The following is a 56426-nucleotide window of genomic DNA, read 5'->3' as shown; positions in this document are numbered from 1 at the left end:
CACTGCCCTCGGCGTGTGCTTCGAGGTGCACGGTTCCACTGATCACCTGGCCGCCCGAGTCGAAGCTCAGCTCGCTCAGCAGGGACGACAGTGCGCCCACGGCGTCCGGGTGTCCGGCCAGCAGAGCACCGAGCCGGAGCTGCCACTCGCTTTCGACGGCGGACTGGTCCCCGCCCCCGAGGAGGGACTCACGCGATCGCGACAGAAGGCCATCCACCTCTTCCGCCTCCTGCGGTCGGAACCGCCGCCAGAGGGAGACGATGCCTCGTCGAGTCTGTTCCCACGCGTCAGTCGCCATCAGCGCGACTACGGTCGTACCTGCAGTTCCCGCGAGTGCCAGTACGTTCGGGTCCACTTGCTCTCCTTGACGTGGTGGATGAAGTGCTGCAGGGACGGTGAGCACGGGCACCTGGCCGTCACACTGTGGGCGGCTGCCACCGCCCAGAGGTGAGTTCGCTCAGCAGTTGCCGACTGGCCACTGTGAAGGGATGGTCGGCTCCCAGGCCCCGTTCCCGGCTGGCCGCGACTGCCGTCATGTTCTCGATCGCCTCGTCCAGGTGACCCCGCGCGGCCTGGGTCCGGGACAGCAGTTGGCGGGCCGAGAGCGCGATCGGGTAGTCGGGCCCGTAGCGTCGCCGGTACGCCTCGGTGACCAGGTGGATCTCCTCGTCCGCCTCGTCGAAACGGCCCAACAGATACAGCGCCCAGGCATGGTTGTGGTGGGCGCCCAAGGTCACCGTGTGGTCGGGGCCGAGGAACCGTACGCACTGCGAGGGCAGATCGAGCAGTGCTCCGTCTTCCTCGGCGACGAGTTCGGATGCGGACAACAGGACCAGCAGGCTTGAGCGGGAGCGCAATGTCAGCGGGTGCTCGGGGCCCAGCGTCCTTCGTCTGCCGTCGGCCGTGGCTCGGAGGAGCTCGATGGCCTCGTCCCGTCGTCCGAGATTGCCGAGCACGAGCTGTAAGCCGTGGCAGCTGTCCAACGTGTCGGGGTCGTCGGCACCGAAGAGCCGCTCCTGAGGGCCGCGCACATGCGCGAGTAACTGTTCCGCCTCCGCGTACCTGCCGAGCCGGAAGAGCGCCCGTCCGGACCTGGAGCGAGCCGCCAGTACGAGGCGGTGATCCGCGCCCAGTCGGCGTTCGCCGAGGTCCGCTGCCGTCCGGGCGGTCTCCCAGGCGGACAGGTAGTCCCCCGTGCGGTGCAGGGCCGTGGAGAGTCGGGTCACCACGGCCAGCGCTTCCGCCGTGACCTGCGGGTCGGCAGCGCGTCGCAGCAGGGCGAGTCCGTGGGGTACCAGCAGCCGGAGCAGCGGATCGTACGGACCCGCGTCGGGCACGCCGGGCACGACGGCGTCGAGCAGCCGGACCGCTGTCGCGCCGAGGACCGGCACCTGGTCCGCCGGGGTCGCCGCGGCGACGCTGTCGAGCAGCACCCCGTGGCTCTGCACACACCGCACGCCGACATCCACCAACTCGGTCAACGACTGGTCGAGCAGCGCTCTCAGAGCGATTTCGCAGCGGGAACGCGGAAGAACACCGCAGATCTCAGGGCGGTTGAGCAGAAGCAGCGGCAAGGGCTCGGGGGCGAAGCGCGACAGGAGCCTGAGCAGAGCGGTTGCCTCGGGCAGACCGCGGGCCCCGAACGCATCGAGCGTCAACTGCCAGGTCAGGCCGACCAGATGACGAGGATCCTCCTGGGACAGGGCGTCGGCGCCGCGATCGATGAGCTCGACTCCTTCGCCCTCCTCAAGCCGACGCCCGTAGGTCTCCAATGTCCAGGGATCGAGCACTTGTTGGGAAAGGAATCCGCCTGCCAGCGTCAAAGCGAGCGGCAGGCGGCCGAGCCGTTCCGCGATCTCCGCGGCCTCCTCCTGTGTGCCACTGTGCGGGGCGAGGTCCTGCAGCACCCGCGCGGCGTCGTCACGCGGCAGTACGCCGATGTGCTGCAACTCTGCTCCCGGCCACCAGTGGGAAGCCGACCGGCGCGTGGTCACCACGACCACGCCCTGCGGGCTGGTGCGCAACCAGTTGCCGTCCCGGAGGATCTCGGGCTGGTCGGCGTTGTCGAGCACGAGCAGCCACGGCTCGGCAGAGCGGTCAAGGTACTGCCAGACGAGATCGGCCGCGGGGCGAAGTCCGTTGCGAGCGGCGAGCAGTTCGCCGTCGTCCGCGCCACGGTCGGCAGCGACGGCGAGCATGCCGGCGCGCAGGCTGGCCCGGTCGGAGGCGCTGACCCACAGCCCCACCCTGCCGCCATCGCCGGTGGCGAGCTGGAAAAACGTATAGGCGACGGCGGTCTTGCCGCAGCCACCCATGCCGTACAGCACGTACACCTCGCCGCTGCGCCCCGCCCTCAGCCGCTCCAGTACCTCGGCGCGGTCACGCAGTACACCCGGAGGGCGGCCGACGGCCGGACGGCGCACCGAGTCGGGGCCGACGGGCGGTGCTGCTTCGTCACCGTGGTAGTGGTACTCGCTGATGTGCTGGTCACCCGACGACTGGTAGACACGGCCACGATCCTCGGCGCGGCCGTCCATGGAGCCCGTCATCGGCCCGCCAGGGCGTCTTGGCCGATGGGGTCATGAGTGAGTAAGGCTGCCGCTGGGACCAAAGTTCCCCCTGCCTACAACTTTCCGAATCTTCGGATTATATTGCAGATAGCCCGCATATGTTGCTCTTTGATATCGCACCGTTTCTGACCACAATCACATGGCTGGGCCGACCCGCTCAACGCTACAGTAATGACACTCTGGCCCGATCGAGGGGGCGATGGCCATGACGAGGCCGTGGGAAGCCGATCCGACCACGACATTCAAACGGCGGCTCGGGAAGTCACCACAGGAATTAGGGAACACGACCGACAACCCTGACTGCCCCGACATCTGGGAGCTCGAGAACGGGGACATCGTCGTCATCGGCCGTGACCTCACAGAATCCCTGAGCAGGAAGCTGCCACCCGGGGTCTCCGTCGGAGCGGACGAACGACTCGTGGTCATCCCGAGGAACATGCTGATCGCGGCGAAACCGGATATCCCGAATGTTTGACTCCTTCCCGCACGGGGTCTCCGAACGCATGGATCGCCCCGCATACCACGCGGACTTCCGCAGAGTCCACGAGAGCGGAATTCACCACCTCCGCAAACTCGAACGAGGGCAGAATTTCAAAGAACGCGGATTCGCCAGCTGGGAAGCCTTCGCTGCCGGAGAATGGGACCGCGCACTGCCCCTCATCGAGGAGAAACGCGAAGTCTACACACGGCAGTTCCACGAAGCAGCACGCCTCGGCATTCTGGAGCGTCGCCTTCGCGTGGTGGAATTCCCGGTAACCCCTTACATTCAGTGGGAGCTCTTCGTCCTGCGTCTGCGTGTGGAACTGGGCGACAACATCAAGGTGCTCGACGCCCGCAAGATCTCGGACATCGAGAAGGACCGCCCTGTTCCCGAGGTGGTGATCCTCGGCGATGTCGCCATGTACGAGGTCCTCTACGACGAGGATGGAAACGCGATGGGCGCCAACCGCTTCACCGACCGAGCCCTGATCCAGGAGACCACGACCGGTTTCGAGGAACTCTACGAACGCGGGGACGACTTCCACGACTTCTTCGACAGGGAGATCGCCCCACTCACGCCGCCCAGAATGGGTGGATGAGGCCCCGGGGAGGAGACCGGTCCGCAGGAAGGCGGCCTGCGCACCGCACAGACGACGCGGTGCGTGGGCGGCCTCGGCCTACGATCACCCGTGGTGCGAGCGGGCTCCCGGGCTGTTGCCCATAAAGCGCCGGCCCATGGCGATCTCGTCGCCCACGATCGACCAGACGGTGTCGTCGTCCTGGAAGGGGAGCGGGTCGATGCTGCTCGTCTCCTCGCGGATGTGATCGAGCTCGCCGTCCAGGCGCTCGAAGTCGGCCTCCTCGTCGTCCTCGTCGCCACTGAAGGTGAACTCTTCGAGCAGGCGCTGGAACCGGAGGGTGACCTGGACGAGGGAGGAGACGTCCGTGTGGAGTTCCTGCGCGGTCTCCTCGTCGGGGTCGAAGGCGTACACCCTGCCAGAGACGAGGTCGAGGGCGAGGTGCGCGTTGAGCAGCCAGCCGATGACGGGCCAGTCGCCCGCGGCGTCCTCGAAGTCCTCGACGTAGACGACGTCCTGGACGAGGGGCAGCAGGCCGTCGGCCTCGTCGGGCTGACGCAGCAGAAGCGTCCCGGTGGGGACACCGAGGGTCTGCAGGAGGCGGGCGCCTTCGGTGTCCGCGGCGACGGGCGGGAAGGCGGTGGCGGGCACGGTCGCGATCCGGTCCTCGCCGAAGATGTTGACGAGCTCGCTGCGTGTGACGTCGAAAAGCACTTTCGAAACTCCGACTCGGCGGTGGCACATGCGCCGTGGGATTCTCAGTGGACGGAAGCGGTCACGACAACAGCGTTGCGGATCGAGGGCCCCTGGCGCGCATTGGCCATGACGAGATCCTGGCATGGCAAACGGAAGCAAGGCAGCCTGAAGCGGGTGCGGTGGAGGATGCCGCGCGAGGAGGGGTTCCACGTCACCCGACACACGCAGGGGTCTCACCGCGCTCGGCGAGTGGGTCGCGCCGGACGCCGGGCCGGCTGTTCTCCCCGCCGATTCTGGATCTCCCCAGATTCTCCCCAGCAGCGATGTGGATCAAGAGATTTGACCGGGGCGCGCAGGTCAACGATGTGAGCGGCAGACGAGTCGGGCTGTACGCCGGGTTCTGTTCCGGGTGGCTCTCGCGAACCGCCCGGCGACGGCCATCCATCTAGGGCCGGCGTTGCCGCCGGCCTCGTGCGGTCTACCCGCGGGCTCGGGCGGGCAGCCCTCGATCGTCCGCGCAGAAGCACCGGAGTGCTTCCTTTTGACCTTGCTCCAGGTGGGGTTTACCTAGCTGCCCAGGTCACCCTGGGCACTGGTGGTCTCTTACACCGCCGTTTCACCCTTACCGAGGACCGAGGTCCCCGGCGGTCTGCTTTCTGTGGCACTGTCCCGCGGGTCACCCCGGGTGGCCGTTAGCCACCACCCTGCCCTGTGGAGCCCGGACGTTCCTCGGGGAGCACCCGTCAAGGGCTCCACGCGGCCGTCCGCCCGGCTCGTCTGCCGTGTGGACCATGGTACCGGGCGCCGGGTGAGGTCGGTTCCCTTCCCTACTGGGTCAGAGGAAATCCGTCGTCTCCAGCTCCAGCGCGAACGGTTCCGGCAGGGTGAGCGGCTTGCCGAAGGGGAGCGTGCAGAGCTGGCGGTAGTCGTCGTTCTCCGGGTCGCTGAACAGGGTGAGCGAGGCGTCGTCCCTGTCCACCAGCAGGTAGAGGGGGATGCCCGCCCGGGCGTAGCAGCGGCGTTTCGTCTCGCGGTCGGCCTTCGGCCTGGTCGACGTCACCTCCAGGACCATCGCCACGCCGTCGGAGGGCATCCAGGAATCGGCACCCCGGTACAGCCGCAATTCGGTCGGAGCGAAGGTGCCGTCCGGGATCACGTGGTCCTTCGGGCAGGCGCCACCGCTGCGGAGTTTCAGTCCCTTGTTGCCGGAGAACTGCATGGCGATCCGGGACTTTCTGATCACCTGGCTCACGATCAGGCCGATGTAGTCCTCATGGTCCCCGTCCGGCGGCGGTGTCACGACGATCTCCCCTTCGATCAGCTCGGCGCGGAAACCCTCCGGGGTGTCCAGGGCGAGGAATCCCTCCAGGAGGACCTCTGCCGGCGTGAGCGGCTCATGGGCGATGGCAGTCATGTCCCGCCCCTCCTTCTCTCGTCGCTCGCCAGACTCGGGCATCGCGAGATCACCTGTCCATGAAGTCGGGGACCGTTACCTCGATCGTGGCACAGGGGCCCGGAGAGTGACGGGACCTACGCCGCTACGCTGTCCCGGAGCCCGAACAGCAGCGACACCTCCGAGGAGCCCCCTTGCTCGTCCTCCTGCCTCCCTCCGAAGGCAAGGCTCCCTCCGGGCAGGGCGCGCCGTTGCGGCTGGACCGGCTGTCGCTGCCGGGGCTCCATGATGCTCGGCAAGCCGTGCTCAGCGAGCTCGTCGAGCTGTGTTCCGGTGATGAGGACAAGGCCCGTGAGGTGCTCGGGCTCAGTGACGGGCTTCGTGGTGAGGTCGGGAAGAATGCACGGCTGCTCACCGCCGGGGCCCGGCCTGCCGGGGAGATCTACAGCGGCGTGCTCTACGACGCCCTCGGGCTCCCCTCCCTCGATGCCGCCGCAGAGCAACGAGCCGCCCGGTCAGTTCTTGTGTTCTCCGGGCTCTGGGGTGCCGTCCGGCTCACCGATCTCATTCCTTCCTATCGGTGTTCGATGGGCGTCAAGCTGCCTGGGGTCGGGGGGCTCGGGGCGCACTGGCGCAGGGCGATGGCCTCCGTGCTTCCCGAGGCGGCCGGTGCGAGCGAGGTGGTGCTCGATCTGCGGTCTGCCGCCTATGCCGCCGCCTGGAAGCCTTCCGGGGACGTCGCATCGCGGACCGTTGCCGTGCGCGTGCTGCACACGCCCACCCGGAAGGTCGTCAGCCACTTCAACAAGGCCACCAAAGGGCGCATCGTGCGCAGTCTGCTCACGGCCGGTGTCTCCCCGAGTGGGCCCGCCGAACTCGTCTCCGCCCTGCGTGATCTGGGGTACACGGTGGAAACGGCCGCCTCGATGGGGCAGAAAAGCGGCTGGGCCCTCGACGTTCTCGTCGACGACGTCCACTAAGGCCAGCCGGCCCCCCGCTCACCGCAGGTGCGACGTGTCGTTCACCAGCCTCACGCTCGCGTTCCCGTCCCCGTAGTACGCCACCACCGACATCGATGCCGCCGACAGCTCCATGCGGAACATCGACTCCGGCGGGGCTCCCAGAGCCAGGCGTACGAACGTCTTGATCGGGGTGACGTGCGTAACCAGCAGTACCGTGCGGCCCGTGTACGCCGCCACCAGCCGGTCGCGTGTCTCCGCTATCCGTTCCGCCGTCGCCGTGAAGCTCTCGCCCCCGCCGGTCGGTTCGGCCTCCGGGTCTGCGAGCCACGTGTTCAGGTCGTCGGGGTAGCGGTCGCGGACCTCGGCGAAGGTCAGGCCCTCCCAGGCGCCGAAGTGCGTTTCCCTCAGGCCGTCGTCCACCGCCACGTCCAGGCCCAGGCGGGCGGCTACGATGCCTGCCGTCTCCCGGGTTCTGGCCAGTGGGGACGCCACTATCGCCTGGATCGTGCCCCTGCCGGCCAGCGATGCCGCCGCTCGTTCCGCCTGGTCTCGGCCCACCTCGGAGAGCGACGGGTCCGTGCCTCCGCTGCCCGAGAAGCGTTTCTGGGGAGTCAGTGGGGTCTCGCCGTGGCGGAGGAGGACGAAGGTCGCGGGTGCGCCCAGGTCGGGTGCCGATGACCAGCCGGGGGCTGTTGTTGTCCGTGACGGCTCGGCCAGTTGCCTTGCCGCTCGTACGTCGGCCACCTCAGCCGCCGTAGCCGATCCGCCTCCACTCGCCGTCGGCTTCCACTGCTCGCCCCGGCCGCCCGCGTCCATCGCCTCGTTCGCCAAGCGGTCCGCGTGCTTGTTGCGCTCCCTCGGGATCCACTCGTACGTCACCCGGTCCGGCGGGAAGATCCTCGCCGCCTCCGTCGCCAGCGGGCGCATCGCCGGGTGCTTGATCTGCCAGCGGCCCGACATCTGCTCGACGACCAGCTTGGAGTCCATGCGGACGTGGACGGTGGCGGTGTCGTCCAGCGCGAAAGCCGTTCGCAGGCCTGCCAGCAGACCCCTGTACTCCGCCACGTTGTTCGTCGCCACGCCGATGTACTCCGCCGCCTCCGCCAGGGTCTCCCCCGTCGTCGCGTCGATCACCACACTGCCGTAGCCGGCGGGGCCCGGGTTGCCCCTCGAACCGCCGTCCGCCTCGACGATCAACTCCCGCGCCACCGGCAAACGCCTTTCTACGACCTTTACGACCTCTGCGATCTCTACAGTCCGGACTCCGCCGTACGCACCAGGATGCGGCGGCAGTTCTCGCAGCGGACCACCGTGTCGGGGGCCGCCGAGCGGACCTCGTTCAGTTCGGTGATGGCCAGTTCCTGGCGGCAGCCCTGGCAGGTGCGCTGGTACAGCTTGGCCGCGCCGATGCCGCCCTGCTGCTCGCGCAGCTTGTCGTAGAGCTTCAGCAGGTCGGCCGGGACCGAGCCCGCGACGACCTCGCGCTCCTTGGTGACCGAGGCGACCTCGCCGTCGATCTCCTCGAACGCGGCGGCCCGGCGCCCCGTCGCGTCGTCGATCTTCGACTGCACCGAGCCGACCCGCTCGGTCAGTTCGGCGACCCGCTCCTGCGCGGACTCGCGGCGCTCCATGACCTCCAGGACGATGTCCTCCAGGTCGCCCTGCCGCTTGGCGAGGGACACGATCTCCCGCTGGAGGTTCTCCAGGTCCTTCGGCGAGGTGATCGCGCCGGAGTCCAGGCGCTGCTGGTCGCGGACGGCGCGCTGGCGGACCTGGTCGACGTCCTGCTCGGCCTTGGTCTGCTCGCGGGCGCAGTCGCCCTCCTCGGTCTGCGCGGCCACCAGCAGGTCGCGCTGCTGGGCGGCGTCCTTGGTGAGCGACTCGATCTCGGCGTGCTCGGGCAGCGAGCGCCGCTTGTACGCCAGTTGCTGGAGGCGTACGTCCAGGGCCTGGACGTCGAGAAGTCGGATCTGGTCGGCGGGCGCGGCGTTCAGTTGGGGGCTCCCAGTGCGCTAGAGGTCGGGATGGAGGACGCCACCTGGGCGGTCCAGGGGTCGGTGACCGTCTTCGAGACGTGGACGCGCAGGCCCCATCCATGGCGGTCGGAGATCTCGTCGAGCTGGCTCGCGGCCTGCTCGCACCACGGCCACTCGGTGGCCCAGTGCGCCGCGTCGAGCAGCGCGATCGGGCTGTGTTCCACGGCTTCGGAGGTGGGGTGGTGGCGCAGGTCCGCGGTGAGATACGCGTCCACCCCGGCCGCCCGCACCGCGTCGAAGAGGCTGTCGCCGGAGCCGCCGCTCACCGCGACCGTGCGGACCCGCGCCGACGGGTCGCCCGCCACCCGGATGCCCTGCGCGGTGGCCGGCAGGCGTTCCGCGGCGCGGGCGGCGAACTCGGCCACCGTCAGGGGGTGGTCCAGCTCGCAGATCCGGCCGAGGCCCCGGCGGCCCGCCGGGTCGGTGGGGTCGGGTACGAGAGGTCGTACGACACGGAGGTCCAGGGCGGCGGCGAGCGCGTCGGAAACTCCCGGGTCGGCCGTGTCCGCGTTGGTGTGGGCCACGTGCAGCGCCACGTCGTTCTTGATCAGGGTGTGCACCACGCGGCCCTTGAAGGTGGAGGCCGCCACCGTGGTCGTACCGCGGAGGTAGAGCGGGTGGTGCGTGACCAGCAGGTCCGCGTCCAGCGCCACCGCCTCGTCGACGATGTCCTGTACGGGGTCCACGGCGAACAGGACCCGCGCGACCTCCTGGTCCGGGTCTCCGGTGACCGTGCCGACCGCGTCCCAGGACTCGGCCCGTTCGGCGGGCCACAGAGTTTCCAGCGCGGCGATGACTTCAGACAGACGGGGCACGGGGCAAGGCTACCTGGCCCGGCCGGGGTACCTGCCAGTTCCGTTCCGCCCTCGTCTCCGCTTCCCTTCCCCCCTTCCCTTCCGCTTCCCTTCCGCTTCCCTTCCGCCCGGCGTGCGCCCCGTCAACGTGCCCGTCAACACCTCGCCCGCCAGCACATACGTTCCGCCACCCTCAGAAGAAACGCTTCTGCGCCACCCTTATGTGTGAAGCCCCTGCTCACCGCTCCCACGGCCGTGCGTACGAAAACTAGCTTCGTCACCGGAGACGACCAGAGGTGACCCGAGGTGACCGGAGGTGATCACGCCATGACGGCGTCTGCGATCGAGGTCGTGGCGGACGGCGGCACGGACGTATGGGAGGGGCCCGAGGGCGGACCCGAGGGCCTGCCCCGTGACGGTGGAGGACCCGACGGTGTTTCCCTCGTCGCCCCCATGCCCCGGCCGGCGTGCACGATCACTGCTGACGGCGCCTACGCGGCCCGTCTGGCGCGGGCCCGGGGGCCGATCGGCGACCGGCCGGGGGGCCACCCGGCGGACGCGAGCAACGGCCCCGGCCCTAATGCCCATCCCGGCCCCGGCCCGGCCGACGACGCCTGGTACCCCGAGCGCTGGACCCTCGACGGCCCCGAGCCCTACGCCGTCCCCCTCCCCGGCGCCCGCCCCGAGGCACCCGGCACCGATGTGCAGCCGATGGGCGACGGCCGGGTGCTGATCCGCCGTACCATCGCGGCCCGGCGGCACACCTTCGCGCTGCTCTACCCCACCGGGCCCGGCACCGGCGAGCTGCCGCTCGGCACCGTCGAGTGCCCCGACGAGGACAGCAGGCTGCGGCTGCTGCCGCCCGCGCCGTGCGGTGAGCGGGCGTACGCCCTCGTCGTCGGCCGGTACACCAGCGAACTGTGGCTGGTGGCGGGTGGCGGACACGGGCCCGAGCTGCTCGCCGAGATCCCCGGCCGCTGCTCCGGCGGGGTCTGGCTCGACCGCGCCGGACGGATGCTGGCCCTCGACCGGGAGGTCGCCGGGCTCACCAAGGCGGTCGTGGTGGACCTGGAGCGCGGCGGCGAGGTCTCCCCGCTGCTCCAGATCGCCGACCGCAGCGCCGACCGGGTGCTGCTCGCCGACCCGGACAGCGGACTGCTGCTGGTCCGCTCCGACGCGCCTTCGCCCGGGCAGGACCGGCTGGGCTGGGGGGTGCTCGGCAGCACGCTGCCGGTGCGCTTCCCGGAGTGTCTGCGGCTGCCGGACTGCGTGGTCACGCCGTTCGCCGTCCAGCCGGGGCAGATGCTCCAGCCGGAGGGCTGCGCGGTGGCGCTGCGCATCGACGGCGCGCTCGGCAGCTGGGTCGGTGTGTGGCGGCCGGCGGAACGGTACGTCCACCATCTCGCCCCGCCCGACGGCTGGCTCACCGGCACCGGGCTGTGGACGCCGGAGGGGGTGCTCCGGCTGCCGTACGCCACCCCGGAGGTGCCGTGCGGGGTGGCGCGGCTGACCGTGCCGGTACGGCCGCCGGGGGCGCCGAAGCCGGTGATGGCGGTGAAGTCGGTGAACTCGGCGGGTCCGGCGGGCGCCGTGGGCACATCGGCCCAGGTCAACCGGCCCGATGGGGCCGTGGGACCCGGGTCTGTACAGCCCGCCGCACCCCGTCCCGTGCCCCTTCAGCAGGCCCCGCTCACGGCTCGTGCTGCAACCAGGTAACGAAGTCGTGCCGGTTGGCGTGTGGGGCCCGGTCGGCCCCTGGTGCGCCGGTTAAACTCGCCCGGTTGCCAGAAAGATCATGTTTGACGGGGTGAATTCTTCCGATGAGCGACACCAGCACCACTCAGCCGCTGCATGCCGGCTCTCAGGAGGCCATGGATCACGGTCAGGGCAGGCACCGGGGGCCGATCTCGGCCCCTGATGCCGAGCAGGCCCCTCGGGGTCAGCAGACCCCTCGGGGTCGGCACCGCAAGCCCGCCGCGGAGACCGAGATGGCCGCCTGACGACCAGGTCAGCGGTCAGCGCAGTGCACAACCGGCCCCGTCCTTCCTACTCGACTCAATGCGACTTGATTCGGGAGGGCGGGGCCGCTCCTTTGCCGCGTGCCTGACGACTACGTCAGGACGTCCGGCGACTATGTCAGGACGTCCGCGACCCGCCCCTCCGCAGTCCCAGAACCTCCGCCGCCGCGAACGTCTCCCCCTGCGGGCGGTCCGCGTAGTGCGGGGTGAGCAGGGCGTCGAGTTCGTCGTAGCTGAAGGTGTCCTGCTTGCTGTCGAACTGCGCCCGCACCCGCGGCCGTTCGACGACGGCGACCATCCCGCCGTGCACGACGAGCAGTTGGCCGTTGATCCGCTCCGCGGCCGGTGAGGCGAGGTAGCCGACGAGCGGCGCCACATGTTCGGGGGCCAAGGGGTCCAAGCCCCCCTCGTTCTCCGCCGGTTGCCCGATCCCGGCGAAGACGTCCTCCGTCATCCGGGTGCGGGCGCGCGGGCAGATCACATTGGCGGTGACGCCGTACTTGGCGAGGGCGAGGGCGGTGGAGGTGGTCAGGCCGACGATTCCGCCTTTTGCCGCCGCGTAGTTGGGCTGTCCGGCGGATCCGGCGAGGAATGCCTCCGAGGAGGTGTTCACGATCCGCCCGTACACCCGTTCACCACCGGCCGACTTGGAGCGCTGCCGCCAGTGCGCGGCAGCGAAGCGGGTGGTGTTGAAGTGGCCCTTGAGATGGACCCGGATCACCGAGTCCCACTCGTCCTCCGACATGGAGAAGACCATACGGTCGCGCAGGATGCCCGCGTTGTTGACCAGGATGTCGAGCTTGCCGAACTCGCCGATGGCCGACTCCACCAGTTCCCTCGCCTGCTGAAAGTCGGCCACGTCCCCGGTGTGGGCGAGCGCGGTGCCGCCCGCCGCGCGGATCTCGGCGGCGGTCTCCTCCGCCGGTGCCGCGGAGGCCGCACCGGAGCCGTCCCGGCCGGACCGGCCGTAGTCGTTGACGACCACGGCCGCGCCCAGCCGGGCGAGTTCGAGCGCCTCGGCCCGGCCCAGGCCCCGGCCCGCGCCGGTGACGATCGCCGAGAGGCCCTCAAGTGGCCTGAGAGACGCTGGCATTGGCATCGACATGAAAATGAGTCTCCGTCAGATCTCGATGCAGGTACGGAGCGCCGTGCCCGTGCGCATCTGGTCCAGTGCCTCGTTGATCCCGGACAGCGGCACCCGGTGCGTGATCAGGCCCGCGAGGTCGATACGGCCCGCCCGCCACAGGGCGATCGTCCGCTCGTAGGAGCGCACCACGTCCCCGCCGCCGTACATCGAGGGCAGGATGCGCTTCTCGTCGAAGAACAGCTCGAACATGTTGAGCTGGAGGAAGTCGTCCATGGCGCCCGCGCCGACCACGACCATGGTGCCGCCGCGCCGGGTGTTGTCGTAGGCCGTCCGCGCGGTGGCCGAGCGGCCGACCACCTCGAAGACGTAGTCGAAGCCCTCTCCCGCGGTGATCCGCTGCTTGGCGTCCGGGAGTTCATCCGGCGAGACCGCCCTTGTAGCGCCGAAGCCGAGCGCGGCCTCACGCCGGGAGGCGACCGGGTCCACGGCGACGATCTCGGCGGCGCCCTTGAGCCGCGCCCCCTGGATCGCGGACATCCCGACGCCGCCGCATCCGATCACCGCGACCGACGAACCGGCGGCCACATCGGCGGTGTTGAGGGCGGCGCCGAGTCCCGTGGTGACGCCGCAGCCGATGAGCGCGGCGATGTCGAAGGGCACGTCGTCCGGGATCGGCACCGCGCAGCCGGCGTCCACGACGACCTCCTCGGCGAAGGTGCCGGTGCCCGCGAAGCCGAACACATCGGCATTGGCGCCGGGGCGCTTGAAGTTGGGGGTGCCCGCGTTCATGAATCCGGCGAGGCACAACTCGGTCTGGCCGCGCTTGCAGGCGGGACAGGCACCGCACGCGGGCAGCCAGCAGACGACGACCCGGTCGCCGGGCTTCAGACGCGTGACGCCCTCCCCGACCTCGACGACCTCCCCCGCGCCCTCGTGGCCGGGGACGAAGGGCGCCGGCTGCGGCAGTGCGCCGTTCATCGCGGACAGGTCCGAGTGGCACAGCCCGGTGGCCCGCACCCGGATCCGCACCCGGCCGGGGCCGAAACCGGCCGCCTCGATGTCGTCGAGGACCTCCAGCTTGTCCTGCCCTGTCTCCTGAAGTACGGCTGCGCGCATGGTGCGGCTCCCCTCGAAGGCTCGGCTGATCGATTTCGCAAGGTCAGGAATGCTGGACGACGGTGTCCGCCAGGACCGGCGCCTCGTCCCGCTCCATGGCGTCGACGGCCACCCGGATCTCCCCGTCCCCCCGCCACATCCGGATCCGCAGCGTCTCCCCCGGGTACACCACCCCGGCGAACCGCGTCGCGTATCCGCGCACCCGGCTCACATCACCGGCGAGCCGCGTGTCGACGACCGCCTTGAGCGTCATGCCGTAGGTGCACAGCCCGTGCAGGATGGGCCGGTCGAATCCGGCGAGCTTGGCGAACTCCGGGTCGGCGTGCAGGGGGTTGTAGTCGCCGGAGAGGCGGTAGAGGAGGGCCTGGTCCTCGCGGATCGGACGGTCCACGGTCCGGTCGGGGTCCCCTGCCGGGGGTTCACGGCGGATGGAGGGGCCGCGGTCGCCGCCCCAGCCGCCCTCGCCGCGTACGAAGATCTGCGCGTCGTTGGTCCACAACGGACCGTCGGCGTCGGCGACTTCGGTGCGCATGACGAGCACGGCCGCCTTGCCCTTGTCGTAGACGGCGGCGACCCTGCCGGTGGCGGTGGCTCTGCCCTCGACCGGGATCGGACGGTGCAGGGTGAGGGTCTGCCCGCCGTGCAGGACGCGGGCCAGGTCGACGTCGACGCCGGGCATGGCGAGGCCGCTGATCACGCCCGGTGAGCCGTTGCCCGCGACGGTGGCGAAGCTGGGCAGTACCTGCAGCCGGGACTCCAGGGTGTAGCGCAGCTCGTCGGGGTCGGTGGCAGGGACTCCGGCGCCGATGCCGAGGTGGTAGAGCTGGACGTCCCTGCGGTCCCAGGCGATCTCGCCGGTCCGTGGCTCGGCCGCGAGGGCCTTGGCTGCGTCGATGGGCATGGGGCTCCAGGGGTGGGAGGGGCTTCGCGGGCCCTAGGGCGTGTCTGGCGGGCCGCCGTGGCGCAAGACCCCGGCACGGCCGTCCGCACCGTCGGCCGTACCGAGGTCGTCACGGGCCGATCCGGAACACCCTGCGACGGCCGGGTGGGCCGACCTAGAACGCGTTCCAATCCGGCGCCCTCTGTATAGCCCAGCCCCTCACACTTGTGAAGGCTCCTGACAGTGTGTCAGCTTCACTCGCCGCCAGCGTGTGACATTTGTACTGCCCGGGTCCATGCATCCGCCTCTGCCGGGCGACCGGGCGAGTCCGTAGCGTCGTAGGAGGCAGGACACAGACGGCAGGACACGGACGAGGGAAGCAGGGAGACGGAACCATGTCGTGGTGGCAGAGGCTGCAGTGCCGATCCGGCAGACGGACCGAGAAGGCCGGAGACCGGACCGAGCAGGCCGGAGACCGGACCGGGAAAGCCGGTGACCGGACCGAGCACCCCGGCCCCCCGCCCACCGGCTTCACCCTGCTCCCCTGGCTGCTGATGGGCCTCGGCTCCCTCTCCAACATCCTCCAGGGCAAGACCGCCAACCCCTGGATCGGCGGCCTCGGCCTGCTGACGTTCAACTCCCTCTACATCTACGTCGCCTTCCGCGCCTTCGACCGCGAGCGCCGCGAGGCGACCTCCACCCGGGTCGCGCTGCTGCTGCTCGGCATGGTGACCACGGCACTGGCCGTCGCCTACGGCGGCAGCTGGCTGCTGTTCTTCCCGCTGCTCGGCCTCGCCACCGGGGCGACCCTGCGCGGGCCCTGGCTGGGGCGGGCCGGGCTGCTGCTGGCGGTGTTCGCGGGCCTGGTCGCGGGTCTGCACGACTGGTCGAACGCGATCAGCATCGCCTACGGCACCTTCCTGTCGAGCATGGTCACGGCAGCGATCCTGTCGCTGAGCGAGGCCGTGCGGGAGCTGCGTGCGGCTCGCGAGGAGCTGGCCCGGCAGGCGGTCGAGAAGGAACGGCTTCGGTTCTCCCGCGATCTGCACGATCTGCTCGGGCACACCATGTCGGTGATCGTGGTGAAGTCGGAGGCGGCCCGCCGTCTGGCCGGGCGCGATCTGGACGCGGCGCTGGCGCAGATCGGCGACATCGAGTCCGTGGGACGGCAGGCGCTCACCGAGATCCGCGAGGCGGTCACCGGGTATCGCCAGGGCAGCCTCGCTGCCGAGCTGACCCGGGCGTCGTCGGCGCTGTCGGCGGCGGGGGTGACACCGGTCGTACGGCAGTCGGGCACTCCGCTCGCCCCGCAGACCGCGGCCCTGCTGGGCTGGGTGGTCCGCGAGGCGGTGACCAATGTGCTGCGGCACAGCGGCGCCGCCCGCTGCGAGATCGCGGTGGAGTCCGGCACGGAACGGATCCGGCTGACGGTCACCGACGACGGCAGGGGCGGGCAGCCCGGTGCCGCCGGTTCCACCGGTGTCACGGCGGACGTCGGCGGCATCGGCGGCACAGGGCTCACGGGGCTGACGGAGCGCCTCGCGGCGGCGGGCGGCTCGCTGCGCGCGGGCCCGGCACCGCGAGGCGGCTTCACGGTCACCGCCGAGCTCCCGCTGGAGACGGGAGACCCGACGGCGGAGGCCGCGCCGTACCCCGGCGCTGTTACGGCGCCCAGGGTGCGGTGACCGCCCAGCTCACGTCGTCGGTCCACGACGTGGTGCTGTCCCAGGCGTTCGAGCCGCCGTTGCTCGCGATGTAGAGGTTGAGGTTGTAGTGCCGCAGGTATCTGGTCGGATAGTTGTACGAGGCGAACGACGTGCCCGTGCCGCTCTTTCCCGTCGTGGGACAGAACGTGGCGTCGGCCCGGAACTGGGCCGTGCCGGTCATCGGCTGCCGCAGCAGCTGGTAGTTGTAATGCCGCAGGAAGTCGCCGGGGTAGTTGCGCGACTCGAAGGACACGCAGGAGGCGTCGGCGAGGCCCCTGCGGACGATCCAGGTGGCGTCGTTCTTGTCGAGGCTGGAGCTACTGGAGGTCACCGAGGACAGCACGGCCGCGTTGTTCTGGTGCCGGATGTAGTCGGTGGTGCAGCAGGAGGTCGTGGCGCGCAGGGAGATCTCCGAGCCGGGGCTCAGCGTGCCGGTGCTGCCGGTCGCGCCGCCGTAGCCGACGGACACGATGTTGGACTGTACGGCGTCGTCGGCGGCGTCGGTCGGGATGCCCGAGGTCATGACGCCCTCGAAGAAGGAGCCGATGGAGCCGTTGCTGTTGTCGCCGCCGGTGCCGAGGACGATGGCGCCCTCCTGGTGCATCGGTGAGTAACCGCCGCCGTTCACGGTCGGCTCACTCCCGGAATACGTGGTGGTAAGTCCGCCGGTTTGCGCATTGCCGTATTTCAGCGCGAAATGGTTCTGCCCGTTGTTCTTCAGCAGAGCGGTGACGAACGGCAGCGGTCCGGTCCCGGTGTTCGAGGAGTTCGTGCTATAGCCGAGGTTCGACTGGAACAGGCCGTTCTCCAGGTCGGCCTGGACCCAGGGGCCCGAGCCGTAGCAGGGTGCGAACCAGCACTCGGTGCCGAAGTTGATGGCGTCCATGTGGCCGTTGCCGGTGTCCAGGTTGTTGGTCTCGGCGTTGCCGTAGTCGAAGCAGCAGGAGCCGTTGACATGGGTGCCGGAGGTCACCATGTACATCCCCTCGGCCCCGCCGTTGGTGGCGACACCGGAGGTGGAGTTGTCGCGGTAGCCCATGCCGGCGGAGATCTCCAGGCCGTAGACCTGGTGGCCGCCGACGGTCACCGGCAGCGCGTCCGCGGGCGCGCCGACGTCGGCCGCCCCGGCGCCGCCCGCTCCCTCGATGGTGAGGTCGTTGTGGCGCGAGGACTGATCATAGATCTTGGTGATGATGCAGGTCGTACCGGAGCAGAACGAGTCCTGCGCGGCGGCGTTGGCGTAGCCGCCGGTGGCCAGCAGACCGATGTTCGCCGTCGCGCTGTCGGAGGCGCGCTGCACCTGGTAGAGCGAGCCGCTGTACGACGAGTACAGCGCCCTGGCCAGGCTGTGCGCGGCGACGCAGGGGGTGCCGGCGGCGGCGTAGACGTCACAGGGCAGCGAGCTCGCGGCGGCGGCCGGAGGAGCGCCGACGCCGATCGAGAGGCCGAGGAGGAGCGCCACTGCGCTGAGCAGGGCGCCGAGCAGTCTGGCACGGCCCCGATCGGTACGACGCCGATCGGTACGACGCGCGAGTGCGGCGAGGGGGTTTAAGGACACAGCTACCTCTTCCGTTCCTGGTAGGCGGTGCGGGCGGGTGGGGGTGCGGGTGCGGATGGAGCACGAGCGTGAGCACGAGCGGGTCGTTCGACATAGCGACTGTTCGACATGCCGACCATTGTTCGACCGAAATACCGAACCTGACCGCAGTCGAAATATCGAACGTTCCTGAATTCGGTGGTGCACAGGAATTGCCAAGGTGTTCCGCTGAATGCGGGGAATGCAGAGGCGATTGTTTTCCTGGTGCCGGGGGCCGTCAAGACATGCGGAACGGAATGACGAGGAATCTTCCGCCGACCGCCCCGTTACCCTTGTCCCGTGAACGAGATGCCCAGCGATCACCGGCCGGCGAAGTGCATCAGGGTCCTGCTCGCGGAGGACCAGGGGATGATGCGGGGCGCGCTGGCGCTGCTGCTGGGCATGGAGCCCGACATCGAGGTCGTCGCGCAGGTCGCCGCGGGCGACGTGATCGTGGACGCGGCACTGAACCACCGCCCCGATGTCGCCCTGCTGGACATCGAACTGCCCGGCATGAGCGGCCTGGACGCGGCGGCACTGCTGCGCGAGCAGGTACCGAACTGCCGGGTGCTGATACTCACGACCTTCGGCAGACCCGGCTATCTGCGCCGGGCCATGGAGGCGGGCGCGGCGGGGTTCCTCGTCAAGGACGGGCCAGTGGAGGAACTGGCCGCCGCCGTACGGCGGGTGCTGACCGGCGAGACGGTGATCGACCCGGCGCTGGCCGCGGCGGCGCTGAGCGCGGGTCCGAATCCGCTGACGGCGCGCGAGTGCGACGTACTGAAGGCGTCCGCGGACGGCGCGACCGTCGCCGACATTGCGGCGAGGCTCCATCTGTCGGAGTCCACGGTCCGCAACTACCTCTCCTCGGCCATCGGCAAGACCGGCACCCGCAACCGGATGGAGGCGATGCGGGAGGCCCGCAGCCAGGGATGGCTGTGACAGCGCGAGTCGCTCCATCGGCGGGGTGTGCGGCAGCATGGGCGCCCGAAGCACTCGTACAGTCGTACGGCGCACCACTAGTACGACGCGTCGCTAGTACGACGCGCCGTCCGCGCGACGCGTACCACCGGAGGGAAGACCCGCGCCCATGCCCACGGCACCCACCCCCGCCGTCCTCGCCGCATTCGAGTCGGCCAAGGGCTTCATGCCCCCCGACGAGGGCCTGGCCCTCTACGCGGCGGCCGTCGAGGCGGGCGGGCTCGGCCTGCCGCTCCTCGAAGTCGGCACGTACTGCGGCCGTTCCACGATCCTGCTGGCCGACGCGGCCCGCCGGGCCGGAGTGACCGCGCTCACCGTCGACCACCACCGGGGCAGCGAGGAGCAGCAGCCCGGCTGGGACTTCCACGACCCGGAGACGGTGGACCCGGAGCTGGGGGTGATGGACACGCTGCCCGCCTTCCGCCGGGCACTGCACCGGGCGGGGCTCGAAGACCACGTGGTGGCACTGGTGGGCCGCTCCCCGCAGGTGGCCGCCTTCTGGAACACCCCTCTCGGTCTCGTCTTCGTCGACGGCGGCCACACCGACGAGCACGCGAACGCCGACTACGACGGCTGGGCCCCCCATCTGGCCGCAGGGGGCCTCCTCGTGATCCACGACGTCTTCCCTGAGAAGCTGGACGAGTTCACCGGCCAGGCCCCGTACCGCGTCTGGCTGCGGGCCCTGGAGTCCGGCATGTTCACCGAGGTCTCGGCGACCGGCTCACTGCGCGTGCTGCGGCGAACGGCGTCGTCGGCCCCGGGGCGCGGTTAGAGTCGCTGACGTGTCGTACTCAGGCCCCGAATTCGAACCGCCACAGCCGCGTCGCTCCCCGCTGCGCCGCCCGCTGACCGTCGCGCTGGCCGCGCTGGTGCCGGGCGCGCTGCTGGGATGGGTGCTGTACCAGGCGTCGGGGACGCCGGGCGGCGGCTCCGGCACGGAGTCGGTGCGTGCGACGGCGTCCGCTCCCGGGTCGACGGCGAAGGACCCCTCCTCGTCCTCCCCGTGGAGCGTGCCGCCCGGTTCAGCCACCCCCGGTGGCGGCAAGGGCAAGGGCCGTACCACCCCCGCCGGATCGCCTCCACCCGCCGCGGGCGCGGGCCCTCTCAAGGGCAAGGTCGTCGTCATCGACCCGGGTCACAACCCCGGCAACTTCGATCACACGTCTCAGATCGCCCGCCAGGTGGACATCGGGACCAACCGCAAGGAGTGCGACACCACCGGCACCTCCACCAACTCCGGTTACACGGAGGCCAAGTTCTCCCTGGACGTGGCCCACCGGCTGCGCACGCTGCTCCAGGAGCAGGGCGTCACGGTGAAGTTGACCCATGACGACGGTTCGCCCTCGTGGGGCCCGTGCGTCGACCAGCGCGCCCGCATCGGCAACGACGCCCACGCCGACGCCGCGATCTCCTTGCACGCCGACGGCTCGGCGGCCGGCAACCGCGGCTTCCATGTGATCCTGCCGGGTTCGGTGCACAAGGGCGCGGCCGACACCCGCCCGATCGTCGCCTCCTCCAAGGCGCTCGGGGAGCGCGTCGCGGGCGACTTCCTGCGCGTCACGGAAGAGCCGCCCTCCAACTACATCGGGAACGGCACCGGGATCGTCACACGTCAGGACCTGGGTGGTCTCAATCTGTCAACGGTTCCCAAGGTGTTCATCGAGTGCGGCAACATGCGCGATAGCAAGGACGCGGCACTGCTGACCAGCGGGGCCTGGCGGCAGAAAGCGGCGCAGGGCATCTCTGAAGGAATCGTGAGTTTCCTGAGCGGGAACTGACCTGCGGGAACCGGGCGCCCATCAGGGCCGACATACTGATCGAACGGGCGATACTGTCGTGCGTACGGCGAGGGGCCGCCCCACGCTTCCCACCGGGCCGCACGGCGACATACGGCGACTTGGTGGCAGCGATGCCGTCCCTGCCGACGACGAGACGACCTACGACCGACGACGAGACGATCTGCGAAGGACCTGAAGTGAATATCCGCTCCCTCACTCGAGGCGACGGCGTGGTGATCGGAGCAGCGGTATTGCTGTTCATCGCGTCGTTCCTCAACTTCTACTCGTCCGCCAACTTCCCCGTGGACCAAAACGCCTGGGACAGCCTCGGCACCGGCTTCGGCATCTACATGGGCGGCGTCATCGGCGCCGCCCTGATCGTCGTCAACCGCTGCCTTCCGCAGGCCCGCAAGGTCGCCGGACTGGACCTCGGGACGGTCGGCGTCGCGTTCACGGTCCTGGTCGCGTGGATCATGTTCTGGACTCTGGTGGACGTCCCGAGCACCCTCGACGCCGCCGCCGGCCTGATCCTCGGCTTCATCGGCGCGCTCGTCCTCGCGGCCGCCGCGGTCGCCACCGAACTGGTCCCGGCCCTCAAGGCGCCGCTGATGAGCGCCACCCCGCGCCCGCCCGCCCCGCCGGTCTACGGCATGCAGCAGCCCCAGAGCGGCTACGGCTACCCGGGCGCGCCGCAGCCGTCGTTCGGCGGCCCCGCGCAGCAGAGCCCGTCGCCGTTCGGCGCCCCGCAGCCCGCGCAGCCGCAGCAGCCGTCGCAGCCGTCGGTCGGCGGGGACTTCTCGCCGTTCTGGTTCGCCGTGCCGGTGCCGCGGCCGCTGTTCCCCGAGGACGGCTCGCAGACGCCGATCGCCGAACTGGCGCCGGGCACCTGGTACCTGGCGGTCGAGCAGCGCGGTCCCGCTCTGGTCGCCCAGACCCAGGACGGCCGCCGCGGCGTACTCCAGGACACCTCCGGCATCCAGCGCGGCTGACCCCCAGGACCCTCGGCACCGGCATCGCCGTACAGCCCCTCGCCCTTCCGGGCGGGGGGCTGTTGTCGTACAGTCACGGAACCGAACTGAACTGACACAGCATCAGATATTCATCAGATATCTGCGGGGCGGGAGACCGGGAGGCGCGCCATGCGGCTGGGGCTCGCACTGGGTTACTGGGGACGCGGACCGGCCGCGGACCACGTTCCGCTGGCGCGGGAGGCGGAGCGGCTGGGCTACGACTCGGTGTGGACCGCGGAGTCCTGGGGCTCGGACGCGTTCACCCCGCTGACCTGGATCGCCGCGCAGACGTCACGGATCAGGCTGGGTACGGCGGTGGCGCAGATGGCGGCGCGCTCACCGACCACGACCGCGATGCACGCGCTCACCCTGGACCATCTCTCCGGCGGGCGGATGCTGCTGGGGCTCGGCCTGTCCGGCCCGCAGGTCGTCGAGGGCTGGTACGGGCGGCCGTTCCCCCGCTCGCCGCTCACCGCGACCCGGGAGTACGTCGAGGTCGTACGGCAGGTCCTGCGCCGCGAGGCACCCGTGGAACTGGCCGGACACTTCCACCCGCTGCCCTACGACGGCCCGGACGCCACCGGACTCGGCAAGCCGCTCAAGCCCATCACGCATCCTCTGCGCCCCGACCTGCCCGTACTGCTCGGCGCGGAGGGGCCGAAGAACGTCGCCCAGACGGCTCGGATCGCCGACGGCTGGCTGCCGCTGTACTGGGCGCCCGGCCGCCCCGAGGTCTACGGCGCGGCGGTTGCCGATCTGCCGCCGGGGTTCATGGTCGCCCCGATGGCCCGGGTGAAGGTCTGCGACGACATCGCCGAGGGGCTGCTCCCGGTGAAGGCGATGCTCGGTTTCTACATCGGCGGCATGGGTCACGCGGCCCGCAACTTCCACGCCGACCTCATGGGTCGCATGGGGTACGAGGAGGAGGCCCGGCGGATCCAGCGGCTGTTCCTCGAAGGGCACCGCGAGGAGGCGGTGCTGGCGGTGCCGGACGCGTTCGCCGACAAGATCTCGCTGGTCGGGCCGCGCGAACGCATCGCCGAGCGGCTGGAGTTGTGGCGCAAGGGCCCGGTGACCGATCTGCTGGCGCTGGCGCCGGATCCCGTTTCGCTGCGGGTGCTGGCGGAGCTCAACTCGTAGGCGCGCGGCTCAATTCGTAGGCGCTGGGCTCAACCTGTAGGCGCCCGACTCAGCTCGTAGGCGCCCGACTCAGCTCGTAGGCGCGCTGGGCTCAACCCGTAGGCGCCCGGCTCAACTTGTAGGCGCTCGCCCGCGGGGTCCGTTCAGTCGCAGCAGTCCGGGTCGAGGCCGCGCGGCAGCAGGTCGCCGCCGAACACCGCGCAGGTGGCGTCGTGTCCGCCGAGCGCGGCCACGGCGAGCAGCAGGGAGCCCGCCGTCCAGGTGGTGAGTTCCTGCGGCCAGACGGCGTCGTCCTCGAAGACATAGCCCGTCCAGTACAGGCCGCTGGCCTCGTCGCGCAGATGCCGGATCGACTGGAGTATCTCCAGCGCGCGGTCGGACTCCCCCATGGCCCAGAGGGTGAGGGCGAGTTCGGCCGACTCGCCGCCGGTGACCCAGGGGTTGGGCACCACGCAGCGCACCCCGAGCCCGGGGACCACAAAGCGCTCCCAGCCGTCCTCGACACGGGACTTGGCCTCGGCGCCGGTCAACGCGCCGCCCAGCACCGGGTAGTACCAGTCCATGGAGTAGCGGCCCTTGTCGAGGAACCGCTCCGGGTGCCGCCGTATCGCGTGGCGCAGCGTGCCGAGGGCCAACTCCCAGTCGGGCTGCGGCTCTTCGCGCTGCTCGGCGACGGCGAGGGCGCAGCGCAGCGCGTGGTGGACGGAGGAACAGCCGGTCAGCAGGGCGTCGGTGGCGGCGGTGCCGTCGTCCTCGCGCCTCCAGCCGATCTGCCCGCCGGGCTGCTGGAGCCGCAGCACGTACTCGACGGCGGCGTGGACCATGGGCCACATACGGTCGAGGAAGGTGTCGTCGCCGGTGGAGAGGTAGTGGTGCCAGACGCCCACGGTGACATAGGCGACGAAGTTGGTCTCGCGTCCGTGGTCGGTGATGTCGTGGGGGTCGCCGTCGGCGTAGGCGGCGTACCAGGAGCCGTCGTCGAGTTGGTGGCGGGCCAGCCAGTCGTAGGCCCGGGCGGCGGCCTGGTGCTCACCGGCGGCGTCGAGGGCCATGGCGGCCTCGGTGTGGTCCCAGGTGTCGAGGTGGTGTCCGCGGAACCACGGGATCGCGCCGTCCTCCCGCTGCACGGCAAGGATGCCGCGGACGGTCGCGGCGGCCTGCTCGGCGGTGAGGACCCCGGGCAGGACGAGGTGTTCTGTCCGGGGGGTGGTCACGTGGCGGCCGCCTCGGCTGCGCCGGAAGCCGCCGCGCGGGGCAGGTGGGGCTTGGTCGCGTATGCCACGAAGCTCTTGCCGATCAGCGGGTTGAGCGCCTGTTCGGCGACCCGGGTGACCAGGGGTTTCTTCATGATGTCCCAGACCAGCAGCTGGTGGTACGCCTTCACGGGCAGCACCTGGTCGTTGTCGACGCCGAACGCGCACTTCAGCCACCAGTACGGCGAGTGCAGCGCGTGGGCGTGATGGGTGCCGTAGGGCTTGAGCCCGGCTTCCCTCATCCTGGTGAGCAGTTCGTCGGCTCTGTAGATGCGGATGTGCCCGCCCTCGACCTCGTGGTAGGCGTCGGACAGGGCCCAGCACACCTTCTCCGGGCCGTAGCGGGGCACGGTGACTGCGATACGGCCGCCCGGCTTGAGCACGCGGACCATCTCGGCGAGGACGCCCTTGTCGTCGGGGATGTGCTCCATCACCTCGGAGATGATGACGACGTCGAAGGACTCGTCGGGGAAGGGCAGCGCGAGGGCGTCGCCCTCCATGGCGGTCGCGGTGGCGCCCTCGGGTGCCTCGCCCGCCTCCTTCATCGCCGCGAACCACCGGGCGACCTCGCGGATCTCCTCGCCGTTCCGGTCGAGCGCGACCACCTGGGCACCGCGCCGGTAGCACTCGAAGGCGTGCCGCCCGGCACCGCAGCCGAGGTCCAGCACCCGGTCGCCCGGGGCGAGCGGGAACCGGGAGAAGTCGACGGTCAGCACGTGGCCCTGCTTTCGGGATGGACGGCGGGGTCGGTGTGGGAGGTGCCGGACGACATGGCGGTCGGGGCGGGGACCCTGGCTTCCTGCTGCTGCTCGTGTGCTCGCCGGTCCCGCCGGTCCCGTCGGTCCCGTCGGTCGCCCTGGTCTCGTCGGGCTCTGTGCTCGATGGCCTCGCGGTACCGGCCCACCGTCCCCTCCGCGGCCCGTGCCCAGGTGAAGTGCCGCAGCACCCGCTCACGCCCCGCGTGCCCGAGCCGTAGCCGCAGCTCGGCGTCCCCCAGCAGCCGGCTGAGCCCGGCGGCCAGGGCGCCCGCGTCACCGGGCGGTACGGCGAGGCAGGTCTCGCCGTCGGTCCCGGCGACCTCGGGAATGGCGCCGCCGGTGGTGGCGAGGAGCGGGGTGCCGGTGGCCATGGCCTCGGCGGCGGGGAGGGAGAAGCCTTCGTAGAGCGAGGGGACGCAGGCGATCTCGGCGGACCGGACGAGGTCGACCAGTTCGGCGTCGGAGATGCCCTTGACGAACTCGACGGCGCCGGAGAGGCCGTAGCGCTCGATGGCCTGGGCGACCGGCCCGTCCTCGGCGCGTTTGCCGACGACGACGAGATGGGCGCCGGGGTGCTCGGTGCGGACCTTGGCGAGGGCCTCGACGAGATGGACCAGCCCCTTGAGGGGGACGTCGGCGCTGGAGGTGGTGACGATGCGCCCGGGGATCTGCGGCACGGACGGATCGGGCGCGAAGAGGTCGGTGTCGGCCCCGATGTGGACGACATGGACGCGGTCCTCGCGGACATCGAGATGGTCGACGATCTCCTGCCGGGAGGACCCGGAGACAGTGAGGATCGACGGCAGCCGGCGGGCGACGCGCTTCTGCATCCGGGTGAAGGCGTACCAGCGCCGCACGGAGTACCGCCGCTGCCAGGTCTCGGCGGCGTCGAGCTCCAACTGGCGGTCGACGGTGATGGGATGGTGGATGGTGGTGACCAGCGGCACCCCGAGCTCGCCCAACAGGCCGTAACCCAGGGTCTGGTTGTCGTGGATGACGTCGAACTCACCGCGCCGGGCGCGCAGATGACGGCGGGCCCGGAGCGAGAAGGTCAGCGGCTCGGGGAAGCCGCCGGTCCACATGGTGCCGACTTCGAGGGCGTCGACCCAGTCGCGGTACTCGTCGCGGGCCGGGGTGCGAAAAGGGTCGGGCTGCCGGTAGAGGTCGAGGCTGGGCAGCTCGGTGAGGCTGAGGCCCGGGTAGCCCTCGTCGAGCACGGGGTAGGGCTGGGAGCCGATGACCTCGACGCGGTGGCCGAGGCGGGCCAGCTCGCGGGAGAGATGGCGGACGTAGACGCCCTGGCCGCCGCAGAACGGGTTCCCTTTATAGGTGAGAAGCCCGATGTCGAGCGGTCGCCCGCCGTCGGCGGCGGGGTCCGGTCGGGGACCCGCCTCCCTGGCCTCAGCGGTCACTCCGTGCCCCCTTCTGCCTGCATGGTCCCGCGAGACTATGACGGGACGCTAATCTAGAACAAGTTTCAGACTTGATCGCTCGGGAGGCTCTGAATCTACCGGCAGGTAGTCGAAGAGTGAGCGGTGGGCCGGGTGATTCGCGCCACGACGCGGACCCCTGCCATGCTGTGTGATCACTCGTCCTCACCGACTGTCACGGAACAGGACCGACCCATGTCTGCGCAAGCCAAGGTGGACGCCGGCAGTACCGCGCGAACGACGACGGCGCCGGGCACGCCCCCGCTGACCGAACGGCAGCAGGCACGCCGCCGGCGGATCCTGCGCGCCAGCGCCCAACTCGCCAGCCGGGGCGGCTTCGACGCGGTGCAGATGCGGGAGGTGGCGGAGTCCTCCCAGGTGGCCCTGGGGACCCTCTACCGCTACTTCCCCTCCAAGGTGCATCTGCTGGTCGCCACGATGCAGGACCAGTTGGAGCACATGCACGGCACGTTGCGCAAGAAGCCCCCGACCGGCGACACGCCCGCGGAGCGGGTCGCGGAGACCCTGATGCGGGCCTTCCGGGCCCTGCAACGCGAGCCCCACCTCGCCGACGCCATGGTCCGGGCCCTGACGTTCGCAGACCGCAGCGTCTCCCCCGAAGTCGACCAGGTCTCCCGCCAGACCACGGCGATCATCCTGGACGCGATGGGCCCCCCGGCCGCCCCCACCCCGGCCCAGCTCTCCGCGGTCCGCGTCATCGAGCACACCTGGCACTCGGCCCTGATCACCTGGCTCTCGGGCCGCGCGTCCATCGCCCAGGTGAAGATCGACATCGAGACGGTGTGCCGCCTGATCGACCTGACGGATCCGAAAGGGGCGGAGGGGGCGGAGAACGGCGCGTGACCCGGCTCTTCGTGGCACACGAAAAGACCTACGAGACGGGTTCCCTGCGCCGGTATTGTCCGGATCAGGTGCTGGGGGTCGCCGTTCGGCCCTGCTGCTGCCGTTCGGCCTCTCAGCCCGACCGTCGATGTCGGCCCCGGCGGATGCCTCGGCGTCTCGCCAGAGTCGGCTACTCCGGTTGGGCTCCCTCACTCGCCCCGTAGGCCGATATCAGTATATAGCGGCTACCGCAAGACGGAACCCTACCAAGGGGACATTTTTCACTCCTCCGGGTTCGGTCCTTCGGGTCCTCCGGGTTCCGTCTCTCAGGTCCTCCGGTGTCACTCCTCCGGCGGGAACACCGGATCCCCGCTGCCCAGCAGGGTGATCGTGATCGCCTCCACCGGGCAGGTCTCCGCCGCCTCCAGCACCGCTTCCGTCACGTCCATGTCCGCCGAGAGGGGGTGGGACTGGCGGGCGGTGTCCAGGCGGAAAGCCTGGGGGGCGTGGTTGACGCACTGGGCCGAGCCGATGCACAGGGAGCGGTCCACCTCGACGTGCCAGCGGTCGCCCATGGGCGGTCAGCCCTCCCAGCCGGCGGGGAGATGGATCATTTTGTACTCCAGGTACTCGCCGTAGCCCTCCGGACCGAACTCCCGCCCCAGCCCGGAGTTCTTGTAGCCGCCGAACGGGCCGAGCATGTCGAGGCTGAAGGTGTTGACCGAGTACGTGCCGGTACGTACCTGGCGCGCGACCTCGATGCCGTGCTCGACGTCGGCCGTCCATACGCTGCCGGACAGCCCGTACTCGGAGTCGTTGGCGATCTTCACCGCCTCGGACTCGTCGCCGTACGGCAGCAGGCAGATGACCGGGCCGAAGATCTCCTCGCGGGCGATCCGCATGCCGTTGTCGACGCCGCCGAACAGGGTCGGCTCGACGTACCAGCCCTTCTCCAGGCCGGGCGGACGGCCGCCGCCGGTGAGGATCTTGGCGCCCTCCTCCTGCCCGATGCGGATGTAGTCGAGGTTGCGCCGCTGCTGGCGCCGCGCGACCAGCGGGCCCACCTGGGTCGCCGGGTCGAGCGGGTCGCCCACCTTCAGCGCGCCCGCCGCCTGGGCGAACGCGTCGGCGAAGTCGTCGTAGCGCGAGCGCGGGACGAGGATGCGGGTCTGGGCGACACACGCCTGCCCGTTGTTCATCCAGGCCGCCGGGACGATGCCCGCCACCGCCTGCGCCACGTCCGCGTCCGGCAGGACCACCGCCGCCGACTTGCCGCCCAGCTCCAGCGTCACCCGCGTCAGATTCCGCGCCGCCACCTCCATCACGCGCCGCCCCGCCGCGACCGACCCGGTGAAGGACACCTTGTCGACGCCCGGGTGCCCGACCAGGTACTCGCTGACCTCCCGGTCCGCCGGGAGGATCGACAGCACGCCCTCCGGCAGCCCCGCCTCGCGGGTGATGTCGGCCAGGATGTACGCGTCCAGCGGTGACTCCGGCGACGGCTTGAGGATCACTGTGCAGCCGGTCAGCAGCGCGGGCGCGAGCTTCGCGGCGGCGACGAACTGCGGCACGTTCCACGGCACCACGGCCGCGACCACACCCACCGGCTCCCGCCGCACGAGCAGCTTGCCGAGGACGCCGTCGCGCCGCTCCTCGTAGGAGAAGTCCCGCGCGACCTTGATCGCCGAGTCCCACACCATCATCGCGCCCAGCGCCTGCGCGAGGACGCTCCACGAGTACGGCGACCCGTTCTCCGAGGAGATCACCCGCGCGATCTCCTCGTGCCGCATCGCGATCGCGTCCTTGATCCGGGTGACGACCTCGATGCGCTCGTCCAGGGTCGTCCTCGGCCAGGGTCCCTCGTCGAAGGCCCGCCGGGCCGCCGCGACCGCCCGGTCCACGTCCTCGCGCGAGGCGTGCGGGACGCGGCCGATGACCTCCTCGGTGTGCGGGGAGATCACCTCGATCACGTCCGTGCCGAGGGGATCGGTCAACTCCCCGCCGATGAACAGCTGTCCGTGTTCCACGAGCTCGGTCATGGCCTGCTGCCTCCCGGGAAGCCCTGTCCGACGCAACTCGTCTGACGCTCCGTCAGACAATGACGACAATGAACTGATACCAGCTCCGCCCGAGGGAGTCCACGGATGCGGCGCGAGCCGTTGGCCGTCCCGGTCTCCTATGAGAACCTGTATGAGAACCTGTTCTAGTTCAGTGTGGCGGGCGGGCGGCGATGGGGGAACCATGACGCAGGTGCACGACCACCGCGGCGGGGTCCGATCCGTCGAGGTGCCCATCCCGGACAACCCCCTCGGCCACACCCTCGTGCACGTCGTCGACACCGACCGCGGGCCGTTGCTGATCGACACCGGGTGGGACGATCCCGCCTCCTGGGACACCCTCGTCGCCGGGCTGGTGGCCTGCGGGACGTCCGTCGGTGAGGTGTACGGCGTCGTCGTCACCCACCATCACCCCGACCACCACGGTCTCGCCGGCCGGGTGCGGGACGCCTCCGGTGCCTGGATCGCGCTGCACGCCGCGGACACCGCGATCGTGCGGCGGGCCCGGGACACCCGGCCGGACCGCTGGTTCTCCTACATGGCGGACAAGCTGACCGCCGCCGGAGCGCCCGAGGAGCACATCGCCCCGCTGCGCGCACCCCGGCGCCGTACCCCGGCCGGGCTCTCGCCCGCGCTGCCCGACCGCGAGATCGTGCCCGGCGAACTCCTCGACCTGCCCGGCCGGAAGCTGCGTGCCATCTGGACGCCGGGGCACACCCCGGGGCATGTCTGTCTGCATCTGGAGGAGGAGCATCCCGACCGACTGCCGGGCGGGCACGGCCGGTTGTTCTCCGGCGATCATCTTCTCCCCGAGATCACCCCGCACATCGGCCTGTACGAGGACCCCGACGACGCCACCGTCACCGACCCGCTCGGCGACTACCTCGACTCCCTGGAGCGCATCGGCCGCCTCCGTCCGGCCGAAGTACTGCCCGCCCATCAGCACCCCTTCACCGACGCGCCCTCCCGCGTACGGGAGTTGCTCGCCCACCACGAGGAGCGCCTCACCGGTCTGCTCACCCTTCTCGCCACCCCGCTCACCACCTGGCAGCTCGCCGAGCGGATGGAGTGGAACCGGCCCTGGGAGCGGATCCCGTACGGGTCGCGGAACATCGCCGTCTCCGAGGCGGAGGCACATCTGCGACGGCTGGTGAAACTGGGGCGGGTGGAGGCGGTGGCCGGGAGTGATCCGGTGACGTACGTGGCGACGGGGTGAGTGAGACCCGCTCAGCAGGCAGATCGGACCGGCCCACGAGACAGCTCAGACCCGCCTGCCGGACAAGTCGGACCCACTCACCAGGCATCTCGCCCACAGGCCCTTCTCAGGCATCCCCCGCGGCCAGGTACAGTGACGGAGTCGTCATCACGCCCGTTCGGGGGAAAGCCGGTGCAATTCCGGCGCTGACCCGCAACCGTGAGCCGCTCGTCAGGGCGGTGAGCCGGATCGCCCCGGGCTACGCGTGACCGGCTCAGGTGCACCGGCGGCCCCGCCGGCGCACGGCACCGTCGAGGTCTGCGGAGCCGAGCCGCCGCCCGGGGAGGGTGTCCCCGCGCTGCGTCACGGCTTCCCGCAGGGGAAGGCACCCACCCGCAATGAACGTCCGCCGCACCGCCGCGGCACTGGCCGCCCTGACGGCCGTGCTCACCGGCGCCGCGACCCCCGCCGCCTTCGCCGCGACCGCGTCGCCCTCGCCCTCACCGTCGCCCGCGCTGCCCTCCGGGCTGTTCGGCAAGGCCGACCCCACCTACGACGGTGTCTGGCGCCAGTCCCTCGCCCTGCTGGCGCAGGACACCGTGGGGCTGAAGCCCGCCACCAAGGCGGTCGACTGGCTCACCGGGCAGCAGTGCACCGACGGCGCGTTCCCGGCGTACCGCGCCGACGCAGGCACAGGCAAGGACTGCGACGCCAAGCTCCCCCGCGACACCAACGCCACCGCGGCCGCCGTCCAGGCCCTCGCCGCCGTCGGCGGGCACGAGGACGCCACCGCCAAGGCCGTCGGCTGGCTCAAGTCCGTGCAGAACAAGGACGGCGGCTGGCCCTACGCGCCCGGCGGGGCCAGCGACACCAACTCGACGTCCGTCGTCATCGGCGCCCTCGCCGCGACCGGCGCGGACCCCGCCCAGGTGCACCCGGCCAAGGGCACGGCGTCGCCGTACGACCTGCTGGCCGGGTGGTCCATCGCCTGCGGCAAGGACGGCGGCGGTGCGCTGATCTACCAGCCCGGCAAGAAGGGCGAGTTCACCGCCAACGCCGACGCCACCGCCGCCGGGGTGCTGGGCGCGCTCGGCAAGGGGTTCGTGACGGCCGCCGGGAAGGACACACAGGGCGCCGACACACAGGGCGGCAAGGGCGCCTGCGGCGGCAAGTCGCCGCTCACCACCGCCGACGTCGCCCGCAACGGCGCCACCTATCTCACCACCGAGACCTCCGCCAAGGGCTATCTCACCTCGGTCCTCCCCGGCGCCAAGGACCAGCCCGACTACGGCAACACCGCCGACGCGGTCGTGTCGCTGGCCGCCCTGGGCTGGACCGACGCGGCGCAGAAGCCGTACGGCTGGCTGGAGAAGCACTCCGCGCAGTGGGCCGAGCAGAGCGGCCCCGCCGCCTACGCGACGCTCGTCCTCACCGCCCACGCTATGGGCGGCGACCCGCGCGAGTTCGGCGGCACCGATCTCGTCCAGCGGCTCGGCGCCCTCGGTCCCGCGCCGCAGCAGATCAAGCCTGCGGCAGAGCACCAGAACGCCAAGGACGACAAGAGCGACAGCGGCCTCAGCGTCTGGTGGATCGTCGGTGTCGGTCTCGTCGCCGGAGTCGGCGTCGGCTTCCTCCTCTCCGGACGTGGAAAGCGCAAGCCGTGAACCGCCGTTCACCCGCCCGGGCCACCGTCACCTTCGTCCTCGCCCTGCTGCTGTCGGCGGCAGGCGCGGGGCAGGCCGCGCACGCCACCGGCTACCGCTACTGGTCGTTCTGGGAGCGCGAAGGCGGCCAGGGCGGCCAGGGCGGCCACTGGGTGTACGCCACCCAGGGTCCGGCGACGGCCCGGCCCTCCGACGGTGCTGTGGAGGGCTTCCGCTTCGCTGTCAGCGCGGCCTCCTCGGACGCCTCCCGCCCGCGTGGCAGCGCCGAGTTCAAGGACATCTGCGCGGACACCCCGGCCCGCGGCGGTACCAAGCGCGTGGCGCTCGTCATCGACTTCGGCACACCGTCCGACGCACCCGCCGGTGAGACCCCGCCCACCGCGCGTCGCACGGCGTGCGCGCGGGTGTCCTCGGACGCCACGACCGCCGACGCCCTCGCCGCCGTGGCGAAACCCCTCCGCTACGACACCAACGCCCTCCTGTGCGCCATCTCCGGCTATCCGCAGCACGGTTGCGGCGAGCAGGTCGATGGCAGGAGCAGCAAGGCCACTTCCGCCGCCGGCACCGACGGCGGCAAGCACGGGAACTCCTCCACGCCCTCCCTCGGGGTGCTCGCCGGTGCCGCCGCCGTCGCCCTGCTCGGCGCGGCAGCGGTGCGGCAGTCCCGGCGGCGCCGACGCCATGACTGACCACGGCACACCCCGCCGCAACCGCCACAACCGCCACAACCGCTACAACTCCCTCCACCCCGGCGCCTGGTGGCTGTGGGCGCTGGCCCTCGGCACCGCCGCCACCCGCACCACCAACCCCCTCCTCCTCGCCCTGCTGCTCTCCGTCTCGGCCTATGTCGTGGCGTCCTGCCGCACCTCCGCCCCTTGGGCCCGCTCCTACCCGGCGTTCGTGCGGCTCGCCCTGGCCGTGCTGCTCATCCGCCTGTTCTTCGCCGTGGCCCTCGGCTCCCCCATCCCCGGCACCCATGTCCTGGTGACGCTCCCCGAAATCCCGCTCCCCCACTGGGCGCAGGGCATCCGCATCGGCGGCCGGGTCACCGCCGAGGCCGTCGTCTTCGCGCTCTACGACGGGCTCCGGCTCGCCACCCTGCTGGTCTGCGTCGGCGCCGCGAACGCCCTCGCGAACCCCTCCCGGCTCCTCAAGTCCCTTCCCGGCGCGCTCTACGAGGCCGGTGTCGCCGTCGTCGTCGCGCTCACCTTCGCCCCGAACCTCGTCGAGGACAGCCGCCGACTGCGTGCCGCCCGGCGTCTGAGGGGCCGCCCGGACCGGGGTGTGCGGGGGCTGCTCCAGGTCGGACTGCCGGTGCTGGAGGGCGCGTTGGAGCGTTCCGTCGCGCTCGCCGCCGCGATGGACGCGCGCGGCTACGGCCGTACCGCCGACGTCCCCGACCGGGTCCGCCGTACGACGGCCGCGCTCACCCTCGGCGGGCTGCTCGGCGTCTGCGCGGGCACCTACGGACTGCTCACCGAGGACGGCGGCACGTACGCGATTCCCGTACTGCTCACGGGAGTCGCCGCCGCTCTCGCCGGACTGCATCTCGGCGGGCGCCGCTCGCCACGCACCCGGTACCGCGCGGACCGCTGGGACGGCCGGGCCTGGCTTGTCGCCGCGTCCGGCGCCGCCGTCGCCGCGCTGCTCACGCTCGCCGCGTCCGCCGACCCCGCCGCCCTGCGCCCCGGCGTGGTCCCGCTGGTCTCCCCCACCCTCCCGCTGTGGCCCGCTGCGTCCGTACTCCTGGGCCTGCTCCCGGCGTTCGTCGTCCCCTCTCCCTCCTTCCAGGACGCTCCTTCTCCGTCCTTCCAGGACGCTCCCCCTCCGTCCTTCCGGGACGCTCCCTCCCCGCCTTTCCAGGACGTTCCCTCCCCGTCTCGCAAAGACGTTCCCTCCCCGTCATTCAAGGAGTCGTCGTGATCCGCTTCGAGGACGTCTCCGTGGTCTACGACGGCGCCGCCGAACCGGCCGTCCGAGGCATCGAGTTCGACGTGGCAGAAGGCGAACTCGCGCTGCTCGCCGGACCCTCCGGGGTCGGGAAGTCCACCGTGCTCGGCGCGGTGAGCGGGCTCGTGCCGCACTTCACCGGCGGCACCCTGCGCGGCCGGGTCACCGTCGCCGGACGCGACACCCGGGCCCACAAGCCGCGCGAACTCGCCGATGTCGTGGGCACGGTGGGCCAGGACCCGCTGTCGCACTTCGTGACGGACACCGTCGAGGACGAACTCGCCTACGGGATGGAGTCGTTGGGTCTCGCCCCGGACGTGATGCGGCGCCGGGTGGAGGAGACCCTGGACCTGCTCGGCCTCGCGGCCCTGCGGGACCGGCCCATCGCCACCCTGTCCGGCGGCCAGCAGCAGCGGGTCGCGATCGGTTCAGTCCTCACCCCGCATCCCCGGGTGCTCGTCCTCGACGAGCCGACGTCCGCCCTCGATCCGGCGGCGGCCGAGGAGGTGCTCGCCGTGCTCCAGCGGCTCGTCCACGACCTGGGGACGACGGTGCTGCTCGCCGAGCACCGACTGGAGCGGGTGGTGCAGTACGCCGACCGCGTCGTACTCCTTCCGGCGCCGGGCGCCCGGCCGGTGCGGGGCGCACCCGCCGACGTGATGGCCGTGTCCCCGGTGTGTCCGCCGGTGGTGGAGCTGGGGCGGCTGGCGGGCTGGTCGCCGCTGCCGCTGACCGTACGGGACGCCCGGCGGCGGGCAGGGGTGCCAGGTGAGCTGCGGGAACGGCTGGCGGGGCGGGAGCCCAGACCGACCGTACCGATCCAGCGGAAGCCGCCGTCCGCCCCGGAACCCGCGGCGCCGTCCCGCCTCCGGCTGTTCCGCCGTACCCCCGAGGCGGCCGCACCGACTCCCGCCATGGCCGCCGAAGTCCGCGCCCTGGCCGTGCGCCGCGGCCGGGTCCAGGCGCTGCGCGGTGTCGACCTCACCGTGGCCCCCGGCGAGACGGTCGCCCTCATGGGCCGCAACGGCGCCGGAAAGTCCACCCTGCTCGGCGCGTTGACCGGTCTGGTCGCACCGCAGAGCGGCACGGTCACCGTGGGCGGGCTCGCCCCGTATCGCGCCGCGCCGCGTGAACTGGTGCGCCGCGTCGGTCTCGTACCGCAGGAACCGCGCGATCTGCTGTACGCGGACACGGTCGCTGCCGAGTGCGAGGCCGCCGACCGGGACGCGCACGCCGCCCCCGGCACCTGCCGCGCCCTGGTCGAGGACCTGCTCCCCGGCATCACCGACGCCACCCACCCCCGCGATCTGTCCGAGGGGCAGCGGCTCACGCTCGCCCTCGCCGTGATCCTCACCGCGCGCCCGCCGCTGCTGCTCCTCGACGAGCCGACCCGCGGCCTGGACTACGCGGCCAAGTCCCGCCTGGTCGGCGTGCTGCGTGGGCTGGCCGACGCCGGGCACGCCATAGTGCTGGCCACCCACGACGTGGAGCTGGCCGCCGAACTCGCGCACCGGGTGGTCCTGCTCGCCGAGGGTGAGGTGATCGCGGACGGCCCGACCGCGGACGTCGTGGTCTCCTCCCCGTCCTACGCCCCGCAGGTCACCAAGATCCTCGCGCCCGAGCCCTGGCTCACGGTCTCCCAGATCCGCGAGGCCCTGGCATGACCGGCCACGCCGCCCTGCCGGGGGGTCCCGACCTCCGACGACGAAGCCGCCCCATCCGCCTGGGCCCCCGCTCCCTCGCCGCCCTCGTCCTCGTCGGCGCGGTCGGTGTCGTAGCCTTCGGCTGGCCGTTTCTCGCGCCGCCGTCCTCGCAGCTCAGCGCCCATGCCCAGGACGCGCCGTGGCTGTTCGCGGGGCTGCTCGCGCTGCTGGTCGCGGTGGTGGCGGCGACGATCTCCGAGTCGGGCCTCGGCCCGAAGGCGGTCGCCATGCTCGGCGTGCTGGCGGCGACCGGGGCGGCGCTGCGCCCGATCGGCGCGGGGACGGCGGGGCTGGAGCCCATGTTCTTCCTGATGGTGCTCAGCGGAAGGGTCCTCGGCCCGGGCTTCGGCTTTGTGCTCGGCTCGCTCACGATGTTCGCGTCGGCGCTGCTCACGGGCGGGGTGGGGCCGTGGCTGCCGTTCCAGATGCTGGCGATGGGCTGGTTCACGATGGGCGCGGGGATGCTGCCGGCCCCGGAACGGCTGCGCGGCCGTACGGAGATCGCGCTGCTGGCCTGCTACGGCTTCGTCGCGTCGTTCGCGTACGGCACGGTGATGAATCTGTCCGGGTGGCCGTTCATGGGGGCGCTGGCCTCGGGGATCGCCTTCGACCCGCACGCCGCCGTACCCGCCAATCTGGCGCGTTTCGTCGCGTACTGCCTTGCCACGTCGCTCGGCTGGGACCTGGGCCGGGCGCTTCTGACGGTCGTTCTGACCGTGGTCCTCGGTCCGGCGGTGCTGCGGGCGCTGCGCCGGGCCACACGGAGGGCCGCTTTCGAGACCGCGGTCACATTCGACGCACCCGCGGAGGAGACCGCGGTCACATCCGACGCACCCGTTGAGTGAGGGCGCGCGCACCCACCGCGACCGGAACCGTGAAGCGTCCCACATGGGGTGAGTCACATACGAAGCGCGATCGTAGTCGAACAGGCATGACATGCTCGCGCCATCAGGCCCTCTGACCTGCGCTTTGAGAGCCAGGTCACAAACCACGCGCTAAACCCCTATTCGACCACAACTAGTACAAGGGGTATTTGCGGGCAGGTTTCGGGCCTGCTTGTCTGAATCTCGTCGCAAGGCACCGCCGAACCCCACTGGGGGTCACGGCGCCGACATAGGCCCTCAGCCGTGCACCCCGCACATCGGCCCGTGTGTGACCCCATGACTCCGACCCAGAAGGTTCACCGTGTCCATCTCCGCTCTCCGCCGCATCGCTTCCCCCAAGAAGGCTCTGACCACCGCCGCCGTCGCCGCCGCCGCGACCGGCATGGTGCTGAGCGCCGCCCCGGCCCACGCCTCCTCCGTGGACTCGGCCGCCCAGGCGAAGGCGATCGCGCACAGGATGATCCCGAACGCGGCGCAGTTCAACGCGTTCAGCCACATCGTGCAGCATGAGAGCGGTTGGAACGTGGGCGCCGTGAACTCCTCCTCCGGTGCGTACGGCCTCGTCCAGGCCCTGCCGGGCTCGAAGATGGCCTCGGCCGGCGCCAACTGGAAGTCCAGCGCCGCCACGCAGATCAAGTGGGGCCTGAACTACATGAACTCCCGCTACGGCAGCCCGGTCGGCGCCTGGAACTTCTGGCAGACCCACCACTGGTACTGAGCCGACCCCACCGCGCGGGACCCCCGCGCCACCGAGGCTACGCGTGTAGACCATCGGTGACCAGCACCGACGCCAGCACAGGCGGCGGCCCCCGGAGGTCCGGGGGCCGCCGCCGTTCTGCGTGTCCGGGGGACCCTGGCAGACGCCGCGGAGAGCCTGGCAGATGCCCCGGCCGCAGGGGGACGGGCCGACGGCGCCGGGATGCCGTCGGCCCGAGCACAGAACCGGGCGACGCGGGGGGCGTTGGTGCCGCGCGGGCGGTCGACACGGGGAGCGCCGGCGCCGCAGGCTGTCAACCCGCCTCGACCCGGAGCTCCTTGATCCCGTTGATCCAGGAGGACCGCAGCCGCCGCGGATCCTCGACGAGCCGCAGCCCGGGCATCGCGTCGGCGACGGCGTTGAAGATGAGGTCGATCTCCAGAACGGCGAGCGACTTCCCGAGGCAGTAGTGCGGTCCGCCACCGCCGAACCCGAGATGCGGGTTGGGATCACGGGTGATGTCGAACACGTCCGGGTTCTCGAAGACCTCCGGATCATGATTGGCGGAGGCGTAGAACAGCCCCACCCGGTCCCCCTTCTTGATCCGCTGCCCGCCGAGTTCGGTGTCCTGGGTGGCGGTGCGCTGGAAGGCGTTGACGGGGGCGGCCCAGCGGACGATCTCCTCGGCGGCGGTCGACGGGCGCTCGCGCCGGTAGAGGTCCCACTGGTCGGGGTGGGTGAGGAAGGCGTACATGCCGTGGGTGGTGGCGTTGCGGGTGGTCTCGTTGCCTGCGACGGACAGCATCAGCACGAAGAAGCCGAACTCGTCGGAGTTGAGATTGCCCTCGCCCTCGGCGGCGACGAGCGCGGAGACGATGTCCTTGGCCGGGCACTGCTTGCGGTCGGCGGCCATGTTCATCGCGTAGGCGATGAGTTCGACCGCCGACTCGGAGGCGGTCTCCTCGGTGACGGCGTACTCGGGGTCGTCGTAGGCGATCATCTTGTTGGACCAGTCGAAGATCTTGGCCCGGTCGTCCTGGGGGACGCCGATGAGCTCGGCGATGGCCTGGAGAGGCAGTTCGCAGGCGACCTCGGTCACGAAGTCGAACGCGCCGCTGCGGCTGCGGGCGCCCGCGACGATGGCGGTGGCCCGGTTGCGCAGCCGCTCCTCCAGCGCGCGGATGGCCCGGGGGGTGAACCCGCGCTGCACGATCTGCCGTACCCGGGTGTGCTCGGGCGGGTCCATGTTCAGCATGATGAACCGCTGGGCGTCGATGGCGTCGCGTTGCATGTGCTCGCCGAAGCGGATGATCGCGGTGTTGACCCAGGAGGAGAAGATCTCCGGGTGCGTGGACACATATTTGACGTCGGCGTGCCGGGTCACGGCCCAGTAGCCGTCGTCGGCGAACCCGGCGACACCGTGCGCCTGCGGGATCCAGCGGACCGGCTCCGCCCGGCGCAGCTCCGCGAACTCGGGCAGGGGCACACGGTGGTGCAGCAGATCGGGGTCGGTGAAGTCGAACCCGTCGGGCAGCGCTGGGCAGTGCATGAGCGACTCCCACCATTCTGACGGTCCATCAGATACTACGGTGAGGTGACGGTAGTAACGGGTTCTACAAGTCGCAAGACATACGGGGAAGCCAATCGCTGAGGCCGTTCGCGCAGTTGGAGATCGCCTCCGGCTCCGATCCGGCGCAGCGGGTTGCCGCATGACGGAGTCAGACGGACCGCTCACCCAGTAACCTCCCGACTACACAGGGTTGAAGGCCTTCACGGGGGATGGAGCGGGGGACGGAGACGTGATCGAACAACGGGGGGAGCCATGGCGGTTGCCGCACGGTTGAGCCGGTTCGCTGACTGGGCCACGCTTCAGTCGATGTGCCAGAGCGGCAGTCTGCGGGACCAGCAGCCCTTCTTCGCCGGTACGGACGTGGGTGTCCGCATGGACCAGGTGCGTACGGCGATCAATGACATCCGCGTCCACTGGGACCGGTACCCGGAATTCATGACGGACCTCCGGGAGCACCTGGGCCGCCGGGATCCTGTGAGCGGTGACGACCACAAGCACGACCACGAGGACGAGGACGAGGAGGAGGACCGGCGGAGGATCACCGCGCTGTTCTCCAGCAGGAAGGACTGGGCGGACCGGCACCACGCCGGTGGCCTCCCGCCCGGCAGCGGCGACGACCGCGACGACTACAGTGCGATCCGCCTCTACACCTCGCAGCCGGGCTACCGGCGGATCTTCGGCTCGATCAACGCGGCGTTCCGGGACGCGAGCCTGACCAACGACACGAAGGCGCTGCGCAGCGCCGCCTTTCTGGTCGAACTCGGCCGCTTCGATCTGTCGGCGGAGACGAACGACCAGCGATGGGTGGTGATGGACGAACGGCTGGTCGCCCTGTACACCAGCGTGCTGGCCGAGGACGTCGGGGCGGCCAACCGGCTTCAGCTCACCACCGATCAGCCGCACGCCTACGCGGTCACCAACGGCTGGTCGGCTAACCGCATGGCCCAGGCCCTGCTGGACAACCCGGCTGCCGAGCCCTCGGAGGCCACCGGGAGCGCGGCACCCGGACCCGGTGGAGCCGGTGGACCCGGTGGAGCCGAGTCCGACGTCGGCCGACGGCTGGCGCTCCTCGCGCTGAATCTCGTCGTACCGGCGGACCTGGGCCGCGTTCCCGTGCGGAAGATCGTGGAGCTGCGCCGCCGTCACGGTCAGGATTTCCTGAGTTTCGGGCTCGCGGTGGACCAGGCCGCGGCCAGGCTCTCGGAGATCGCCGGGATCAGCGATCAGGAACTGCTCCAGCAGTATCTGCGGGACGAGGTGGAGAGCCGCTTCGCGGCCCCCCTCCAGGATCTGCGCGGGCGGCTCAAGGACCTGCAACTGGACGCGGCGACCATGGCCGTCAACGTCAAGACGGAGATCCCGGCCACCATGGCCCTGGCGGGCGGCGCGTGGCTCGCCGGACAGCCCGTGGTCGCGGGCACGACCGCGGTGGCACTGGGCCTCTTGACGGTCCGCCAGAACACGCGCCGGCAACGGGACGCCCTTCTCCGGTCGGCCGGCCCGGCAAGCTTCCTGCTGCACGCCGAGGGGAAGCTCGGAGAACGGAATCTCCTGTCACGGGCGCTCGACCACATGGGCCGCATCGCCGGGATGCAGACCGCGTGACGCGGACGCCACGGGTAGCCCGTCGGGCGCGGGGTCGCATCAGACGCGGGTGAGTGCTGGGCAGCGGTCAGGCAGCCGAAGACGGCGGCGCAAGCCGACGAGGCGCACCGACTCCCAGGCCTACGATACCGAGCCTGCCCGCCTTCTGTGGGACCACTCGTTGGAACTCCTCCTGATCACCGGCCCGATGACCGCACCCCACGCCTGCACGACCCTTGCGGTTCTATACGCCGAGTCAGCAGACTGCCACACAGAACTAGAACGCGTACTAGTTCTGCGTGGCGGGTGGCCGGGACGCCCGCGCCGCGCGGGTAACCGAGGAGAGGACGGCATCCCCCATGGCCGCGGAACCCGTGATCGTCGAAGCCGTACGCACCCCCATCGGCAAGCGCGGCGGCGCGCTCGCCAACCTGCACCCCGCCTACCTCCTGGGCGAGACCTACCGAGAACTCCTGGGCCGCACCGGCATCCCCGCCGACTGTGTCGAGCAGATCGTCGGCGGCACGGTGACCCACGCCGGTGAGCAGTCCATGAACCCCGCCCGCACCGCCTGGCTCGCCATGGGCCTGCCCTACGAGACCGCCGCGACGACCGTCGACTGCCAGTGCGGCTCCTCGCAGCAGGCCTCGCACATGGTCGCCAACATGATCACGGCGGGCGTCATCGACGTCGGCATCTCGTGCGGCGTGGAGGCGATGTCGCGTGTGCCGCTCGGGTCGGGTTCCAAGCACGGGCCGGGGAAGCCGTTCCCCGACGAGTGGAACGTCGACCTGCCGGACCAGTTCCACGCTGCCGAGCGCATCGCGCAGCACCGGGGCCTCACGCGCGAGAACGTCGACGCCCTGGGCCTGCTCTCGCAGGAGCGCGCCGCGGTCGCATGGTCGGAGGAACGCTTCAAGAGGGAGACCTTCGCCGTCCAAGTACCCACCACGGAGGACGAGCAGCAGGCGGGCCAGGGCATGTGGCGCCTGTTCGACCGCGACGAGGGTCTGCGCGACACGTCGATGGAGGCGCTGGCGAGGCTGAAGTCCGTCATGCCGGCCGCGATCCACACGGCGGGCAACTCGTCGCAGATCAGCGACGGTTCGGCGGCCCTGATGTGGGCCTCGAAGCGGATGGCGCGTGCGCTGAAGCTCCGCCCGAGGGCCCGGATCGTCGCGCAGGCCCTGGTCGGCGCCGACCCGCACTTCCACCTCGACGGCCCGATCGACGCGACCAAGGCGGTGCTCGGCAAGGCGGGCATGTCCCTGAAGGACATCGACCTCGTCGAGATCAACGAGGCGTTCGCCTCAGTGGTGTTGAGCTGGGCCCAGGTCTTCGAGCAGGACCTCACGAAGGTCAACGTCAACGGCGGCGCGATCGCGCTCGGGCACCCGGTCGGATCGACGGGTGCCCGGCTCATCACGACGGCACTTCACGAACTGGAGCGCACGGACAAGGAGTTCGCCCTGATCACGATGTGCGCGGGGGGCGGACTGGCCACCGGGACGATCATCCAGCGGCTGTAGCAGCCGCCCAGGTGACGAAGCCCGAGAACGCGGCGGGGCCGAGGGAGAGGTGCGGCCCCGCCGGGTTCTTGGAGTCCCGGACGGCTACGGTGGCGCAGGGGGCGGCGGCCACCTCTACGCATTCACCACCCTGGTCACTGCTGTAGGGAAAGCGCGGCGGCTTGGAGGTGATCGTAACGGAGTTGTTGGGCTCGTCCCTTCCCATGCGAGTTGACTCTGCCGTCACCGCATGCAGTGTCTGACCCGTCGTCGAGGCACGGATCTGAGCGCGGAGGCATCCAGCACTCCGGGGGGCTGCGGCGCCCGGGGGTGACGGCATGCGACGGGCGATCCCGGTCGCCAGTTGCCGCACGAAGCCGGGGCGGCAGCCTGAGAAGAGCCAGGCTGCCGCCCGCCCTGCGCATACGCGCACCGCGCGGGACCGCGGCCGTCCCTCCATGGGCGGTTGGCGTCGGCAGCGTCGACCGGCGTAGAGAGCCGCACGGTTCGCTGAACCAGTTGCGTACAGCGTACCCACTTACGTATCGTAATACTGCGTACAAGGTACTCACTTTATTGGCGAAGTGGAGGAGACGTGGACTCACCCATCGTGTCGGCCCAGGGCCTGCGAAAACGCTTCGGTGACTTCGAAGCGCTGGCCGGCTTGGATCTGGCCGTGCCGCCCGGCACCGTCTATGGGCTGCTCGGGCCGAACGGCGCGGGCAAGAGCACCGCCGTCCGGATTCTCAGCACGCTGACCCGCCCTACGGCCGGGCGGGCCACCGTCGCCGGCTTCGACGTGAGAGAACACCCCGGCAAGGTCCGCGAAGCCATCGGGCTGGCCGGGCAACACGCGGCCATGGACGAGAAGCTGACGGGCCGCGAGAACCTGCGGGTCTTCGGCAAGCTGGCCCGGCTGGGCCGATCCGGCGCCCGGCGGCGCGCTGACGAGCTGCTTGAGCGGTTCGAACTCACAGAGGCCGCCGACCGGCTTGTCAGCACCTACTCCGGCGGCATGCGCCGACGCATCGACCTGATCGCCAGCTTGCTGCGCGCGCCGTCCGTCCTCTTCCTGGACGAGCCCACCACCGGACTCGACCCGCGCAGCCGACTGGAGATCTGGGCCATCGTGCGCGAGCTGGTCGCGGCCGGCACGACCGTGCTGCTCACCACCCAATACCTCGAGGAGGCCGACCAACTCGCCTCGGCCGTGGCCGTGATCGACCGCGGGCAGGTGATCGCGGAGGGCACCCCGGCACAGCTCAAGGCCCGGATCGGCAGTCACATCGATGTCGCGGTGGGCAGCGAGGACGACCTCGCGGAGGCCATGGCCGTCCTCCAGCGGATGACCGGAGGACAGCCGCAGGCCGAAGACCTGCGCATCGTCACGGGCGTGCACGGCAAGGCACCGTCGGTGCCGCAGATCGTGCGCGAACTCGACGCGGCGGGGGTGGCCATTCAGGACGTCGGAGTGCGCAGGCCCAGCCTCGACGACGTCTTCCTCACTCTCACCGGCCGCCCCCCAGAGGAGCCCGCGGGGCGGAACGACGAACAGCCCGAGCAGCGCGAGAAGCAGGAGGCGGCAGCGTGATCGTCCTGGCGGACAGTCTCACCCTGGTCGAGCGCAAGCTCCTCCAACTGCGGCATCAGCCCGGCACCCTCGTCGCGATGCTGGTGATGCCCGCGGTCATGGTCGTCCTCTTCGGCTATGTCTTCGGCAGCGCCATCCAGGTGCCGGGTGGCGGCAACTACCGCGAGTACCTCATGCCCGGCCTGTTCGTGATGACCGGCGTGTTCGCGCTGTCCTCGGCGATGGTGGACGTCGCCGCCGACCAGAGCCGCGGGGTGACCGACCGGCTGCGCTCGATGCCCACCTCCCGTATGGCGGTGCCTGTCGGCCAGACGGGCGCGGACGCCGTCACGGGACTGTTCGGGCTGGTCGTCCTGATGGCCTGCGGGCTGGCCATCGGCTGGCGCGCGCACGACGGCCTCGGCCGCGCCGTGGCCGCGGTCGGTGTTCTGCTCCTCTTCCGCTACACCATGTCCTGGGTCGGTACGTACCTGGGGCTGTTGCTGCCGTCGGAGCAGACGGCCGACGCGCTGTCGCCCCTCACTCTGCCCCTCAGCATGCTGTCCAACGCGTTCGTGCCCACGGACGGCATGCCGGCCTGGCTGCGGGCGATCTGCGAGTGGAACCCGATCAGCGCCGCGGTCGCCGCGTGCCGGAAGCTGTTCGGCAACCCCGGGGTGCATGCCGCGGACGGCTCCTGGCCGCTCACCCACCCGCTGACCGCGACCCTGCTGTGGGCCACGGTGCTCCTGGTGGTCTTCGTCCCGCTTTCGGTACGGCGCTTCGCCCGCGCCGGACTGTGAACCCGCGCCTCGGAGCGGTTCATCAACGCGGCCGTCCGCCGAGGGTGGACAGCCCCGGGGCCGGTGCGTCACTCCCGTCGTTCGCGCGCAGCGCGGGCGCGGTGCGGCGTCCGTTCTCAGGAACGCTGCGGCGGCTCGTTCCCCGGGGGGCCTGACAGGGCGGGGAAACGGGCCTCGACGCCGTCCAGCAAGATGGCGAGGCCGACCTCGAACTGCTCGTCGTGGCCGCCGTGCCGCGCTTCGTGGACCAACCGCTCCAGGTATGGAAAGCGGCCGGTGGCCAGCAGTTCGGTCACGTACGGCCCCATCCGCGCCTGCCAGGCTGTGCGATCCTCCCCGGAGCGCAAGGCCGCTTCCCGCTCCGCCGTCTCGGCCTGGCTGGCACCCGTGACCCAGCGTCGGATCAGGTTCACAACATGGACCATGTCGTCGATGCTCAGTCCGCGGCCGTCGACGAGGGCGAGGTCGCGCTCGTTGGCACGGAGCAGGTTGGGACCCACGACCGGCCTGCCGGCCATGGCGTGCGCAAGCCAGGGGTGCCGGAGCAACGTCTCCCGGTACCGGCCGGCGAACGTGGCCAGATCCGCACGGACGTCCCCGGTCGGCTCCTGCGCCTCAAAGCCGAGAGCCTGGTCGATCACCACGGCGTACAGGTCTTCTTTGTTCGGCAGATACCGGTAGAGCGTCATCGCGCCGGTGCCCAGTTCCTCGGCGATGCGCCGCATCGTCACCGCCTCGATGCCCTCGCTGTCCGCCAGCGCGATCGCCACCTCGGCGATGCGCTCGCGGCTGTACGTCGGAGCCGGTCCGCGCGCCCCTCTTTCCGGCCGTGACCAGATGATCGGATTCGGATCGCTCATGCGCCGATGGTAATCGCGTACAGCGTCCTCGATTACATCCCGATACATCCAGAACCTGCCGCCGGCAACGGCATCGTCGCCGTCGTCAAGGGCGGTTCGGCACCCGGTGGTTCGGCTCGCCCTGTCGTTCCCACGGGCGGGCCAGGGTGATGAGGGCCAGGAAGGCGCCGAGCGCCGCCGTCAGCATGATCAAGGCCATCGGGAGGGAGCTGCGCTCTCCGAACAGGCCCACCAGTGGGGACGCCAGCGCGCCGAAGAGGAATTGCAGGCCGCCCAGCAACGCCGACGCCGCGCCGGGGGCGGTGCGGCCCAGGGTCTGGCTCAGGGTGACCGCCGCCGGGAACACCATGCCGACGCCCGACATGGCCACGAACAGCGTGGCCCATGTGCCCGCCAGGGTCTCGCCCGCCGTCAGGACCAGCAGCACCTGCGCCAGCGCCCCTGTCAGGACGGCGCCCACGCCTGTCGCCAGCAGCGCGTTCAGCGTGACGCGTCCCGCCAGCCTCGCGAAGACCGCGCCCGCGAACAGTGAGCCGAGCGCGTTCGTCGCGAAGATGAGGGAGTACACCGTCGAAGAGACTCCGTGCAGCGTCTCAAAAACAAAGCTGGAGCCGCTGATGTACGAGAACATCGCCGCCGCCGCGAAGGACATGACCAGGACGTAGCCCATGAAGGCGCGGCGGCCCAGCAGGCCGGCCATCGCCCGGAACGTGGCCGTCACGCCACCCGTGTGGCGGCGCTCCGGCGGCAGGGATTCCGGGACCGCCTTCAGCACGGCCAGGAGCAGCAGGACGCCCAGCGCGGTCAGGAGTGCGAACACCGCTCGCCAGGTGGAGACCGACAGGACGGCTCCGCCCAGTATCGGCGCGGCGATCGGGGCCACGCTCATGATCTGGGAGAGCAGGGCGAAGCGGCTGGGGAGATCGGGGCCGTGGAAGAGGTCGGTCAGGACCGCTCGGGCCAGGACCATGCCCGCCGCGCCCGCCATGCCCTGGAGGAAGCGCGCGCCGGTGAGGAGCGGGGCGTTGGGGGCGAGCGCGCAGAGGAGGGAGAAGAACGCGAAGCCGGTCACGCCGCCCAGCAGCAGCTTCCGGCGGCCCAGGCCGTCACTGATCGGGCCTATGAGCAGCTGGCCCGCGACCAGTCCGGCCAGGAAGCCCGTCATGGTGAGCTGGACGGCGGAGCTGCTCGCGCCCAGAGTGTCACCCATCGCGGGGAAGCCTGGGACGTACATGTCGGTCGCCAGCGGCGCCACTGCCGTGAGGGCGGCCAGGACGGCCACCAGAGCCGTCGCTGCGCCCGCGCCGGGCGTGGCCGGTGGCGGAGTGGCTGAGGGGGTCCGCCGGTCGGTGGTCTCGGGGCTCGACGGGGATATCATGCGAGGAACCATAAACCAATGATTCACTGGTTAACAAATTGCTCCGTAGTGCCAGACCGAGTGAGAAGGCGGTCCCCATGTCCTCCTCCGCCCATGCCCACAGCCAGTGGGCCGCGGACCGTCCCGATCTCGACACTTCCCCCATGGAGCTGGTGTGGCTCCTCAAGCGGGCCACCGGGCTGCTCGGCAAAGCCGTCGAGCCCCTCTACGAAGGTGCCCCGCTCACCGCGCCGGAATTGGACATGCTGGTCCCGCTCCGCTACGCGACCGATCCCGTGATCGCGAGCGGGCTCGCAGACCGCATGGGACTGTCGCGGGCCGGGGTCAGTAAGACCCTTGCCAAGCTGGAGCGGCGCGGCTTCCTCTCCCGCTGTCCCAACCCCGCCGACCGGCGAGCCGCGCTCATCACGATCACCCCGGCCGGTGCCGAGGCCGTGGACGGCGTCTTCCCGCGCCAGCTCGCCACCGAAGTCGAGCTGTTCGCCGGCCTCGGGGACGACCGTGAGTGGGTGCTGCGGGCACTCGCCCGGCTGGTGTCGGCCATGGAGAGCGCCGTTCGGCAGGACTGATCGGCTGCCGCCGTCCGGCAGGGCTGACCGGCTGCCGGCTCCCTGACGGACAGACCTCCTGCCGCCCTCCTAACCGGTCGCGGCTGCCGTGTCCTTCGTCTTCGCCCGTTCTCTGCCCTGGCCCTCATCGGCGGCCGGGGTCGCCGGTGTCAGGGAGCGGGCCCTCGGGCCCTGGAACACGTACGACAGGCCGAACCCGGCAGTGACCACGACCGCGCCGCCCACCGCGTCCAGCACCCAGTGGTTGCCGGTGGCCACGATCGCCGACACGGTGAACAGGGGGTGCAGAAAGCCCAGGGGCTTCATCCACCACTTGGGCGCGACGATCGCGATGACCAGACCGCACCACAGCGCCCAGCCGAAGTGCAGCGAGGGCATCGCCGCGTACTGGTTGGTGAGCGCGGTGAGCGTTCCGTAGTCCGGCTTGGAGAAGTCCTGGACGCCGTGCACCGTGTCGATCATGCCGAGCGACGGCATCAGACGGGGCGGGGCGAGCGGGTAGAGCCAGAAGCCGACCAGCGCGAGCAGGGTGGCGAAGCCGAGGGAGGCGCGGGCCCAGCGGTAGTCGACCGGGCGGCGCACGTAGAGGACGCCGAGGATGGTCAGCGGGATCCCGAAGTGGAACGACTCGTAGTAGAAGTCGAAGAAGTCCCGCAGCCAGCCGACCTGGACGACCGTGTGGTTGACCCAGTGCTCGATGTCGATGTGCAGGAACCGCTCCAGGTCGAGAACCTGGTGGCCGTGCGCCTCGGCACGCTCCCGCCCGGCCGAGTTGGAACCGCCGGTCGCTGCGAGCCGTACTTTCTGGTACGCGGCGTAGGTCACGCGGATGAGGAGCAGTTCGAGCAGGAGGTTCGGGCGGGTGAGGACCCGGCGCAGGAACGGCAGCAGCGGGATGCGGTGGAAGCGCGTCGGGACCGGGGCGGCGTGTTCCGTCGGGACCGGCATGTCGTAGTACGGCGAGCTGCGCGGCAGGAACGGCACCACGGTCGCGGCGGCCACGGCGGCCAGCAGGGCGATGTTGTCGCGCAGCGGGTACAGGGCCGGCATGTTCGGCAGCATCATCTTGGCCGGGAGGGTCACCACGAGGATGACGGCGACCGGCCAGACGTAGCGGTCCGAGGCGCGCTTGCCGACCCGGCCGACCACCGCGAGCAGCACCCACAGAAGCTGGTGCTGCCAGGACGTCGGCGACACGACGATCGCGGCGCAGCCGGTGACGGCGACGGCGAGCAGCAGCTGGCCGTCGTGGGCGTAGCGCACGGCCCTGCGGACGCCGAGGGCGGCGACGGCGGCGCCGAGGGCCAGGAAGAGGGCGATCTCCAGCGGACCGGTCAGGCCTAGGCGCAGCAGGGCGCCGTGCAGGGACTGGTTGCCGAGACCGTCGGCCCGGCCGCCGAGTCCGACCCCCGCCATGTGGTGGACCCAGTAGGTGTACGAGTCGTGCGGCATCGTGAGCCACGCGAGCACCGTGGTCGCGGCGAACGTGGCCCCGGTGCTGAGGGCGGCGCGGCGGCGGCCGGTGAACCACAGCAGCGGCGCGAACAGCAGCACGGTCGGCTGGAGGGCTGCGGCGAGGCCGATCAGGACGCCTCCGGCGCGCTCGCTGCGTACGGCGAAGCAGCCCAGCAGGACGAGCAGCACCGGGATGATGCTGGTCTGGCCGAGCCACAGCGTGTTGCGCACGGGCAGGGACAGCATCAGCAGGCTGATCGCGACGGGCGTGGCGAACTGCGCGGTGCGGCGGCTGACCGGCGCCGGCAGGGCGCGGGCGGCGACCATGCCGAGCGCGACGACGAGCAGGAGTGTGCCGAACGTCCAGCCCCAGCCGAGGGCCTGTTCGGCCGCCCGGGTGAGCGGCTTGAGGACCAGGCCGCCGAAGGGGGTGCCGGTGAACTTCGTCGAGTCGTACAGCGAGCCCTTCACATGCAGGACGCCGTTCGGCCCGACCCAGGTCTCCAGCGCCGTCAGACGCTCGCCGCGGGGTGTGCCGAGGACGACGGTGACCTGCCGTACGGCGAGGACCGCGACCAGCAGCCACAGGCCGAGCCGGGCCGCGCGCACTCGCGGTGCGGCTCCGGCCGACGTCGCCCCGAAGGCTTCCGCCTGTCGCCCGCTGTGTTCCAGATTCGCCACGCCTCGTCGGCCTCCCGCCCCGTCGCTCCCACGCCGTCCCACGGGTTTTCCTGCACCCCGGCGTGAATGTAACTCTGCAAACCCTATGAGGGTCTCCCGCCCCCCGAAAGAGACGCAGGCTACCGCCCCTTCACCTGACCGCCGTTCTCCTTTTGTCCGGACGACGTCGGTGCGGGGCAGGTTCGGCCATCGCGCGGGACGAGACGGGGATCACAGGGAGGGCGGACAGCTGGTCACAGGGCCGGTTGCAGGGCCGGTTGGGCAATGGGCCGAATGGCTGATTGCGTGGCCTGTCGATGCGATGCGGAGGATGGGATTCTCGGCGGATGGTCGGATTACTGCGGCGGGTAGTGCGCCGTCGCGCGCGGGTGGTACGAGGTCGCACCCGTGCCCGCGCGCGTGTGCTCACGGTGCTGTCGGCGCTGCTCGTGGTGCTCGGGATGCAGCTGGGTCTGCTGCTGACGGTGCCCGCGTTCGCGTGCGGCTGCGGGGCGCTGGTGCCGGACGGGAACCGGCAGGTCACGGTGGGTCGCGAGGAGTCCGTGGTGCGCTGGGACGGCCATCGGGAGCAGATCGTGATGCGGCTGCGCGTCGGCGGTGACGCCGACTCGGCCGCGTGGATCATGCCGGTCCCGCACCGGGCGACGGTACGGCTGGGCGACCCCGCGCTCTTCGACCAGTTGGCGTCGCTCACCGCGCCCGTGCACCGCGTCCGGCACCATTTCTGGCCCCGGGACGGCGACTGGCCGCTGGTGTCCCACAGCTCCCGGCCCGCCGTCCCGCCGCCACCGCTCGGCCCGGCGGGTGCGGCGGCGCCCGCGGTGGGGGTGGTCGGCCGCCGGCACCTCGGGCCCTTCGAGGTGGCCAGGCTGACCGCCACGGACCCGGACGCGCTCAGAAATTGGCTGAACACGAACGGTTTCCCGCTGCCGTCCCGGCTCACCGCGGCCCTGCGGCCGTATGTGGCGGCGGGGTGGGAGTACGTGGCGGTACGGCTGGCGCCGACCAGCACCGGGGCCGGCGGGGACACACCGGGCGCCGGAAGTACCGGGGCCGCGGGGAGCACCGGCGGCACGTCACCGCGCGGCGACAGTCCGAGGCCCGTCCTCGGCGGCACCCTCGACCCCCTGCACCTCACCTTCGCCGCCGCCTCGCCCGTGTACCCGATGCGGCTGTCGCGGCTGGCCGGCACCCCGCAGTCGCTCGGGCTGTACGTCCTCGCCGGGCACCGTATGGAGCTTCGCTCGGCGATCGGCGGGGACCCGGCCCGCGTGGTCTACGCCGGCCGGGTGAGCGCGCGGCGCGGTCCGCTGGCCGGGCTGGCGGCGGGGGCGCCGTTCCTGACGGCGGTGGACCAGGAGTTTCCGGAGCCGTGGCGGATCTCCGGCGACCACACCCTGCGCCGGGCGGCCCGGGACACGGCGTTCCAGCAGGTGATCTACGACGACCGGCTCACCGAGGTGGCGGGGGTCCCGGCGTGGCTGCTCACGGTGGTCGGCGGGCTGGTCCTGGCCGCCGGGGCGGCCGCCGTGCCCGCCGTACGACGGGCGGAGTGCATCCGTCGCCGAGCCAACGCGCCGTCGCGGGAACCGGACGGCGTCCTCGATCGTTAGCGCTTCTAGTTAGCCGTTCTAAAGAGAAGTCCAGAGAAGTACAGAGAAGTCCGAGGAGCGGACCGCCGGGAACTCCGCAGGTTCCCCAGGCTCCACACATTCCACCGATTCAACCGATTCCACCGGTTCCACCGATTCCGTAGGTGCAGACGAAGAGGGGCAGCGAGCATGAGCGAGTCCGACCTCTGGGACACCGTCGACGACTACTTCACCACCCACCTCTCGCCGGACGACGAGGCCCTCGCGGCCGCCGTGCGGGACAGCGACGCCGCCGGGCTTCCGCAGGTCGCGGTGACGGCGCCGCAGGGCAAGCTGCTTCATCTGCTCGCCCAGATCCAGGGAGCGCGGAACATCCTGGAGATCGGCACCCTGGGCGGCTACAGCACGATATGGCTGGCCCGCGCCCTCCCGGACGGCGGACGGCTGGTCTCGCTCGAGTACAGCGCGCGGCACGCCGAGGTGGCCCTGCGCAACATCGCGCGCGCGGGGCTGGCGGAGCGGGTGGAGGTGCGGGTGGGCCCGGCCGTGGAGTCGCTGCCCAAGCTGGCCGAGGAGAGGCCGGCACCCTTCGACCTGGTCTTCATCGACGCCGACAAGGCCAACAACGCGCACTATCTGGAGTGGGCGCTGAAGCTCACGCGCGCGGGCAGCCTCATAGTCGTCGACAACGTGGTGCGGGGCGGCCGGGTGACCGACGCGGACAGCACCGCGCCGGATGTGCGGGGCACCCGGGCCGCCCTCGAACTCATCGGCGCGCACCCCCGGTTGACCGGCACGGCGATCCAGACGGTCGGCAGCAAGGGCTACGACGGCTTCGCCCTCGCGCGCGTGCTGCCATGACAGGCCGTCAGCCGGGCCCGTACCGGCCGGTGTACGCCGTCCCGTACGGCGCCCCGTGCGGCGCCCCGAACCTCGCGCCGCACGTCATCTCTCGTGGAAGAAACCGACGTTGATGCTGCGCGGCCCGGTGCGGTCCTGGATGACGAGTTCGCCGTTCCCGCCGGGCGGCAGCGGTACGGTCCCGCCGTAGGCGACGGGTCTCGGGTAGCCCTCGACGAGCAGGCGCACCTCCGAGGAGGGGTCCGACTGGGAGCCGCGCAGCCACGTCACCTGCCAGGTGCCGTCAGGACCGCACACGAACTCCAGGTGGACCCGGGAGACGAACAGCCAGTCGTCGGGCGTCACCAGGCGGCACACGGACGCGTCGCGGCCGACCCGCAGCACGGCGCCCGGCTGACTGGGTGCCTCGGCCATGAGCATGCCTGCCGTGGCGCCCTCCGCCGCCGCCGAGACGGTGGCCATGGTGAGTTCGAGCACGTGCGTTCTCCCCCAAAACGTCCTGATACGGCGGCCGGATTGGCTACCGCCGCCGCATGATAAAACGCCCGGAGCCGTCCCGTCCGGCACAATGAATGCATGACCGAGCGAAAGCCACCCGGTGTCCCGTTCGAGTCCTGGGTCGACAAACAGATCCGCGACGCGGAGGCGCGCGGTGAGTTCGAGCATCTGGCCGGAGCGGGCCGTCCGCTTCCCAGCGAGCTGGAGTCGTCGTACGACGAACTGTGGTGGATCAGACGCAAGATGGCCCGCGAGGGGCTGGCCGTCCTGCCACCCACGCTGGCCCTCCGCAAGGAGGCGGAGGACGCCTTGGAGGCGGCCCTCGACGCCCCGTCGGAGCTCGGCGCGCGGAAGATCATCGAGGCGGTCAACGCGAAGATCCGCGAGGTCATGTTCAAGCCGCCGCCCGGCCCCCCGCTGGGCAAGAAGCCGTACGACGTCGAGGACGTCGTACGGCAGTGGCGGGAGCGCCAGGAGCGGCGGGCATCGTCGCCGGGCGGCGGGGCCGGGGCCGACGGCTGAGCGGCGCGCCTAGAACAAATGCCTGGCGTGGACCGGGAGGGGACGAGAGCATTACCGCCCATGACCTGGTCGATCGCTCCGGAGTCCCCCTCTTCCCCCGTCGCCGCCGCGCTCTGGCGGGCGTACTACACCGAGGTCAGCGACCGCTGGTATCTGCTGCACGAGGGCCGTCGTACCGACCCGGAGGAGCTGGAGCGGGAGATCGCCGCACGCACCGGGGCCGAACTCGCGCCCCCGCGCGGCCGGTTGCTCGTCGCCCGGTACGGCGGTGAGCCCGCCGGGAACGCGGGCGTACGGCTGCTCGACGCGTCGACCGCCGAGCTGACCCGGGTCTTCCTGTACGAGGCGATGCGCGGCCGGGGTGGCGCCGCGCCGCTGGTGACGGCGGCCGAGGACGCGGCCCGTGCCCTCGGTGCCACGGCCCTGGTGCTGGACACCCGCAGTGACCTGATCGAGGCCCGGGCCCTGTACGCCCGGCTCGGCTACAAGGAGACCGCGCCGCACAACGACGACCCCTACGCCGAGCACTGGTTCCGCAAGCAACTCCCCGGCTGACCGGCGCCTGACCGGCGCCTGACCGGTATCTGACCGGCACCTGACCCGCACCGGGGCCCAGCCGCACGGCCCGCCACTCGGCCCGTCACCCGGCCTATGCGGCCGTCCCGCTCCCCTGCGGGCGCTCCTGGTCCGAGCCGCACAGCTCGTCGGTCAGTTCCTTCACGAGCTGGAGGAGGTCCGTCGTCCGGTCCGGCTTCCACCAGTCGCCGAGGAGTTCGGCCAGCGACTCCTCGCGCGCCCGGGCCAGTTGCTCGGCGACCACGCGCCCGTGCTCGGTCGGCACGAGGTCGAGGCCCATCCGTTCGGCGAGTCGGCGTTCCTCCAGCTGGCGGGCCGCCTCCAGGATGACGCGCAGCGGGACGGTGCTGCGCTCGGCGAGGACGCCGGGCTCGGCCCAGCCGTATTTCTTGATCCGCAGCAGCAGCCAGCTTGCCGCGGGCAGCAGATCGAGGTCCGCCCGTTCGGTGATCTTCTCGTAGATCTCGCGGCGCCCCTCCCTGGTGCCGAGCAGGGACAGCGCGCGGGCCGCCTCCTCGTAGGAGGAGCGCTCGACGGGGTTGCTGGCGAGGGTCTCGGTGACGTCCGGCGCGGTCACCGAGCCGCGCAGCTTGTCCTCCTTGAGGAACCACGCCAGCACGAAGCCGAGGAAGGCCACGGGGACGGCGTAGAGGAAGACGTCGGTGATGGCGGAGGAGTAGGCGTCCAGCACGGCCGGGCGCAGGCTGCCCGGCAGGGCGGCGATGCCGCGCGGGTCGGCCTTGAGGGCGTCGACGGTGAGCCCGCCGGGCAGCGGAACGCCGCTCAGGGCGGCGACGAGTTTGTCGCCGAGGCGGCTGGCGAAGACCGTGCCGAAGATCGCCACACCGAAGGAGGCGCCGATGGAGCGGAAGAAGGTGGCGCCGGAGGTGGCGACGCCGAGATCCTCGTAGGACACCGCGTTCTGCACGATGAGCACGAGGACCTGCATGACGAGGCCGAGACCGAGGCCGAACACGAAGAAGTAGGTGCTCATCACGGCGGTCGACGTCGTCACGTCGAGCTGGTGCAGCAGGAGCAGGCCGACGGTGGTGACGGCGGTGCCGGCGACCGGGAACACCTTCCAGCGGCCGGTGCGGCTGACGATCTGGCCCGAGACGGTCGAGGAGAGCAGCAGTCCGAGCACCATCGGCAGCATGTGCACCCCGGACATGGTCGGGGAGACACCGTGGACGACCTGGAGGAAGGTCGGCATGTAGGTCATCGCGCCGAACATCGCGAAGCCGACGATGAAACTGATGACGGCGGAGAGGGTGAAGGTGCGGATGCGGAAGAGTTTGAGCGGCAGGACGGGTTCGGCGGCGCGGCGCTCGACGAGCACGAAGCCGACGCCCAGGGCGGCGCCGAGCACGATCAGCCCGACGATCTGCGGGGAGCCCCAGTCCCAGGTGGTGCCGCCGAGGGAGGCGACCAGGACGAGACAGGTGGCGACCGAGGCGATGAGGAAGGTGCCGAGGTAGTCGATGACGTGCTTGGTCGCACGGCGCGGGATGCGCAGGGCGGTGGCGATGACGGTGAGCGCGACGACGCCGACGGGAAGGTTGACGTAGAACACCCAGCGCCAGCTCAGATGCTCGGTGAACAGACCGCCCAGCAGCGGTCCGAGCACACTGGTCGCGCCGAACACGGCGCCGAACAGGCCCTGGTAGCGGCCGCGTTCACGGGGCGGGACGACATCGCCGACGATCGCCATCGACAGCACGATCAGCCCGCCGCCGCCCAGCCCCTGCAAGGCGCGGAAGCCGATGAGCTGCGGCATGTTCTGCGCGGCCCCGCACAGCGCGGAACCGGCGAGGAAGATGACGATCGCGGTCTGGAACAGCCTCTTGCGGCCGTACTGGTCGCCGAGCTTGCCCCACAGGGGTGTCGCGGCGGTCGAGGCCAGCAGATACGCGGTGACCACCCAGGACAGATGCTCCAGGCCGCCGAGGTCGCTGACGATGGTCGGCAGCGCGGTCGACACGATGGTCTGATCCAGTGCAGCCAGCAGCAGACCGAGCAGCAGGGCGCCGATCGAGACGAGGACGTTCCCCGACACATGCTCGTCGGCGGGAGCACGTGGGGCGCTGCCCGCGCTCCCGGCGCTCCCGGCGCTCCCGGGGCTGGCGGGTGGCGCGTGGTCGGCCATGAGAACCTCCCTCGGTGTCGTGACGGCGTCCGGCGGATCCCGCACAGTCGGCGCGGGCGTCGCGCGCGAGTCGCGCATCCATCGCGCCGTCCCGCCGTCCCGCCGTCCCGCCATCGCGGAATCCACTGCATCGATGACGTCGATGCAGTGGATTCCGTCGAATCTGTCGAATCCATCGTGATCGCTATGGCCGGATATGGCCTCCCGAGTCCCCTTGGGGAGGGCTTGGGCAGCGCGCGGAATACGAGATTCCGGGGGCTGACGAGCGTATGTGTAGGAGATCTGCATAATCTCTGGAGTTCGCGAGGCGATCGACGAACACATGGACGAACACATGCCGGAAACGACGGGCCATCCGTGCCCGGAATGCGGTGCGCCCCGGGGGGCGGGCAACACCCCATCATGCTCCTGCGCCGAACGGGCGGCCGAGGCCCTGCGCGACACGCGCACGGCGGAGGCGGCCGCGGCGGAGGACTTCGACCCGCTGCGGATCCGTCCCTATGTGGAGTTGGAGGGCGCGGCGGGGCCCACGCCGGAGGGCGCCGCGCCCGCGGCACCGGACGCCACGATGCCGCTGAACGTGGTGACACCGCCGGACCCTGCGCCGGACGCCACGATGCCGCTGCGGGTGCTGACACCGCCGGTGCCGGGGCCGGACGCAAACAGTGTGAGCATGTTCGACGCGGACGCCACCGTCGGCCCCGGCAGCGGCCTAGGCGCCGGGCCCGACCAACCGCTGGACGGGTTCGAGGCCGCTCCCGAGCCCCGCCGTCCGCGCCGTACCGTGCTGCTGGTGGGTTCCGTGGTGGCCGTGGTCGCCGTGGTCACCGGGGCGGCCTTCGCGAGCGGGGTGTTCTCCTACGACTCTCCGGCGCGGGACACGGCGGGCTCGGAGGTGAGAGCGGGCGTACCGGAGACATCGGCGAGCGTGTCGGTACCGGCGTCGTCGCCGGACGCGTCGTCGTCGGCCTCGGCGTCGGAGAGCGCGGCCGCCTCGCCGAGCGCGTCGGAATCGGCG

General features: G+C 71.1%; 51 protein-coding genes and 1 other RNA gene (2 of these 52 running past the window's edge). 28 read left to right on the top strand and 24 right to left on the bottom strand.

Annotation, left to right across the window (positions count from 1 at the left end):
- Together ACSYGN_RS29550 and ACSYGN_RS29545 are read right to left on the bottom strand one after the other, a co-directional pair.
- A protein-coding gene (locus ACSYGN_RS29550; protein WP_460400910.1) for a hypothetical protein crosses the window boundary here: on the bottom strand, nucleotides 1-355 show its 5' portion. Its footprint begins 50 nt before the window's first position; 355 of the gene's 405 nt are visible here — the first part of the coding sequence; it begins with the start codon at nucleotides 353-355; the stop codon falls past the left edge of the window.
- 61 nt (nucleotides 356-416) lie between these two features.
- Nucleotides 417-2549, bottom strand: a complete 2133-nt coding sequence (locus ACSYGN_RS29545; protein ID WP_460400908.1) for a tetratricopeptide repeat protein — start codon at nucleotides 2547-2549, stop codon at nucleotides 417-419.
- Between the two features lie 226 nt (nucleotides 2550-2775).
- Between ACSYGN_RS29545 and ACSYGN_RS29540 the strand changes: the two genes are divergently transcribed.
- Together ACSYGN_RS29540 and ACSYGN_RS29535 are read left to right on the top strand one after the other, a co-directional pair.
- A complete protein-coding gene (locus ACSYGN_RS29540) occupies nucleotides 2776-3045 on the top strand; it encodes a hypothetical protein (protein WP_460400906.1) in 270 nt (89 codons plus the stop codon).
- The gene (locus ACSYGN_RS29535; protein ID WP_460400904.1) at nucleotides 3038-3649 is read left to right on the top strand and encodes a DUF6879 family protein; all 612 of its coding nucleotides are present in this window, start codon (nucleotides 3038-3040) and stop codon (nucleotides 3647-3649) included. Before ACSYGN_RS29540 ends, ACSYGN_RS29535 begins: the two co-directional genes overlap by 8 nt.
- An 84-nt stretch (nucleotides 3650-3733) precedes the next feature.
- Here the strand turns inward: ACSYGN_RS29535 and ACSYGN_RS29530 are convergent, their stop codons facing one another.
- The 3 genes from ACSYGN_RS29530 to ACSYGN_RS29520 form a co-directional block, all read right to left on the bottom strand.
- The gene (locus tag ACSYGN_RS29530; protein WP_460400902.1) at nucleotides 3734-4342 is read right to left on the bottom strand and encodes an SUKH-4 family immunity protein; all 609 of its coding nucleotides are present in this window, start codon (nucleotides 4340-4342) and stop codon (nucleotides 3734-3736) included.
- Between the two features lie 355 nt (nucleotides 4343-4697).
- Nucleotides 4698-5100, bottom strand: an RNA gene (gene rnpB, locus ACSYGN_RS29525) — RNase P RNA component class A.
- A gap of 59 nt (nucleotides 5101-5159) precedes the next feature.
- The gene (locus tag ACSYGN_RS29520) at nucleotides 5160-5738 is read right to left on the bottom strand and encodes a Uma2 family endonuclease (protein WP_460400900.1); all 579 of its coding nucleotides are present in this window, start codon (nucleotides 5736-5738) and stop codon (nucleotides 5160-5162) included.
- A gap of 173 nt (nucleotides 5739-5911) precedes the next feature.
- Here ACSYGN_RS29520 and yaaA point away from each other — a divergent pair, with 173 nt between their 5' ends.
- Nucleotides 5912-6697 (top strand): peroxide stress protein YaaA, encoded by a 786-nt coding sequence (gene yaaA, locus ACSYGN_RS29515; RefSeq protein ID WP_460400898.1) that lies wholly within the window; start codon nucleotides 5912-5914, stop codon nucleotides 6695-6697.
- Between the two features lie 18 nt (nucleotides 6698-6715).
- Here yaaA and ACSYGN_RS29510 read toward each other — a convergent pair whose 3' ends face one another.
- From ACSYGN_RS29510 to ACSYGN_RS29500, 3 genes are read right to left on the bottom strand one after another with little or no spacing between them, the layout of a single operon-like run.
- Nucleotides 6716-7888, bottom strand: coding sequence for a bifunctional RNase H/acid phosphatase (locus ACSYGN_RS29510; protein WP_460400896.1), 1173 nt, complete (start codon nucleotides 7886-7888; stop codon nucleotides 6716-6718).
- A gap of 41 nt (nucleotides 7889-7929) precedes the next feature.
- Nucleotides 7930-8673, bottom strand: coding sequence for a zinc ribbon domain-containing protein (locus tag ACSYGN_RS29505; RefSeq protein ID WP_460403815.1), 744 nt, complete (start codon nucleotides 8671-8673; stop codon nucleotides 7930-7932).
- The gene (locus ACSYGN_RS29500) at nucleotides 8670-9530 is read right to left on the bottom strand and encodes a Nif3-like dinuclear metal center hexameric protein (RefSeq protein WP_460400894.1); all 861 of its coding nucleotides are present in this window, start codon (nucleotides 9528-9530) and stop codon (nucleotides 8670-8672) included. The genes ACSYGN_RS29505 and ACSYGN_RS29500 overlap by 4 nt, the downstream gene beginning before the upstream one ends.
- Before the next feature lie 306 nt (nucleotides 9531-9836).
- Here ACSYGN_RS29500 and ACSYGN_RS29495 point away from each other — a divergent pair, with 306 nt between their 5' ends.
- Nucleotides 9837-11225 (top strand): hypothetical protein, encoded by a 1389-nt coding sequence (locus tag ACSYGN_RS29495; protein ID WP_460400892.1) that lies wholly within the window; start codon nucleotides 9837-9839, stop codon nucleotides 11223-11225.
- A gap of 420 nt (nucleotides 11226-11645) precedes the next feature.
- On the opposite strand, the gene ACSYGN_RS29490 is transcribed toward ACSYGN_RS29495, so the two are convergent.
- From ACSYGN_RS29490 to ACSYGN_RS29480, 3 genes are read right to left on the bottom strand one after another with little or no spacing between them, the layout of a single operon-like run.
- Nucleotides 11646-12626, bottom strand: a complete 981-nt coding sequence (locus ACSYGN_RS29490) for a 3-oxoacyl-ACP reductase (RefSeq protein ID WP_460403813.1) — start codon at nucleotides 12624-12626, stop codon at nucleotides 11646-11648.
- Between the two features lie 21 nt (nucleotides 12627-12647).
- Complete coding sequence (locus ACSYGN_RS29485) at nucleotides 12648-13730, bottom strand: Zn-dependent alcohol dehydrogenase (RefSeq protein ID WP_460400890.1); 1083 nt, start codon at nucleotides 13728-13730, stop codon at nucleotides 12648-12650.
- Between the two features lie 43 nt (nucleotides 13731-13773).
- Nucleotides 13774-14631, bottom strand: coding sequence for a MaoC/PaaZ C-terminal domain-containing protein (locus ACSYGN_RS29480; protein ID WP_460400888.1), 858 nt, complete (start codon nucleotides 14629-14631; stop codon nucleotides 13774-13776).
- Nucleotides 14632-15005: 374 nt separating this feature from the next.
- Between ACSYGN_RS29480 and ACSYGN_RS29475 the strand changes: the two genes are divergently transcribed.
- Nucleotides 15006-16295: a histidine kinase gene (locus ACSYGN_RS29475; RefSeq protein ID WP_460400886.1), complete on the top strand. Its 1290-nt coding sequence runs from the start codon at nucleotides 15006-15008 to the stop codon at nucleotides 16293-16295.
- On the opposite strand, the gene ACSYGN_RS29470 is transcribed toward ACSYGN_RS29475, so the two are convergent.
- Complete coding sequence (locus ACSYGN_RS29470) at nucleotides 16273-17802, bottom strand: alpha-L-arabinofuranosidase B (protein ID WP_460403811.1); 1530 nt, start codon at nucleotides 17800-17802, stop codon at nucleotides 16273-16275. The genes ACSYGN_RS29475 and ACSYGN_RS29470 overlap by 23 nt on opposite strands.
- 399 nt (nucleotides 17803-18201) lie before the next feature.
- Here ACSYGN_RS29470 and ACSYGN_RS29465 point away from each other — a divergent pair, with 399 nt between their 5' ends.
- From ACSYGN_RS29465 to ACSYGN_RS29445, 5 genes are all read left to right on the top strand, one after another.
- Nucleotides 18202-18834: a response regulator gene (locus tag ACSYGN_RS29465; protein ID WP_460403809.1), complete on the top strand. Its 633-nt coding sequence runs from the start codon at nucleotides 18202-18204 to the stop codon at nucleotides 18832-18834.
- Nucleotides 18835-18982: 148 nt separating this feature from the next.
- Nucleotides 18983-19645, top strand: coding sequence for a class I SAM-dependent methyltransferase (locus tag ACSYGN_RS29460; protein ID WP_460400884.1), 663 nt, complete (start codon nucleotides 18983-18985; stop codon nucleotides 19643-19645).
- 10 nt (nucleotides 19646-19655) lie between these two features.
- Entirely contained in the window at nucleotides 19656-20651 is a 996-nt protein-coding gene (locus ACSYGN_RS29455) for an N-acetylmuramoyl-L-alanine amidase (RefSeq protein WP_460400882.1), read from the top strand.
- A gap of 197 nt (nucleotides 20652-20848) precedes the next feature.
- Nucleotides 20849-21640 (top strand): hypothetical protein, encoded by a 792-nt coding sequence (locus ACSYGN_RS29450; RefSeq protein ID WP_460400880.1) that lies wholly within the window; start codon nucleotides 20849-20851, stop codon nucleotides 21638-21640.
- A 150-nt stretch (nucleotides 21641-21790) separates the two neighbouring features.
- On the top strand, nucleotides 21791-22801 hold the full coding sequence (locus ACSYGN_RS29445) for an LLM class F420-dependent oxidoreductase (protein ID WP_460400878.1): 1011 nt from the start codon (nucleotides 21791-21793) through the stop codon (nucleotides 22799-22801).
- Between the two features lie 143 nt (nucleotides 22802-22944).
- Here ACSYGN_RS29445 and ACSYGN_RS29440 read toward each other — a convergent pair whose 3' ends face one another.
- Genes ACSYGN_RS29440 through ACSYGN_RS29430 form a run of 3 tightly spaced genes read right to left on the bottom strand, consistent with a single transcriptional unit; the run spans nucleotide 22945 to nucleotide 26224 of the window.
- Nucleotides 22945-24015 carry a prenyltransferase/squalene oxidase repeat-containing protein gene (locus tag ACSYGN_RS29440; protein WP_460400876.1) on the bottom strand — a complete coding sequence of 357 codons (1071 nt, stop codon included), beginning with the start codon at nucleotides 24013-24015 and terminating at the stop codon, nucleotides 22945-22947.
- The gene (locus tag ACSYGN_RS29435) at nucleotides 24012-24770 is read right to left on the bottom strand and encodes a class I SAM-dependent methyltransferase (RefSeq protein ID WP_460400874.1); all 759 of its coding nucleotides are present in this window, start codon (nucleotides 24768-24770) and stop codon (nucleotides 24012-24014) included. Before ACSYGN_RS29435 ends, ACSYGN_RS29440 begins: the two co-directional genes overlap by 4 nt.
- On the bottom strand, nucleotides 24764-26224 hold the full coding sequence (locus ACSYGN_RS29430; protein ID WP_460400872.1) for a glycosyltransferase family 4 protein: 1461 nt from the start codon (nucleotides 26222-26224) through the stop codon (nucleotides 24764-24766). Before ACSYGN_RS29430 ends, ACSYGN_RS29435 begins: the two co-directional genes overlap by 7 nt.
- Nucleotides 26225-26437: 213 nt before the next feature.
- On the opposite strand from ACSYGN_RS29430, the gene ACSYGN_RS29425 reads away from it, so the two are divergent.
- Complete coding sequence (locus tag ACSYGN_RS29425; protein WP_460400870.1) at nucleotides 26438-27106, top strand: TetR family transcriptional regulator; 669 nt, start codon at nucleotides 26438-26440, stop codon at nucleotides 27104-27106.
- 320 nt (nucleotides 27107-27426) lie between these two features.
- Here ACSYGN_RS29425 and ACSYGN_RS29420 read toward each other — a convergent pair whose 3' ends face one another.
- Complete coding sequence (locus ACSYGN_RS29420; protein WP_460400868.1) at nucleotides 27427-27660, bottom strand: ferredoxin; 234 nt, start codon at nucleotides 27658-27660, stop codon at nucleotides 27427-27429.
- Nucleotides 27661-27666: 6 nt separating this feature from the next.
- On the bottom strand, nucleotides 27667-29124 hold the full coding sequence (locus tag ACSYGN_RS29415) for an aldehyde dehydrogenase (RefSeq protein WP_460400866.1): 1458 nt from the start codon (nucleotides 29122-29124) through the stop codon (nucleotides 27667-27669).
- A 202-nt stretch (nucleotides 29125-29326) separates the two neighbouring features.
- Here ACSYGN_RS29415 and ACSYGN_RS29410 point away from each other — a divergent pair, with 202 nt between their 5' ends.
- From ACSYGN_RS29410 to ACSYGN_RS29380, 7 genes are all read left to right on the top strand, one after another.
- Nucleotides 29327-30358: an MBL fold metallo-hydrolase gene (locus ACSYGN_RS29410; protein WP_460400864.1), complete on the top strand. Its 1032-nt coding sequence runs from the start codon at nucleotides 29327-29329 to the stop codon at nucleotides 30356-30358.
- Between the two features lie 377 nt (nucleotides 30359-30735).
- The gene (locus ACSYGN_RS29405) at nucleotides 30736-32001 is read left to right on the top strand and encodes a prenyltransferase/squalene oxidase repeat-containing protein (RefSeq protein WP_460400862.1); all 1266 of its coding nucleotides are present in this window, start codon (nucleotides 30736-30738) and stop codon (nucleotides 31999-32001) included.
- A complete protein-coding gene (locus ACSYGN_RS29400) occupies nucleotides 31998-32690 on the top strand; it encodes an SCO2322 family protein (RefSeq protein WP_460400860.1) in 693 nt (230 codons plus the stop codon). The genes ACSYGN_RS29405 and ACSYGN_RS29400 overlap by 4 nt, the downstream gene beginning before the upstream one ends.
- The gene (locus tag ACSYGN_RS29395; protein WP_460400858.1) at nucleotides 32683-33924 is read left to right on the top strand and encodes an energy-coupling factor transporter transmembrane component T; all 1242 of its coding nucleotides are present in this window, start codon (nucleotides 32683-32685) and stop codon (nucleotides 33922-33924) included. Before ACSYGN_RS29400 ends, ACSYGN_RS29395 begins: the two co-directional genes overlap by 8 nt.
- The gene (locus ACSYGN_RS29390; RefSeq protein ID WP_460400856.1) at nucleotides 33921-35615 is read left to right on the top strand and encodes an ABC transporter ATP-binding protein; all 1695 of its coding nucleotides are present in this window, start codon (nucleotides 33921-33923) and stop codon (nucleotides 35613-35615) included. The genes ACSYGN_RS29395 and ACSYGN_RS29390 overlap by 4 nt, the downstream gene beginning before the upstream one ends.
- On the top strand, nucleotides 35612-36499 hold the full coding sequence (locus ACSYGN_RS29385; protein WP_460400854.1) for an ECF transporter S component: 888 nt from the start codon (nucleotides 35612-35614) through the stop codon (nucleotides 36497-36499). Before ACSYGN_RS29390 ends, ACSYGN_RS29385 begins: the two co-directional genes overlap by 4 nt.
- 340 nt (nucleotides 36500-36839) lie before the next feature.
- The gene (locus ACSYGN_RS29380; RefSeq protein WP_460400852.1) at nucleotides 36840-37256 is read left to right on the top strand and encodes an aggregation-promoting factor C-terminal-like domain-containing protein; all 417 of its coding nucleotides are present in this window, start codon (nucleotides 36840-36842) and stop codon (nucleotides 37254-37256) included.
- A 292-nt stretch (nucleotides 37257-37548) separates the two neighbouring features.
- Here ACSYGN_RS29380 and ACSYGN_RS29375 read toward each other — a convergent pair whose 3' ends face one another.
- Nucleotides 37549-38784 (bottom strand): cytochrome P450, encoded by a 1236-nt coding sequence (locus ACSYGN_RS29375; protein ID WP_460400850.1) that lies wholly within the window; start codon nucleotides 38782-38784, stop codon nucleotides 37549-37551.
- A 327-nt stretch (nucleotides 38785-39111) separates the two neighbouring features.
- Here ACSYGN_RS29375 and ACSYGN_RS29370 point away from each other — a divergent pair, with 327 nt between their 5' ends.
- Both ACSYGN_RS29370 and ACSYGN_RS29365 read left to right on the top strand, forming a co-directional pair.
- Nucleotides 39112-40410: a DUF6236 family protein gene (locus tag ACSYGN_RS29370; RefSeq protein WP_460400848.1), complete on the top strand. Its 1299-nt coding sequence runs from the start codon at nucleotides 39112-39114 to the stop codon at nucleotides 40408-40410.
- Nucleotides 40411-40748: 338 nt separating this feature from the next.
- Nucleotides 40749-41918, top strand: coding sequence for a steroid 3-ketoacyl-CoA thiolase (locus ACSYGN_RS29365; RefSeq protein ID WP_460400846.1), 1170 nt, complete (start codon nucleotides 40749-40751; stop codon nucleotides 41916-41918).
- Here ACSYGN_RS29365 and ACSYGN_RS29360 read toward each other — a convergent pair.
- A complete protein-coding gene (locus ACSYGN_RS29360; RefSeq protein ID WP_460400844.1) occupies nucleotides 41902-42123 on the bottom strand; it encodes a DUF397 domain-containing protein in 222 nt (73 codons plus the stop codon). The two genes, ACSYGN_RS29365 and ACSYGN_RS29360, sit on opposite strands and share 17 nt — an antisense overlap.
- Nucleotides 42124-42492: 369 nt before the next feature.
- On the opposite strand from ACSYGN_RS29360, the gene ACSYGN_RS29355 reads away from it, so the two are divergent.
- Both ACSYGN_RS29355 and ACSYGN_RS29350 read left to right on the top strand, forming a co-directional pair.
- A complete protein-coding gene (locus ACSYGN_RS29355) occupies nucleotides 42493-43488 on the top strand; it encodes an ATP-binding cassette domain-containing protein (protein WP_460400842.1) in 996 nt (331 codons plus the stop codon).
- Nucleotides 43485-44270, top strand: coding sequence for an ABC transporter permease (locus tag ACSYGN_RS29350; RefSeq protein ID WP_460400840.1), 786 nt, complete (start codon nucleotides 43485-43487; stop codon nucleotides 44268-44270). Before ACSYGN_RS29355 ends, ACSYGN_RS29350 begins: the two co-directional genes overlap by 4 nt.
- A 116-nt stretch (nucleotides 44271-44386) precedes the next feature.
- Here the strand turns inward: ACSYGN_RS29350 and ACSYGN_RS29345 are convergent, their stop codons facing one another.
- Together ACSYGN_RS29345 and ACSYGN_RS29340 are read right to left on the bottom strand one after the other, a co-directional pair.
- Entirely contained in the window at nucleotides 44387-45130 is a 744-nt protein-coding gene (locus tag ACSYGN_RS29345) for a TetR/AcrR family transcriptional regulator (RefSeq protein WP_460400838.1), read from the bottom strand.
- 85 nt (nucleotides 45131-45215) lie between these two features.
- The gene (locus tag ACSYGN_RS29340) at nucleotides 45216-46508 is read right to left on the bottom strand and encodes a multidrug effflux MFS transporter (RefSeq protein ID WP_460400836.1); all 1293 of its coding nucleotides are present in this window, start codon (nucleotides 46506-46508) and stop codon (nucleotides 45216-45218) included.
- A gap of 77 nt (nucleotides 46509-46585) precedes the next feature.
- On the opposite strand from ACSYGN_RS29340, the gene ACSYGN_RS29335 reads away from it, so the two are divergent.
- Nucleotides 46586-47077: a MarR family winged helix-turn-helix transcriptional regulator gene (locus ACSYGN_RS29335; RefSeq protein WP_460400834.1), complete on the top strand. Its 492-nt coding sequence runs from the start codon at nucleotides 46586-46588 to the stop codon at nucleotides 47075-47077.
- Between the two features lie 69 nt (nucleotides 47078-47146).
- On the opposite strand, the gene ACSYGN_RS29330 is transcribed toward ACSYGN_RS29335, so the two are convergent.
- Nucleotides 47147-49213: a bifunctional glycosyltransferase 87/phosphatase PAP2 family protein gene (locus ACSYGN_RS29330; protein WP_460400832.1), complete on the bottom strand. Its 2067-nt coding sequence runs from the start codon at nucleotides 49211-49213 to the stop codon at nucleotides 47147-47149.
- A 401-nt stretch (nucleotides 49214-49614) separates the two neighbouring features.
- Between ACSYGN_RS29330 and ACSYGN_RS29325 the strand changes: the two genes are divergently transcribed.
- On the top strand, nucleotides 49615-50826 hold the full coding sequence (locus ACSYGN_RS29325) for a DUF2330 domain-containing protein (RefSeq protein WP_460400830.1): 1212 nt from the start codon (nucleotides 49615-49617) through the stop codon (nucleotides 50824-50826).
- 168 nt (nucleotides 50827-50994) lie between these two features.
- Nucleotides 50995-51666 (top strand): O-methyltransferase, encoded by a 672-nt coding sequence (locus ACSYGN_RS29320; RefSeq protein ID WP_460400828.1) that lies wholly within the window; start codon nucleotides 50995-50997, stop codon nucleotides 51664-51666.
- A gap of 84 nt (nucleotides 51667-51750) precedes the next feature.
- Here the strand turns inward: ACSYGN_RS29320 and ACSYGN_RS29315 are convergent, their stop codons facing one another.
- Complete coding sequence (locus ACSYGN_RS29315; RefSeq protein ID WP_460400826.1) at nucleotides 51751-52143, bottom strand: FHA domain-containing protein; 393 nt, start codon at nucleotides 52141-52143, stop codon at nucleotides 51751-51753.
- Nucleotides 52144-52242: 99 nt separating this feature from the next.
- Here ACSYGN_RS29315 and ACSYGN_RS29310 point away from each other — a divergent pair, with 99 nt between their 5' ends.
- Nucleotides 52243-52686: a DnaJ family domain-containing protein gene (locus ACSYGN_RS29310; RefSeq protein WP_460400824.1), complete on the top strand. Its 444-nt coding sequence runs from the start codon at nucleotides 52243-52245 to the stop codon at nucleotides 52684-52686.
- A gap of 60 nt (nucleotides 52687-52746) precedes the next feature.
- A complete protein-coding gene (locus ACSYGN_RS29305) occupies nucleotides 52747-53241 on the top strand; it encodes a GNAT family N-acetyltransferase (RefSeq protein WP_460400822.1) in 495 nt (164 codons plus the stop codon).
- Nucleotides 53242-53335: 94 nt separating this feature from the next.
- On the opposite strand, the gene ACSYGN_RS29300 is transcribed toward ACSYGN_RS29305, so the two are convergent.
- Nucleotides 53336-55408 (bottom strand): MDR family MFS transporter, encoded by a 2073-nt coding sequence (locus ACSYGN_RS29300; protein WP_460400820.1) that lies wholly within the window; start codon nucleotides 55406-55408, stop codon nucleotides 53336-53338.
- 334 nt (nucleotides 55409-55742) lie between these two features.
- On the opposite strand from ACSYGN_RS29300, the gene ACSYGN_RS29295 reads away from it, so the two are divergent.
- On the top strand, nucleotides 55743-56426 hold the 5' portion of the coding sequence (locus tag ACSYGN_RS29295) for a peptidoglycan-binding domain-containing protein (RefSeq protein WP_460400818.1). 351 nt of this gene lie beyond the right edge of the window; the window shows 684 of its 1035 coding nt (coding positions 1-684); its start codon is at nucleotides 55743-55745; its stop codon lies beyond the right edge, outside the window.

Source organism: Streptomyces sp. YIM S03343, from assembly GCF_054729195.1.
Note: the sequence above shows the minus strand (reverse complement) of the source record. Positions and strands in the feature narration are given on the sequence as shown.

Bases quoted from the DNA above. Each gene is read 5' to 3' on its own strand.
- ACSYGN_RS29405 (WP_460400862.1), top strand. From the start codon at position 30,736: ATGAACGTCCGCCGCACCGCCGCGGCACTGGCCGCCCTGACGGCCGTG.
- ACSYGN_RS29540 (WP_460400906.1), top strand. From the start codon at position 2,776: ATGACGAGGCCGTGGGAAGCCGATCCGACCACGACATTCAAACGGCGG.
- ACSYGN_RS29370 (WP_460400848.1), top strand. From the start codon at position 39,112: ATGTGCCAGAGCGGCAGTCTGCGGGACCAGCAGCCCTTCTTCGCCGGT.
- ACSYGN_RS29490 (WP_460403813.1), bottom strand. From the start codon at position 12,626: ATGCCAATGCCAGCGTCTCTCAGGCCACTTGAGGGCCTCTCGGCGATC.
- ACSYGN_RS29485 (WP_460400890.1), bottom strand. From the start codon at position 13,730: ATGCGCGCAGCCGTACTTCAGGAGACAGGGCAGGACAAGCTGGAGGTC.
- ACSYGN_RS29445 (WP_460400878.1), top strand. From the start codon at position 21,791: ATGCGGCTGGGGCTCGCACTGGGTTACTGGGGACGCGGACCGGCCGCG.
- ACSYGN_RS29545 (WP_460400908.1), bottom strand. From the start codon at position 2,549: ATGACGGGCTCCATGGACGGCCGCGCCGAGGATCGTGGCCGTGTCTAC.
- ACSYGN_RS29365 (WP_460400846.1), top strand. From the start codon at position 40,749: ATGGCCGCGGAACCCGTGATCGTCGAAGCCGTACGCACCCCCATCGGC.
- ACSYGN_RS29395 (WP_460400858.1), top strand. From the start codon at position 32,683: ATGACTGACCACGGCACACCCCGCCGCAACCGCCACAACCGCCACAAC.
- ACSYGN_RS29410 (WP_460400864.1), top strand. From the start codon at position 29,327: ATGACGCAGGTGCACGACCACCGCGGCGGGGTCCGATCCGTCGAGGTG.
- ACSYGN_RS29495 (WP_460400892.1), top strand. From the start codon at position 9,837: ATGACGGCGTCTGCGATCGAGGTCGTGGCGGACGGCGGCACGGACGTA.
- ACSYGN_RS29475 (WP_460400886.1), top strand. From the start codon at position 15,006: ATGTCGTGGTGGCAGAGGCTGCAGTGCCGATCCGGCAGACGGACCGAG.
- ACSYGN_RS29460 (WP_460400884.1), top strand. From the start codon at position 18,983: ATGCCCACGGCACCCACCCCCGCCGTCCTCGCCGCATTCGAGTCGGCC.
- ACSYGN_RS29480 (WP_460400888.1), bottom strand. From the start codon at position 14,631: ATGCCCATCGACGCAGCCAAGGCCCTCGCGGCCGAGCCACGGACCGGC.
- ACSYGN_RS29385 (WP_460400854.1), top strand. From the start codon at position 35,612: ATGACCGGCCACGCCGCCCTGCCGGGGGGTCCCGACCTCCGACGACGA.
- ACSYGN_RS29535 (WP_460400904.1), top strand. From the start codon at position 3,038: ATGTTTGACTCCTTCCCGCACGGGGTCTCCGAACGCATGGATCGCCCC.
- ACSYGN_RS29345 (WP_460400838.1), bottom strand. From the start codon at position 45,130: ATGAGCGATCCGAATCCGATCATCTGGTCACGGCCGGAAAGAGGGGCG.
- ACSYGN_RS29340 (WP_460400836.1), bottom strand. From the start codon at position 46,508: ATGATATCCCCGTCGAGCCCCGAGACCACCGACCGGCGGACCCCCTCA.
- ACSYGN_RS29420 (WP_460400868.1), bottom strand. From the start codon at position 27,660: ATGGGCGACCGCTGGCACGTCGAGGTGGACCGCTCCCTGTGCATCGGC.
- ACSYGN_RS29520 (WP_460400900.1), bottom strand. From the start codon at position 5,738: ATGACTGCCATCGCCCATGAGCCGCTCACGCCGGCAGAGGTCCTCCTG.
- ACSYGN_RS29360 (WP_460400844.1), bottom strand. From the start codon at position 42,123: ATGGGAAGGGACGAGCCCAACAACTCCGTTACGATCACCTCCAAGCCG.
- ACSYGN_RS29415 (WP_460400866.1), bottom strand. From the start codon at position 29,124: ATGACCGAGCTCGTGGAACACGGACAGCTGTTCATCGGCGGGGAGTTG.
- ACSYGN_RS29310 (WP_460400824.1), top strand. From the start codon at position 52,243: ATGACCGAGCGAAAGCCACCCGGTGTCCCGTTCGAGTCCTGGGTCGAC.
- ACSYGN_RS29425 (WP_460400870.1), top strand. From the start codon at position 26,438: ATGTCTGCGCAAGCCAAGGTGGACGCCGGCAGTACCGCGCGAACGACG.
- ACSYGN_RS29335 (WP_460400834.1), top strand. From the start codon at position 46,586: ATGTCCTCCTCCGCCCATGCCCACAGCCAGTGGGCCGCGGACCGTCCC.
- ACSYGN_RS29375 (WP_460400850.1), bottom strand. From the start codon at position 38,784: ATGCACTGCCCAGCGCTGCCCGACGGGTTCGACTTCACCGACCCCGAT.
- ACSYGN_RS29465 (WP_460403809.1), top strand. From the start codon at position 18,202: ATGCCCAGCGATCACCGGCCGGCGAAGTGCATCAGGGTCCTGCTCGCG.
- ACSYGN_RS29305 (WP_460400822.1), top strand. From the start codon at position 52,747: ATGACCTGGTCGATCGCTCCGGAGTCCCCCTCTTCCCCCGTCGCCGCC.
- ACSYGN_RS29300 (WP_460400820.1), bottom strand. From the start codon at position 55,408: ATGGCCGACCACGCGCCACCCGCCAGCCCCGGGAGCGCCGGGAGCGCC.
- ACSYGN_RS29320 (WP_460400828.1), top strand. From the start codon at position 50,995: ATGAGCGAGTCCGACCTCTGGGACACCGTCGACGACTACTTCACCACC.